Raw genomic sequence first — 57,671 nt, forward strand, 5'->3', positions numbered from 1 at the left:
GATTTTTCAAATGATTGAGCATATTGCGCCTCTTCTGGCGGACGGAACCAGCGAGTATCAGTTGAGTGACATGTATCAGCAAATTTCGGAAAAAACTTCTACCGATACCAAAACCATAGAGCAGCGCGTCCGGCGGACGATTACTAAAGCGTTGCAAAATATGGCGAATCTCGGTGCGGAAGATTATGATAACGAAAAGTTTCAGACCTACAGTACGGCTCTTTTTGATTTTAAGGAAGTGCGCCAGGAAATGAACTACATTCAAGGGAAAAGTCCGTATCACGGGAAAATCAGCGTGCGCAAATTTTTAGAGGGACTTATCTATTTAGCGCAGGATTAGAAAACTTGTATGGAAGTTTTCATGACGTGTTTCCTATTTCTTTTTTTGCAGGGCAGGATTTGCCGGAAGACAGCGCGAAGCAGACAAAACGGTCACAATCTTGTGCAAGGAGGGGACTGCTATGGAAATCGCAGGCAAGACGATTATCCGGGAAGAGGTATTTGCACAGCTGGCGCTGGGCGCCATGGAAAAGCTGGAGGTTATGCCGGTAGCGGCAGCCGAGGGGACGCTGCTGGAAAAGGCCAAGGCGCTTTTAAGCCGCATGGGACCCCGAATTGTGGTTAAAAAAGACGAGGAAAACCGAACGGTGATTTTGGAGCTAGGCATTGCCGTGCCTTATGGGACCTTTATTCCAGAGATTGCTGCGCGCATTCGTCAACAGGTGGCTGCTGAAATTCGCAAGGTAACCTGCTGGGAAGTAGAACGTATAGATGTGCTTGTGGAGCGCTTGGTTTTTACGGCGACGCCGGGAAAGGAAGATTGGCCCGAATGGCCGCCGGTTATGTAGAGACGAAGGAGGAGTATGATGGGACAGGGAACAAAACCTACAGTGGGCTTTATCGGTATTGGCGTGATGGGAAAAAGTATGGCCGGACATTTGCTGGCCGCTGGCTATCCCTTAGTTGTCTATAACCGGACGAAAGCAAAAGCGGAAGCGCTATTGGAGCAGGGAGCCTCTTGGGCTGAATGCCCGGGAGCCGTAGCGAAAGCGTGTGACGTGGTTATTACCATGGTTGGCTATCCTAAGGATGTGGAAGAAACCTATTTTGGGGAAAATGGTTTAATTGCTAAAGGACGCCAGGGAGCGCTTTTTATTGATATGACTACTTCTAGTCCGGCTTTGGCGCGACGTATTGCTGTTGCGGCCAAGAACGCCGGCATGGCGGCCCTGGATGCGCCGGTATCGGGAGGCGACGTTGGCGCTCGCGAAGCGCGGCTGGCGATTATGGTCGGCGGTGAGCAGGCGGACTTTGAACGGGCTAAGCCTATTTTTGACTTGTTGGGTACGAATGTGGTTCATCAAGGAGAGGCAGGCGCGGGGCAGCATACGAAGATGTGCAACCAAATCGTTATTGCCGGCAATATGGTTGGCGTTTGCGAAGCGCTGGCTTATGCTAAAACCGCCGGCTTGGAGCCGGAAAAGGTTTTGGGCGTTATTGGCAGCGGCGCTGCCGGGAGCTGGTCGCTGAGCAATTTGGGACCGCGCATGTTGAGCGGCGATTTTGCCCCTGGATTTTATGTGAAGCATTTTATTAAAGATATGACGATTGCCTTGGAAGAAGCGGCGGCAATGGGCCTAGACACGCCAGGCTTAGCTCTAACGAAGTCCCTTTATGAGCGCTTGGCGGCGCTGGGCGAGGCCGATAGCGGCACGCAGGCTTTATACAAACTATATGTAAGGGAGGATGTGCCATGTTAAAGGAATTAGTAGCAAAATCACGTAGTTACCGGCGCTTTGACGAAGCGGTAAAAATCAGCCGCCAGACGCTGGTGGAGCTGGTTGATTTGGCTCGCCTTTCTCCGTCCGGCGCCAATATGCAGCCGCTGAAGTTTTACGTTTCGGCGGATGCGGAAAAAAATGAGAGCATTTTTCCTACCCTTGGCTGGGCAGGGTATTTGAAAGAGTGGGCCGGTCCGGAAGCAGGGGAACGTCCTACCGGCTATATTTTGGTTCTTAAGGACAAGAGCATTGCTCATGTGGCTGGCATTGATCACGGCATTGCCGCGCAAAGCATTATGCTGGGGGCTGTGGAAAAAGGTTTGGGCGGTTGTTATATCGGTAATATTGATCGGCCGCGGCTGTTCCAAGTTACCGGCTTGTCGCCGGATGACTATGAAATTCTGCTGGTGCTGGCTTTAGGCAAGCCTGTAGAACAGGTTGTCGTGGATGACATTAATGAAAACGGCGATGTGAAATACTGGCGTGACGCTTCCGGCGTGCATCATGTGCCGAAACGGACGCTGCAAGATCTGGTGGTTGGCTGATGCTTTGGTATGTGATTGCAGCGCTTTTAAGCGCAGGCGTGTATAGCTATGGAGGGGAGTTCGGCTTGACTCCTTTGTGGAAATGGATCGGGATCGGTCTAGTGTGGTGCGCAGCGGTGCACTTCGCGGGGCTTGGCAAGGAGGGGTATTATCATAAAAAGTGGTATAAGCTTTTTTAAGCTCATTTTGTTGGTGGCTTTGATGTGCCTAACGGGAGGCGGAGCGGCGATAGCTGCACCGCCTCCTCCTGCCGTTATAGCCGAAGCGGCGGTGGTGGTAGATGGAAGCAGCGGGAAAACCTTGTTTGCCAAGAACGCCGATAAGGTAATGTATCCGGCGAGTACGACAAAAATTATGACTTGCTTGGTGGCCTTGGAGCGAGGAAATTTGGACAGCGTGGTGACAGTTGGCTGGCGGGCCGCTAGCACGGATGAGTCTTCGCTGGGCTTGCGTGCGGGCGATAAGCTGACCTTGCGTGAATTGCTTATGGGGATGATGGTTGTTTCCGGTAACGATGCTGCAGAGGCTGTGGCGGAACATGTCGGCGGCGGTTCAAGGTCTCGCTTTATTCAATGGATGAATGAAAAGGCGGACTCCCTAGGAATGTCTCAAACGCATTTCAGTAATCCCCATGGGCTGCCGGATCCTGTAAATCATTTTACAACGGCGGCGGATTTAGCTAAGTTAACCTTGGCGGCGCAACAAGAACCGGAATTTCGGCGTATTGTGGCGACGAATGAACGGAATGTTACTTTTTTGAACCGGCGACCGGTATTTGTGCGTAATACTAATCGCCTTCTGCGAACCTTTCCAGGGGCTGATGGCGTGAAAACGGGCTATACTGACGCTGCCGGCGAATGCCTTGTGGCTTCCGCTACTCGTCAGGGAAAGTCGGTGGTAGCAGTGATTCTTAACAGTGATTTGCGATGGGAAGAGGCTAAGTATTTGCTGGAATACGGCTTTGCGTCGCTTTAATAGCAGAGGAATAGATGATGAATAACCTATTGGAAGTAAAAAACTTAGAGGTAACGATCGGCGAAAAAGCGTTGTTGCAGGATATTTCTTTTGTCGTAACCTCCGGGGATAGTGTGGCGGTGGCCGGACCCTCCGGCTGCGGCAAATCTACGCTTTTGCGTACTTTATGCCTTTTGACGCCTCCTAGCGGCGGTGAAGTGTTTTTTGCAGGTAAGGAATTTCGCAGCTACGCGCCTGCGGATTTGCGGCGGCGTATTGGCTATGTGCCGCAAAAAGCAGTGCTTTTTGGTAAAACCGTAGAAGAAGATTTGGCCTATCCCTTTCAAATTGCCAAGCAAAAACCGGATGAAGGGCGGATGAAAAAATTGTTGGCGGCCGTAGGGCTGACTGCAGCTTTTTTTAACGCTAAAACCGAGACGTTGTCCGGCGGTGAGGCGCAACGCGTGGCGCTGGTGCGTTCGCTCTTGGCGCAGCCGCAAGTGCTGCTGTTGGATGAAAGCACCTCCGCGTTGGATGTGACGGCGACGGCGCAGGTAGAAGAGCTGCTGCAGCAGTTGCGCCGCGAGGAAGGGTTAACTCTTTTATGGGTGTCTCATCAAGAAGCGCAGGTGCGGCGTGTGGCGTCTCAGGTGCTGGGGCTGCGCAGCGGAACGGCGGTATTTTGGGATCGCGTAGAGAAGTGGCCTGCGGGAGGTGTGGTATGAGCAATGAAGCGCTGATTTTATCATACGGCCTGATTTTGTTGGCCATGGCGTTGTCGCATCGGGAAAAGCTGGGCTTGGGCAAAGAAATGTTGATTGGCAGTCTGCGGGCGGTGGTGCAGCTGCTGGTAATCGGCATGGTCCTGTCCTTTTTGTTTGATGCTGACCATCCTGCGCTGACGACACTGCTCTTGTGCGTTATGCTTTATACGGCTTCCGGCGTATCGGCCCAACGCGGCAAGGAAGTTCCGGGAGCTAGGCGAATTGCCTGCATTTCCATTGCGATATCCATGGCGGTAACATTAGGAACGTTGGTGCTTTGCGGCGCTATTACCTACCGGCCTAGTGAAGTGGTGCCGGTAGGAGGTATGGTAGCAGGACAGTCCATGGTGGCTGTGGGGTTGTTGTTGCGAACCTTGGCCGGATCTTTTGCCTCGCGCCGGGCGGAAGTGGAAGCTAGGCTGGCTTTGGGGGCGGCGCCCAAGGAAGCGGCGGCCGTCATTATTCGGGACAGTTTGCATACCGCTAGCGCTCCCATGGTGGATGCTATGAAAACAGTAGGCTTAGTACAGCTTCCGGGTATGATGACAGGCCTAATTCTAGCGGGAGTAGCGCCAACAGAAGCGATAAAATATCAGATTATGGTGACCTTTATGCTCACCGGCGCCGTTGTGACGGCTTCCTATGCGGCTGCGTATCAAGCGTATCAAGGATTTTTTGGCTTGTATGGATCGGTGCGGCAAGAAACCGGCAAATAGAAGGCAAAAGGGCGCTCATAGGACGGAGGGTGGATTGACAGAAGGGACCTTCATGAGAGAAAATAATAAGATAGGTGCAGTATTTCCTGAATACGTACGGGTGGCAAGGAGTTTAAAGGAATGAATGACATCTTTCTTTCTTTCGTATCTTACTTATGGAGCATAGGGATTAAAAGCAATGTGGAAGTTCTTGCAGTTGTACTACTCCCGGAAATAGCTCTGTTGGGACTTATTTATTTTATTTTTATGCATGTAGAAGAATTAGGCTTAGCTGATTTTTGGGAGCAGGAACAACGCTTGCTGGGAGAACGATTGGCGAGGTATAATCTTCAACATGAGCGGCGAGTCCGCGAATTAAATGGCTCTAAAGGCGATGGTGAGCAGCCTGCAAGGACTCTTGGAGGAGAAGCGGCAGGCGCCGCTTATACGCAGGATCAGCTTGTTAAGGACGTGGTTGGTTACCTTCGCGATGAGGAAAACAAATAAGGGGGTTCCTTAAAGGATGGAAAAGAGAACGTACATACGCTGGCTATGCACGGTCATGACGGCGGTTTGCCTTTTGGCGGGCTTGCCGACAGCGGCTTGGGCGAAAACCATTTTGTTTGTGCCGCAGGACAATCGGCCGGTGAGTTTTAGAGAGGCTGTAGAAACAGCGCAGGCTGCTGGGTTTGAGGTGCTGACGCCGCCGGAAGATTTGCTGGCCAGCCGGGGACGCGAAGGAAATCCCGAAGCGGTTTGGGACTGGGTGATGGCTAACGGCAAAAGCGTAGATGCTATGGTTTTGTCGGCTGATACTTTGGTTTACGGCGGTTTGGTGGATTCACGCATTCATCAGCTTGGTTCGGATCTGCTCTGGGTGAGACAGGCTCGCTTTGATAAGCTGAAAAAACTCAACCCGACGGCGAGACAATATGTATTTGCGACAATTATGAGGACGCCGCGCATGACTGCTGGCGGCGTAGAACCCTCGTATTATGAAAAATATGGTCCCAATATTTTTGAGCTGACGGTTCTACAGGACAAGGAAACGGTCCTGGGACTGACGAGCGAAGAGAAGCGTCAGTTGAAAAAGTTGAAAGAAACCATTCCTCAGGATGCCTTGGAAGATTGGTTTTCGCGACGAGACAAAAACTTCCAGGTCAACCGAAACTTTGTGGATAAAACCATCAAAGGGGATATTCAATATTTGCTATTAGGGCGGGATGATACTGCGCCTTTTTCTCAAACGCACAAGGAAGCCAGATTGCTGGTGAACCAGGCGGCGAAGCTGCCGGCCAGCCGTTTTGCTTCGTTCCCTGGCGCGGATCAACTGGGTATGCTGCTGTTGACCCGGGCGATTAACGACTTGGAGCATCGCGTGCCGGTGGTTTCAGTACAATATGCTTTAGGTACGGGGCCCAAATCACTGCCAACTTACGAAGATCAGCCGATAGGCAAGAGTATCGTGGACCAGATTGTTTCAGCGGGAGGCATTGTGCTGCCGCAGCCGCAAAAACCGGATTTAGTACTGGCGGTGCATACTTCGCCGGATGGTCACACAGATGAAGCCGAATGGGTCAGCAATATTACCTACGCCAGCGCGGGAACAAAGCAGTTTGTGGCTAATGTTGCCAAAGATCTTGCCAAAGGGCAGGCGGTGGCTATCGGGAATATTTCTTTTGTAAACGGTTCGGATAATTCGTTGATGCAGGAATTGAGCGAGCAGAAGCTGCTGGGCAAACTGACAGCGTATTCCGGCTGGAATACGCCGAGCAATACCTTGGGCTTCGCTATTTCTCAAGGCATGTTGGCGCCGCAGATGACGACAGCGTCAAGGCAGAAACTGCTGGCGGAACGCTATTTGGATGATTGGGCGTATCAGGCCAACATTCGCAGTCAGCTGAATCGGGAAATCGTTTACGCTAAAGGCGGCAGCCTGGTGCAACTGGATGCTCTTGAGGGAGAATTGACTGTAGCGGCGCAGAAGAAACTGCGTGAATTCGCCAAACAGCATTTGGACTTTTTGAAGCCGGAACAAGTGCAAGTGAGCTTCCCTTGGAACCGGATGTTTGAAATTGATGTGCGGATTACACCGCCGCAAAAATAAGAAACGACTCTGACAGGCGTCCTTAAAGGGCGTCTGTTTTTTCTTCTTCTCTTTGAAATTTCCAAAGGAGAAAGTCTCTCGGACAGTGAATTGATATACGATATCAAGACGGTAAAAAGGAGAAATAAACGATGTCGCATGTGCACGGAGTGTTAGTATTGGTTGCGTTGCTGTGGGGGCTCAATCCGCCGGTAATGAAATTGGGATTGGAAGAAGTGCCCCCTATGGCGTATAATGCCATTCGCATGCTGGCGGCCTTGGCGGTGGGGTGGATTGTCTTCCGGCGGGCGGCGGTATGGCTGCCTTTAAGGCGTGAGGACTTGCGGCTGCTGGCGGTGTCCAGTTTCGGCTTTTTCTCGTTTCAGATTTTTTTTACCTTTGGCGTACAACTGACGACGGCCGGAAATGCCTCTTTGATTTTAGGGTTGCTCCCTGTGAGTGTGGCGATCATCAATCGCATACATGGCCTGGAGGGCATTCGGCGCTTGACGGTGGCGGGGATTGTTGTTTCTCTGCTGGGCGTGCTGGTTATGGTTTGGGGGGCTGGCAAGGAGTTTAGTTTGGCAGGACCGCATGTATTGGGAGGCTTGCTTTTGCTTTGCGCTCAGCTAGGCTATGGATACTATACGGTTTTTTCCCGGCTGCTGCTCGTGCGATATTCGCCGTACCAGGTTACGGCGTACGTGATCTTGACGACGACGATCTTATTTGTACTAGTGGCGTTGCCGGATATGCTGGCGGTGGATTGGTCTGCGCTGTCGACGGTGGCCTGGAGCAGCGTCCTTTATTCCGGCGTGTTTCCGCTTAGTCTGGCCAATGGTCTTTGGGTATGGGATACTGGCAAGGTGGGGAGTACAACGGCCTCTCTTTATAATAATTTGGCGCCGGTCTTCGCCGTGGCGGCGGGATATGCATTTCTGGGCGAAGCCTTCGGCGGCGTCCAAGTATTGGGCGCGGGAGTTATTTTTGCCGGTCTGTATTTGACGCGCTGGGCCCAAAGGCGCCCGTGATAATGGAAAAATAAGGATTGCCAATAGCGGCGCCCTTTATTTTTTATGGAAATTTATAAGTTTTTGTTCCACTTTTGGGCAGGGGGGCGTGATTCTTTTGGAGAAACCTAAACTGCAAAATAAGTTTGATGATTCGAACAATAAACAGGGGAAGGAATGAAGCAAGAACATGAAAGAGAGGCGTGTTTTAGCGGCGGCGGTCGCGGTTATCGCGGCTGTAATGGCGGCTGTGGCGCAACAGGCAGGTTTGTGGGCGGTCGTGCTGGCTACAGTAGCAGGGGGGATTGGCGTTTTTTATTTGAGCGGAAGCAGAGGCGGTGCGGAGACCGTTTCTAAACCGCTTGTCGGAGTGGCTGTTAGCGAGAAAAAGCAAGGGTATGGCAATGACTTATATTCCTTGGCGGAGACGATGGGATTTATTTCTCAGCAATTGGTTTGGTTAGTAGGGAAAAGCACAACGGCTTTGCAGCAGTTGAGCGTACATACGCAGAAAGTGGCTGATGCCAGTCATCACAACGCCAGTGGTTTAGAGGAGGCCTCGGCCAGCACCGAAGAAATGGCCGCCTCGGCGGAACTTGTCAGCGTGTCCAGCGGTGAAGCCCTAGAAGAATGTCGCCGATCGACGCAGCTTGCCGTAGGCAATCGGCAGGAGGTGCGCGCGTTGGCGTCGGATATGCTGCAGGTGGCGCATATTGTGGAAGAGGCTTCGAAGTCTATAGGGCAATTGGAGGAAGCGTCCCGCCGTATTGTGGATAGTGTTGGCAGCATACATGCTATTGCGGATCAAACTAATCTTTTGGCTCTAAATGCGGCTATTGAGGCGGCTCGAGCCGGTGAGCAGGGGCGCGGTTTTGCGGTAGTAGCGGAAGAAGTACGCAAGCTGGCTGGTGAAAGCGCTGTTATCAGCAAGGAGATCGCTACGACCGTCGGAGAAATGGCCCAGCGTACGCAGGCTGTGACACAGGCTATGCAAGGAGCGCAAACGGCGTTGCAAGGCGTGGATGAAGCGGCTGGGCGTTCGGAAAAAGCGTTGGATGAAATCGTAGCTTCTATGGGAGGCATTGAAAAATCAGTGGAGCGTTTGGCACAGGCTTCGGATGAGCAGCGTCACGGAGCTGCGGAGATGGCGACTGTGCTGGAGGAACTTAGCCGCGCCACTGTGGAGATTGCTGCGAGTACGCAAGAAGCCTTGGATAGCGTTACTTCCCAGGAAAAAACAGCGGAAGAAATCTTGCAGCAGGCGAAGAAGATGGCGGAATCGGTAGACGGCATGCAGGAATTCGCCAGCCATTTTAAGCAGTCTGAGGATTTGATTTTTGCAGTTAATCCTTTCGCAGCGCCCCAGGTGATTCGCGAGCGTTATGTGCCGGTTTTAGAGGAAGTAGCTCGGCAGGTGGGTAAAAAAGCCAGAGTAATTATTGTTTCAGATTATGACGCCCTGGGACGCGCCTTGGCTAACGGCACCGCCGACATTGGATGGTTTTCGCCATTTGCCTATATTGCAGCCAGGGAGCGTCATGGAGTGCGACCGCTTGTGACGCCTGTCGTCAACGGCAGTCCTTCTTACCATGGTTTGATTATTGCTCGTAAGGACAGACGGCTTCAGACATTGGAATCCTTGGACGGCAAGCGCTTTGCTTTTGTAGACCCGCAGTCCGCATCAGGTTATGTATATCCTAAAGCCATGTTGCTGGAACAAGGGAAGAACCCGGAACGCTTTTTCGGTGAAACGCGCTTTTTGGGTAGCCATAACCGGGTGATTGACGCCGTCTTGTCAGGACAAATGGATGCTGGCGCTACTTATACGGAAGCGATGGATGCGGCGCGTGCGGCGGGTTCGGCGGTACATGAATTGATGGAAGTGGCCCGAACGGAGGCCATTCCTAAAGACGCTATTGCAGCCCGGGCTGACGTGGATAAAGAATTGACGCAGGCTATCAGCGAAGCGTTTGTTCGTTTAAGCTCAGCGGGAGGTCAGGAGTTGCTGCGCAAAAGTCAAATCGACGGCTTTGTACGTAGTGATGACGCGGCATATGATGTCATTCGCCGAGCGGCTAAGGTAACGCAGTAATTAAAAGAATAGCAAAGCCCGCTGACAGGCAGTTGTCAGCGGGTTTTGCTATTCTAGAATAAAGCAGAAGCTCTTACTGGAGCGGAAGGACTTCCGCTCCAAGGCGGCGAAAAGAAAAAAGAAACTACGTTCGCATTCGGAGGTGGAGTATGCGCTTTTTACATACATCGGATTGGCATTTAGGCCGTCTGTTTCACGGCGTGCATTTAACGGAGGATCAGGCTTATGTTTTGGAACAACTGGTGGCTTTAGCCAAAGAAGCCAAGGTAGACGCCGTACTCGTAGCCGGAGATATTTATGACCGGGCGGTGCCACCGGCGGAAGCAGTGGAACTTTTGAACGAGGTACTGCGTAAGTTGGTGTTGGAGTGCGCTTTGCCGACGGTATTGATCGCCGGCAATCACGACAGTCCGGAGCGGCTGGGTTTTGGGAGCGCTCTTTTGGCGCGCCAGGGGTTGCATGTGGCAGGCCCGCTGCAGGCGCGGCAGCCTGCGCTTATCTTAGAAGACATGGCCGGTCCTGTGCATATTTTATCCTTGCCTTATGCCGAGCCGGCGGCCGTTCGCTACGCTTTGGGGGAGGAAGCGGCCGATCATGATGCGGCTCTGCACTGCCAAATAGCGGCTGCCTTGGCAAACGTGCCGCAGGGAGTCCGCAAGGTGGCGGTAGCGCATGCTTTTGTGGCTGGCGGAGCGGCCAGCGATTCGGAACGTCCCTTGTCCGTGGGCGGCAGCGGTATGGTGGGGGCGGACGCTTTTGCGGCCTTTGACTATACGGCATTAGGCCATTTACACGGCTGTCAGCAAAGCGGCCATAAGGTTCGCTATTCCGGTTCGCTGCTGAAATACTCTTTTCAAGAGGCGGAGCAGACTAAGGGCGTTCATTTGGTGGATCTGGCGGCGGATGGCGCTGTATCGGTGGAAACGGTGCGCTTGACGCCGCGGCGTGATGTGGTGTGCTGGCAGGGAAACTTCCAGGAGCTGTTGGCTCGGTCTAAGTGCAGCGATTATTTGATGGTGACCCTAACAGACGATGCGCCGGTGCTTGACGCCAAGGGGCGGCTGCAGCAGCATCATCCGGAAATTCTGCATTTAGAATACGCCCGCTTGCAAAAGCTGAAGGAGCAGCAAGGCGTGCAGGATCATCGCCGTTTGGGACCGGAAGAGCTGTTTGCCTGCTTTTTCCGTGAAGTGGCTGGGCGGGAATGGAAGCGCGAAGAAGAGGCGCTTTTTGCCGCTTTAGTAGAAGAAGAATATCGGCGGCAGCGGGAGGTGGGCTTATGAGGCCGTTATGGCTGCGCATACAGGCCTTTGGCGCTTATGCGGCGTCGCAGACGTTGGATTTTTCTTGTTTAGGAGATGTGCGTTTATTTTTGATTCACGGGCCGACCGGCGCTGGAAAAACGACCGTGTTGGACGCGATTTGCTTTGCTTTATACGGCAGCGCCAGCGGCGATTTGCGAGAGGTGCGCCATTTGCGCAGCGACTATGCGTCGCCTCAAGAGGCTACCGAGGTGGAGCTTCGTTTTGCTGTGGGCGAGCGTATTTTGCGCGTGCAGCGGCGGCCGGAGCAGCAGCGTCCGAAATTGCGGGGCGAAGGCTTTCGTCAGATTCCGGCGGAAGCGATTTTATATGAAGAGGGGCCGGACGGGGAGAAACTTCTGGCCTCTCGCTGGCAGGATGTTACGCGCCGTGTGGAGGAGATCTTAGGCTTTCAAGCGGCTCAGTTCCGGCAAGTGGTGCTGCTGCCGCAGGGGCAATTCCGGCAATTGTTGGTGGCTGGCTCTAAAGAGCGAGAAGAAATCTTGCAAAACCTCTTTCGCACGGAATTGTACGCACGCTTGGAGCAAGGACTGAAAGAGAAAGCACAAAGCGGCGCGAAGCGTTTTCAGGCGCTGCGCGATGAAGAAACCTGGCTGCTGGCGGAAGCGGGGGCGGAGTCAAAAACAGCTCTGCAGGAGCGTTGCGTGACGGCGCAGCAGGCAGCGGCAGAAGCGGAGCTTCGCCTAAGGGACGGGCAACAGGCGGCGGAAGAACGACGTATGGAGTTGGCGGCGGCGCAGCAAGCGGCAGATCGTTTTACGGAAAAAGAAGCTGCCGACCAAGAGGTGTTGCAATTACTGGCAGGCGGTGAAGAGGCGGCAAAGCTGGCGGCTCGGTTAGAAGCGGCGCAGCAAGCGGCCTCTTTGGAGGATCTCTGGCGGCAATGGCAGCAGTTAGCGCAAGAGGCGGCATCTCAAGAAAAAGAAAGCAGGCGTGCAGAGGAACATGCTTCTGCCGCGGCAACGGCGAAGGAAGCCGCTCGGGATGCTTGGGAAAAGCTGCAGCCCCAAGAAGCGGTTTTGCGGCAACTTCAAGCTAGGCAATTGGAACTGGAAGGGCAGGCGCAAGAGTACGAACGCTGGCAAACAGCGCGTCAGCAGGCGGCGGAGCTAGAATCGGCTTGGATTCAAGCCCAAGAACGGGCGGTGCGGCAAGAAGAACGGCTGCAACAGCGGCAACGCGCCTGGACGGAGTTGGAAACGAAGCAGCAAAGCTTAACCATGGCGGGTGAGAAAGCGCCGCAACTGGAGCGAGAAGCGGCCAGGCTGCAAAGCCGGCTGTCTATTTTGCAGCGCCTGACGGAACTGCGCGTGAAGCTGACAGAACAGGCGCGGCGTCAGCACGAGCATTCGGTAACGCTGCAAAATGCCTGTGCCAGCGAGGAAAGCGCCAGGCGAACCTTAGCGGCGCTGCGGCAGCAATGGCAGAAACAGCAAGCTGCGCTGCTGGCGGCTGAACTGGAGGCGGGAGAGCCTTGTCCGGTTTGCGGCGCGCTGGAACATCCCCAAAAAGCTTCTTTTGCAGGAATGCTGCAGCCGCAGGATGTGGAGCAGGCCGAAGCGGCGTGGTTGAAATGGCAGCAGGCGCATAGTAAGGCGTTAGCGCAGGCGGCGCAGCAGGAAGCGGCGCAAAAGCTGCTGGCGGAGCAGGAAAACGAGTGCTTGCAGGAACTGGGGGAGCAGCAGGACTTGTCCCTTCTGGAAGCGAAGGCGGAGGCGCAACAAGCGGCGGAGCTGGCGCAACAGGCGCAGCAAGCTTTGGAAGAAGCAGCCCGGTGCGCTGCGAAACGACAAGGAGAGCAGGAAAAACTGCTTCAAGTCGAAAGAGAGCGTGAAGCGGCGGTTTTTGCTAGAGAAAAAGCCGGCAGCGCCTTAGAGGCGGCCAAGGCGGTGCTGCAGGAATGTTCCAAGCGAGTACCGGAAGCGTTACGTCAGGAAGGCGCGCTGGCGGCGGCGCGGCGCGCTTGCACCCAGCAACTGGAGCAAGTGCAGATTTCTTTAGTCCAGGCGGAGAAGCGCCTCCACGAAACGGCGCAGCATTTTGAAACAGCGCAGGCTTTGTCTAAGCAGGCTCAGACGGCGGCAGCAGCCGCGGCGGCGAGGCTGGAGGAAGGAAACGTTTTTTGGCTGCAACGCTTGCAGCAGAGCGGTTTTGCGGGACAGGAAGCTTTTGAACAGTCACGGGCCGCCGAAGCGCAGCGGCGTTTGTGGGGGCAGCAGCTTGAAGCAAGGCGGCAAAAAGAGGCAGCGTCGCAGGAACGTGTGCGGCGGGCCCAGGAAGCGGTAGCCGGGCTGACGCCGCCGAATTTGGCGGCGTTTGTGGCCGCGCAGGAACAAGCCGCGGCTGTGGAGGCGGCCTTGAGGGAAACAAAAGTTCGCTTGGAAGAAGCCTGGAAACGGGACCAGGAACGAGTGACACGTTTGCAAAGCATCGCCAAAGAATTAGCGGCTGTGGAGGAAGCGCAAGGCGCAGTAGCGGCGTTAGCGGCGATGGCGGGAGGCGGCAACGCTTTGAACTTGACCTTTCAGCGTTATGTGCTGCGCACGCTGCTGGATGATGTGGTGGAAGAAGCGAATGCGCGTCTTTCCTTAATGAGCCGGGGTCGTTATGCTCTGCAGCGTTCCAGCGTGCTAGCGGACGCCCGCAAGGCTGGCGGCTTGGATTTAGAGGTGTTTGACAGCTATACGGGCGTGCCCAGGCCGGTGGGAACCTTGTCCGGCGGCGAAAGTTTTCTGGCGTCTTTGGCGCTGGCCCTGGGGCTTTCCGATGTGGTGCAGGCCTATGCGGGGGGCATGCGCCTGGACACGATTTTAGTGGATGAGGGATTTGGCACCCTCGACCCGGAAGCCCTGGAACTGGCTATGCGAGCGTTAGTGGATCTACAGAGCGGCGGACGGCTGGTAGGAATTATTTCTCATGTGCCGGAGTTGAAGGAGCGGATTGGCGCGCGCCTGGAGGTCATTCCCGGCGAGCGGGGCAGTCGCGCGGTTTTTCATTTACCCTAGGGCTAAAGGTTTAAGGAGGAACATGCATGAAGCTAAGAGTGGTTATGGGGCGCGCCGGGAGCGGAAAGACCCATTTGTGCTTGGAAGAGATACGCCGCAAGCTACTGGCTCAGCCGGAGGGAGCGCCCTTAGTGCTGCTGCTGCCGGAACACGCCACGTATCAGGTGGAGCGGGAACTGGCGGCGACGCCGGGCTTGCAGGGATTTATTCGCGCTCATGTGTTGGGCTTCCGGCGTTTGTCCTATCGGGTGTTGCAGGAAACCGGCGGCGCGGCGCGGCCTCAATTGGATGAGCTGGGGAAAACGCTGCTGGTCACGCGCCTGTTGCGGCAACTGGAGCCGCAGCTGCGTTCCTTCGGGCGGGCGGCGAGGCAGCGCGGCTTTGCCATGCAGGCTATGGGACTTTTGGAAGAATGCAAAACCTATCGCCTGCCGCCGGAAGCCTTGCAGACAGCGGCCCGGACGGAACAGCGGCAAGGACGCTCTTTGCTGGCGGACAAACTACATGACTTGGCGCTTCTTTATACGGAGTTTTCGCAGTCCTTGCAGGAACGCTATCATGATGCGCAAGACCGCATGACGATGTTGGCGGAACGGGCCCAAGAGTCGGCGCTGCTGCGAGGCTGCGAGGTTTGGGTTGATGGCTTTGCCTGGTTCAATCCGCAGGAGCTGGCAGTCTTGGGCGCGATTTTGCCGCTAGCCGCAGAGGTGACCGTAACACTGTGCCTTGACGGCGCGGAACTTGCGCGATATGAAGCGGAAACGTCCTTGTTTCACAGGCAATGGCGGACGAGGGAAGATTTGCGGCGTTTGGCAGCGCAGTTGGGCGCCCAGTATGAAGAAGTCAATCTGGAAAAACAATGGCGTTTTGACAGCGGCGCATTGCAGCATTTAGAAGAGCGTTTTTTCCGCTTTCCTGTGCGCTCCTTGCCGGAAGCGCCTCAGGGCGTAGTTCTTGTAGAAGCGGCGAATGGGCGCGCCGCGGCGGCGGGCATTGCTAGAGACATGCTGCGCTTGGTGCGCGAAGAGGGCTGGCGTTGGCGCGATATAGCCGTGCTGGTGCGTGACGAAGAGTATCGGGATTGGCTGGAGGCCGCGTTAACGGATTACGGCATTCCTTACTTTAGCGACCAGCCCAGGCAGGCGCAGCATCACCCTTTGGCGGAGCTTATTCGTTCCGCCCTGGAAGTCGTTATGGGAAATTGGGGTTATGAGGCTATTTTCCGTTGCCTGAAAACAGATTTTTTTCCGTTAGAGCGAGCTGCAGTGGATAAATTGGAAAACTATGTCTTGTGCTTTGGCTTGCGCGGCCGCCGCTGGACGCAAGAGGAGCCTTGGCGTTATTGGCGGCGTCTGGCTTTGGCGGAGGAGGACGAAGGCTTGGATGAAGCAAGTCAAGAAGAATTGGCTTGTCTCGATAACTGGCGGCGTCAAGCGGCGCAACCGCTGGCGGAGCTGGAAATGTCTCTGGGCCGGGCCTCTACCGTGCGAGCCCAGGCAACGGCTTTGTTCCAGTTTTTGGAGCGCTTGGAAGCGCCTCTGCGTTTAGAAGAATGGGCGCAGCGAGCCGAGGAGCTGCAAGAACTGGATGAAGCGCTGGAACACAGACAGTTTTGGGGGCAGACGGTGGCTTTGTTAGAACAACTAGTGGAGGTTCTAGGGGATGAATCTCTGCCGCCGGAGGAGTTTGCGGCTCTTTTGCAGGAAGGGCTGGAAGCTATGACTCTTAGTCTGGTGCCTCCCGGTTTGGACCATGTAGTGCTGGCGACGCTGGGCAATACAAGTCTGGCCAACGTGAAGGCCGTATATCTTCCCGGCGTCAACGAAGGCGCTCTGCCTAGGAGAGCCAGGGAAGAGGGGCTTTTGAGCGACAGCGAGCGGCGGGCGTTGCGCGGCGCCGGGCTGGAGCTCGCGCCGGGAGCGCAGGCGGATATGCTCGGAGAGCGATTTTTAGTATATACGGCGTTGAGTCGTTCTTGCCGTTATTTATGGCTCAGTTACGCTTTGGCTGATGCAGAGGGGAAAAGTCAAGCGCCTTCCTTGATTGTACGCCGCCTGCGCGAATTGTGGCCGCAGCTGCCGCTGCAAAGCTTGCCGCTGGATATTCCGGCAGGCGAGGAGGCTGCTTATGCAGTACAGCCGGAACAAGCCTTGGCGGCTTTGCCGGGCGTGCTGCGGCGCTATCGGGAAAGCGGCGAATTAGCGCCGCTTTGGCGGGAAGTGTATAATTGGGGGCTTCGCTGCCGCCCAGAGGAGTTGCGGCGCTATTTGACAGGCTTATTCCATGATAATCGCGAACGGCTGCTGCCGCCGGAATTAGCGCAGCGTCTGTTTTTGCGCGGTCAGCGCCTCAGCGGCAGCGTGACGCGCTTTGAGGCCTTTCAAGCCTGCCCGTTTCGGCATTTCGCGCGCTATGGCTTAGGCTTGCGGCAACGTTCCGTCTTTCGCTTGGCGGCGCCCGATTTGGGGCAGTTTCTGCATGCGTCCTTGAAAGAATATGGTGAACGCTTAGCGGCCAAAGGGCAAAGCTGGGCGGACCCGGGAGACGACGAGCGCGTGGCTTTGTGTGAAGAAGTAGTGAATGCGTTGGCGCCGAGGCTGCAAAATGAAATTTTGCTCAGTTCCGGCCAGCACAGGCACCTGCTGCGCCGCTTAGGACGCACGGTGCGCCGAGCGGCGAAACAATTGAGCGATTTTGCGGCGGCCGGCAGTTTTAAGACTTGCTGGCTGGAGCAGTGCTTTGGCCGTGGCGAGCAGGCGCTGCCGCCATTGACGTTTCATTTGCCCGGAGGGCAGCGTTTGGATATTTCCGGGCAGATTGACCGGGTAGATAGCGCCGAGCAAGATGGCCTTCGCTATTTGCTTGTGATTGACTATAAGTCCGGCAAGGCGGGACTGAATCTCGATCAGATTTACTATGGACTGCGCCTGCAGCTTCTGACCTACTTGCTGGTGGCGCTCGAAGCCGGCCGCAGCGTATTTGGCCAGGAATGTCTGCCTGCAGGGATGCTGTACTATTTCTTGCAGGATCCGGCCGTGAGCGGCGAGGGGCCGAAAAGCGAAGCGGAAATTGAAGCGGAAGTGGCTAAAAAATTGAAACTGCCCGGCTGGACGCTGCAGGAACCCCAGGTGTCCCGGCTGCTGGATTCGTCGATTGAGGGCAGCTGGTCTAAGTTTTTATCCATATCCTTAAAAAAAGACGGCGACTATCATCCGACCTGTTTGCGTCAAGTGCGCTCGGCGGAACAGTTTGGGGCGTTATTGCTGCATGCGCGCAAGGTATTGCAGGAAACTGGTGAGGCTATTTTAGAGGGTCAGGTGACGCCGGCGCCCTATGAGCTGGAAGGGCAGAGTCCGTGCCTGTGGTGCGAGTATCGCAGCGTTTGTCAGTTTGACAAAGCCATTGAAGGCCAAGCTTGCCGTTTGCTGAAAAAAATGAAGGAAGATGAAGTATGGCTGCGCTTGCTGCCAACAGGAAGGGAGAATCAAGCATGAGCTGGTCAGAGAGACAGCGCCGGGCGATTGAAGCGAGGCGTAAAAATTTGCTGGTTTCGGCGGCGGCTGGCTCCGGCAAGACCGCGGTGCTGGTGGAACGAGTCATTCAGCGCATGCTGGATGTCGCAGACCCTTTGGATATCGACAGACTGTTAGTCGTTACCTTTACCAATGCGGCGGCCTTGGAAATGAGAGAGCGCATTGCCGCGGCGCTGGGGAAAGAGCTGAGCCGTCAGGATTTGCCGACAGACAGGCTGGAACGTCTGGAACGGCAGTTGGCGTTGTTAGGCTCGGCTTCTATTTCGACCATTCATTCTTTTTGTCAGTCTGTAGTGCGGCAGCATTTTCACCAATTGGATTTGGATCCGCGTTTTCGCGTGGCTTCGCAGGCGGAGGCGGATTTGCTGCGCCGCGATGTTCTGGAAGAGGTGCTAGAAAAACGCTATGCTGCAGATGATCCGGCAATGTTCCTGTTGGCGGATTGCTATGGCGGCGAGCGGGATGATGCGGAGCTGGGCGCGATGATTGTGGAGCTCTACGAGTTTTCACGCTCGCTTCCAGAACCGGAGCTCTGGCTGCAAGGCTGTCTGGATGTATTTGCGCCGCCGGAGCTAGTTTCCTTTGATGAACTGCCGCAGGCCAAACTGTTGCTGCGCCAGGCGAAACTGCGCCTGGGAACACTGGCTGTGGCGGCTGCGGACTTGCTGGAATTGGCGGAATTGGCTGGCGAAAAAGAAGTGCAACTGGCGCAGGAGTATGCGGCAGTTATTGCCGAGCTGCAGGCAGCTTCCACTTGGAGCGAGCTGGAGCGCGCCTGCAGGCAAGGCGAAAAAACCGCCTATACCCGCCTGAGCGGCGGCAAAAAAGATCCTGCCGGGCAAGAGGCGCGGGACGCGTTTAAGCAGGAGCGGGATCAGTTGAAAAAGCAGCTGGAAAAAGTCTATGTCTTAGTTGATCGGCCCGGGGAGGAGCTTTTAGAGGACTTGCGTCACTGCCAGCCGTTAATGGCGGCGCTGGTGGCGGTGACCTTGGAGTTTGCCTCCGCCTTTCGCGAAGCGAAGGCTAGTCGTAATTTGCTGGATTTCGGAGATTTGGAACATTTTTGTTTGGCGGTTTTGCGCGACGGCGAGGGCCCTTCGGCGGCGGCGCTGGACTTGCAAGAACGCTTTCAGGAAGTGATGGTCGACGAATATCAGGATACGAACGGCGTGCAGGAAGCCATTTTGCAATGTCTGTGTCCGGTAGCGAGCGGCCGGCTGTTTTTAGTAGGCGATGTGAAGCAAAGCATTTACCGTTTTCGCCTGGCGGAGCCGGAGTTGTTTCGCGAAAAATATGAAAGCTATCCAGCGTTGGGCGAGGGCTATGAACGAATTGATCTGGCGCAAAATTTTCGCAGCCGCGCCAACGTGCTGGCAGGGGTCAATTATCTTTTTCGACAGTTGATGGAACCGCAGGTGGCGGAGCTAGCGTATGGGGAAGCTGAATTTCTGCGGCCGGGGCTGCCGTATCCTCCTTGCGAAGGGAAAAGTTTGGACGGACCGAATGAGCTTTGGCTGCTGGAGGAGACAGGGCAAGAGGCGACAGAAAGCGAAGAGGACGGCGCGGGTGAAGAACTGCCGGAAGGCTTTGCTGCCGAAGCGGCTCTGATTGCCAGACGCTTGCAAAAGCTGCATGAAGAGCAAGTGCAGGTATATGATAAGGGGCTGGGCGGTTATCGGGCGTTGGCTTGGCGGGATGTAGTAGTGTTGTTGCGTTCCGTGCGGGCTAAGGGACCGGTGCTGCTGGAGGCATTGCGCGAAGCAGGTATTCCTGCGTACGCGGATGTGGATGAAGGATATTTCCGAGAGATCGAAGTAGAGGTGCTGTTGGCTGCCTTGGCGGTAGTGGACAACCCTCGTCAAGATATTCCCTTGGCTGCGTTTTTGCGGTCCCCCTTAGTGGGCTGTAAAGCGGAAGAGTTGGCCGAAATTCGTCTTGCTGGCGCCGAGCGAAGCGATTTGTGGGATGCGGTAACGGTTTTCGCGGAGTTGGAAACAGAAGCAGGCCATAAAGCGGCGCGCGCCCAGGAGCTTTTGGAAGGCTGGCGTCGGTTGGCGCGGCGGCGAGGCGTGCCGGAGCTGCTTTTGCGCATGTACCGCGATACGGGGTATTACGAGTACGTAGGCGGCTTGCCTGGGGGCGCGCTGCGGCAAGCCAACCTGCGCGCTCTTTATGATCGGGCGCGGCAGTTTGAGAACACCCATTATCGAGGCCTTTTCCGCTTTTTGCGTTTTGTGGAGGATCTGCGCGAAGGCGGCGCTGATATGGCGGTGGCTCGAATTTTGGGGGAGCAAGAAAATGTTGTGCGGGTTATGACCATCCACAAAAGCAAAGGGCTCGAGTTTCCGGTAGTGGTTGTGGCCGATGCGGGCAAGCAGTTTAACCTGCAGGACTTGAAAAAGCCGGTTCTTTTTCATAAAACTCAGGGGTTGGGGCCGCAAGTTATTGATGTAAAGACGCGTTACCGTTACCCTGGCGCGGCTCGTAAGGCCGTAGCTCATTGCTTGGAAATGGAGACGAAAGCCGAAGAGTTGCGTGTCTTATATGTGGCTCTTACGCGGGCGCGGGAAAAATTGATTTTAACGGGACGCCTCAAGCACGCAGACAAGGCGGCCGCCAACTGGTGCCGGCAAAGCTGTCGCAGGGAAGAGTTGCTGCCAGCCGGCTTGATTGCTGAAGCCAAAGGCTATTTGGACTGGCTGGGGCCGGCTTTAGTGCGGCACCAAGCTGCCGGAGATTTGCGTCGTTTGGGTGGTGCGCCCCAAGACGAATGCCTGTTACCGGACGAAAGCCTTTGGGGGATTCATATTTGTCCGCCTGCAGCGGCGGAGGCTGCTGGTGAGGCGGCCTTGCCTGACGATTGGTCTTGTTTAGAAGAAGGCCAGCCGTTGCCTGGCGGCGAAGAGGCTCGAACCGCAGCCTGCCTGGAGTGGCAATATCCTTGGCAGGATACGGTCGGCAAGGCGGCTAAGCTGTCGGTAACGGAAATAAAGCGCCGTTTTGCCGATGTAGACGAAAGCGCTCGCCCTTGGCCGGCGCGGTCTGGTTCGGTATATGACCGGCCGATTTTTTTGCAGGCGCAGCAAGGGCCGAAGGGCGGCGAATACGGTGTCTGGATGCATACGGTGATGCAGCATTTGCCGCTAGAGGGCAGGCTGAATGAGGAACAGGTGCAGTCTGTTTTGGAAGAATTAGTTGCCAAGGAAGTGCTGCTGCCGGAGCAGGCGTCAGCCTTGGAAGCATCGAAAATTGCCGCCTTTTTGGCTTCCTCCCTGGGAAGCCGCTTGCTGGCGTCCGCGCAAGTTCGACGGGAGGTTCCTTTTAGCGTTCTGTTGCCGGCGGAAGAATTTTATCCTGAAGTGGCCGGTCAGGAAGAAACTGTCTTTGTGCAAGGCGTGGCGGACTTGTTGTTTAAAGAAGGCGACGCTTGGATTTTGGTAGACTATAAAAGTGATCGAGGTTTGTCGCCGGCAGAATTGGCAAGCCGCTATCGTTTGCAGTTGGAGCTCTACGCCCGAGCCTTGGGCGGCATTCTGCGGCAGCCTGTCAAAGAGTGCTGGCTGTACTCCTTCGCACTGGGGGAAACCATTCTTTTAGAGAATGAGGATTGAACAAGAGTCGCGAGAGGGTATGCAGGAGGGGGCGAAATTTAACAAGAGTAGAGTGAGTAGAGAGAGGGTGCGCAGGCGGCGGTTACTATATTTGAGAATTTTATTAAAACAAGACAGTCAGGCGTAATAATCTGATATAGCAAAAACAGAGTCCGTGAAAGATTGCTTTCATGGACTCTGTTTTTTAAAAGTCATTAAATTATAAAACCCGTAATCCTCGGTCGTACCCTCCGATTACTCCCTCTACTCTTGTTCAAATGCCGTGGTCTCGTGCCTCTCACGTTCCCCGGGTCAGCACGTCGAGGAGCACGCCGGCGAAGAAGAGCAGGCTTAAAAGGCTATTGCAGTGAAAAAAGGCTACCTGACTGCGGGACAGATCCGCCGGACTTACCAGGTGGTGCTGCCACCAAAGCGGAAAAGCGGCGGCGCCAAGGGCCGCCCAGTACCAGGGACCCAGCGCTAAAAGCCAGCCGGTAATTACGAAAAAACTGGCGGCGAAGACATGGAAAAAGGCGGCCAGGCGCAGTGAGTGAGCGAGGCCAAAGCGGGCGGGAATAGAGTACAGTCCGGCTTGACGGTCAAATTCCATATCGCTGCAGGCGTAGATGATATCAAAACCGGCTACCCAGAAGAGGACGCCACCCCACAAAGAAAGAGCGGGCGTGCTGAGCGTGTCAGCGATAGCGGCCCAAGCGCAAAGAGGCGCTAGGCCCAATGTACCGCCGAGAAAGAGATGGCATAGCCAGGTGAAACGCTTCGTGTAGGAGTAGAAGGTAAGACAAAAGACGACTGGCAGCAGCAATTTTACAGCCAGCGAGCTGAGTTGAAATGCAGCCAGAGCCAAGAGCAGCAGGGAAAGGATCGTGTAGAGGGACACCGCACCAAGGCTTAAGCGTTTTTGCGGTAGAGCGCGATCAGCGGTACGGGGGTTGGCGGCGTCGATGCGCCGATCCGCTAAGCGGTTAAAGGACATGGCGGCGGTACGCGCGCCCGCCATGGCGATGGTAATCCAAAAAAGATCATGAAGCGAAGGGATACGCTGGGCGGTTAACAACGCGCCCGCATAGGCGAAAGGCAACGCGAATAAAGTGTGTTTAAACTTAATCATTTCCAGAAAAATGCGCAATGTCTGCATATCAAACCTCGCTTTTAACGGCTGTAACAATGGAGACGATGCCGTTTGTTAAATTTTTCCCTGAAATAGTTGCAGCGCCCAGCTGGTCCAGAATTTGAGAAATTGCTTCGCCCGAAGGAAGGGTATGAAGCGATTCCGGCAGCCAGCGCTGAAAGGTGACGGGAAGGCCAAGGTATAAGCTTCCTGCCAGGGGCAGTACATGCTCAAAATAAAAATGAAATAGCGGCGTCAGAAAAGTATCCGAGGGTTGAGAAAGTTCTAGCAGCAGTAGTTTGCCTCCGGGACGAAGTACGCGGAGCATTTCTCGTAGCGCCTGTTCCGTACCGGCGACACTGTACAAGCCAAAGGCGATGGAGACGCCATCAAAGGAAGCGTCGCCAAACGGCAGGTGCAGTACATTGCCATGAACCCAGGAAACTTGGCGGCAGCGAGGATGATAGCGGAGATTTGCTTCCGCTTCGCGCAGCATGTTGGCGGAAAAGTCCAACCCGGTAATACGGCCTATTTCGTCGCAATGACGTAGCAATTCTTGCGTCAGGCGTCCAGTGCCGCAGCAGACATCCAACAGTTTTGCCTGCGGCGGGAAGTCGGCTTGTTCCACCGCTTTGCGTCGCCAATATTGATCGTGAAAAAAGCTGATCATGCGGTTAAGGCAGTTGTAGCGAGGAGCGATGGACTGGAAAATGGCATGCATTTTTTCTTCTTTGCGGTAAAAATGAAAGCATTGCATAGCAAATCCCTCCTGCTTGTGATGTCGGAAAAAATCCGACATATATTGGAACTGACTACTGGAACGTAATGACAAATGAAAAGCTATCTTTTATAATATAGGGAAATAAACTCTGTAAAAAGAGCTGTATTGGGCAGCATCTTTTATAGATTCAACGAAGCGTTCCTGAAGACGGAGTTATTCTATTAGTCTCAGCATACACGAAACAGGCTTTTTTTTGCAAGCGGCAACACCTGTTGGAAAGGAGCCGGCCATGGGCATGCAAGGTTGGTTGTCCGGTTCGCACGGCGATGCGTGGGTAGCGCAGCTGGAGCGTATCGAATGGAAAGAAAATGAACTATTGCTGCTCTTAGCAGCGTCTGCTTCACGGGCTGCGTTGCCGGCGGTATGGCAATGGGCCCGTGACAAAGGCGTGGCTTTAGCGGGTTCTTTATTTCCTGCTCTCATTCAAGGAGAGCGCGTTGCCAAGGAAGGGGCCTGCTGGCTGAGGCTGTCTCTGGCTGCACCGCTTTTGCCGTTGTATCCTAAACAAGAGGAGCCGCCTTGGCGGCATGACGTGCAAAATACGACTGCTTTTTTGCTGTTTAATTGCCAGCGCGGCGAAACAGAGCATTTACTGGACGTTTTATACGATTATCTGGGGCATTCGATTCGCTGCATTGGTGCTGTGGGTGAATGCGACTTGCCGAAAACAGATACTGGTTTGTTTACGCAGGATGGGTGGTGCGAGGCTGTCGGCTTGGCCGTATTTGCCACCTGTGGACTTCAGACTTCACGCGGTTATGGCTTTAGTAGTCTGCCTGATGTATTGGTCGTGACCAAGGCGGAGAAAAATCGTATTTTGGAGCTGAATTGGCAGACAGCGCAGGCCGCTTACCAGGGAGTGTTGGCGGCGCATGGCCTAGCATTGGATGATTTTGGTCATTATCCGCTGGGCATTGTGCGTGAAGAAAGCGTAGATTTGGTACGCAGCATTGTAGAAATGACAGAAGACGGCGGCTTGATTTGCGCTGGTGAAGTGCCGGAAAATGCCGTTCTTAGCGTGCTTGTCGCCGAGGAAGAGGCTATGGCGGCCTCGGCGGCTGCCGCTGCGGAAGAAGTTGAAGTTACTGCGGCGCAAGGGGCCTTGATCGTAAATTGTTATGCCAGAGCGCAACTGGAAGGACCCATATTTACAAAAGAACTTTCGGCCATTCGGCAAAATCTGCAACGGCGAAATCCGAAACTGGATGCTCTTTACGGAGTATTGAGCTATGGGGAAATTGTCTTGCCGTCAGACGGAATCTTGGAATTATGCAATAAAACCGTTGTTATTGGAGTGATGGTATGAAGCCGGTACAAGGGCTCCAGATGGTGAGGGAATTAGCGGTTTTGTATGAATTGTCTCTGGCAGTAGGCCGGACGTTGGAATTGGAGGATAATTGCGCCCGGTTTCTGCAGGTATTATTGCGGCGGAAGGCCTTTCGGTACGGAGCGGTCTGGTTGAACGACGGAGAGCAGGAACGGGCTCGCTTGATTTACGGGTATCCAAATTATTATGTGGAAAATGTGATGGGTGTTTTGCCTGCGCCTGCTAAAGCTTGCATAGACAATGGTGAAGGCTTGGTAATTACAGCGCAGATGCCTGGCTTTGATGAATTGGTGCAGGAACGGCAGATCGACGGCGGTTGTTATTTCTTGTATCCTTTGGGGAAATTGGGAGTGCTTAAGCTCTACAGCGCTCAGGAAGCGCTGGCGGAGAATGAAACGCTACAGCGCATGCTGACGCAAGTGATGCAAAAATTTGCTGTATCTCTTGAGGCTTGCCTGCTTTTTGAACGGCTGCGCGAGGAGGCGGAAGAGCGCCGTCAAGCAGAGGAAGAAGTGCGTTCTTTCAATAATCAATTAGAACAGCGTGTGGCCAAACGGACGGCGCAGCTATTGGAGGCTAACGCCAAGCTGCGTCAGGAAATCACAGAGCGCAAGCGCGTGGAAGAACAATTGCGCATTTATAGCGAAAAAGATGCCTTAACCGGTTTGGCCAATCGTTCTCGTTTTGAGCGATTGCGTCAGGAATTGGAGGAAATGACCCAAGGGACTTTAGGGGTTTTAGCTATTGATGTCAACGATTTGAAGCTGGTTAACGATCTGGAAGGCCACGAGGCGGGGGATGAGTTGTTGCGCCGAGTTAGCGGCGTATTACAAGATGCCTTTGGTGAGGCGGAAGTGTTAGCGCGTGTTGGCGGCGATGAATTTATAGCGTTGTATTGTGATGAACCGGAAGAGTTGATGAAGCAGAAAGCGGAAATACTTGCCCAAAAAGCCAAGGCAGCGCGTGTTTCTTTGTCGGTGGGCTGGTCTTGGGGTGATTTGTCTCAGACGGTCAGTCAGAGCTTGCTGCAGGCTGCGGACAGTGCTATGTATGCGGAAAAATACAAATTTACGTCGCAGTATGATCAGGGCGGGCTGGCCAGACTGCGGCGCATGCTGGAGGTTGGCAGCCGTTGGACAGGACCTCATGTACAGCGGCTGGAGGGGATTTTAGTTCGCTTTGGTCGTTACCTGCAGCTTTCGGACAGTGAAGAATCATTGCGTTTGCTAGCGATGTTTCACGATGTAGGGACGCTGCTGCTGCCGGAGGTACTGGTAAACAAGGACGCTGTATATACGCCGGAAGAACGTGCTTTGATGGAAAGTCATGCGGAAAAGGGGGCTCAGCTGGCGCAGATGATGCCGGAATTAGCTCCGTTAGCAAACCTTATCTTGCATCATCATGAACGGTGGGACGGAGCCGGGTATCCGGGCAAGCTGCAAAGGGAAGAAATTCCCTATCTCAGCAGGGTGCTGGCTGTGGCGGATGCGTATGAATCTATGACCGGGACGCGCGTGCATCGGGAGCCGTTAAATCGGGCGCAGGCCTTGGCGGAGTTAGAACGTTGCTCCGGCAGCCAATTTGATCCGCATGTGGTAAAGGCGTTTCAGGAGATGCTGTCTTTTGATGAAGGATAATGTAGCCTGCTTGTCATTTTTTGTATTTTGTATTACACTCTAAACAAGTGAAAATTCAAAAAAATTATTTGATAAGCAGGGGGAAAAACAGATGGCAATAAAGAAATTTGAGACTCACCATTTGGTGACCGGAGCTGATACCAATCATCATGGCACATTGTTTGCCGGCCGCGGCGCTGCGTGGTTCGTGGAAGCCGGCTTTGTCGCCGCCGCCAGCATGACTTGTACGGCGGAGACTGTATGCGCTACAGTACATGGCATGGTCTTTAATCGTCCGGTAAAAAAAGGAAGCATTCTGCGTTTTGACAGCCGGGTCGTGTATACCGGTCGTTCCAGCTTAGTCGTATATGTCGATGTGGTAACCGCCGACAAGGAAGAGTTTGTAGTTGACGGCTTTTTGACCTTTATTCATGTCGATGAAACCGGCCATTCGGCGCCGCACGGCATTGTGGTGGAGCCGGAGACTGAGGAAGAAAAGGAGCTCTATGAACGGGCCAGTAAACTCACAAGACCGCAAAATCGCAGCGGTCATTAATAAACAGTTTCGCCAGTTGCTTAGGCAAGGGCGCCTCTTAGGACGCGCTCTTGCCTACCCTAACTTCCGTTTGTTTTTTTGCGGCCAAGGGCTGTCTTTATTGGGTACGTGGGTGCAAAGCATTGCTATGAGCTGGCTGGTGTATCGCCTGACTGGTTCTGGCTTGCTATTGGGTTTGGTAAGTTTTTCCGGACAGATTCCTAGCTTGCTTTTTTCGCCATTTATCGGCGTCTGGGTGGATCGCCTGCCGCGAAGGCAGGTGCTTGTTGCCACCCAGGCGCTTTCTTTATTGCAGGCGCTTATATTGGCTTGGTTGGTTTGGACAGGAACCGCGGAAATTTGGCATTTGTTGGCGCTGAGCTTGCTCTTGGGCTGCATCAATGCGGCTGATATGCCGGCGCGGCAGGCCTTGGTCGTGGAGTTAGTGGAAGCGCGTGAAGATCGGGGGAACGCCATTGCTTTAAACTCCGTCATGTTCAATGCGACCCGTTTAGTGGGGCCGGCGTTGGGAGGGCTTTTAATTCCCCTGGTTGGCGAAGCGGTCTGCTTTGCGTTGAACGCGGTAAGCTATCTTTTTTCTCTAGTTTCCTTGCTGGTGTTGCAGCTGGCTGCAGCAGAGAAAGAAACGGAGAAAAAAAGCTGGCGCCGAGGTTTTTGGGACGGTTGGAATTATACCTTCGGGCATCCGCCTATTCGCCAATTGTTGCAGCTTTTGGCGTTGATGAGCCTTTCCGCTATGCCGTATACTGTGCTTTTGCCGGTGCTGGCAGTACGTTATTTTGGCGGTGGTGCGCCGCTGTTGGGAACGCTAATGGCTATGGCCGGAGCCGGCTCGTTATGCGGAGCGCTTATTTTGGCTTTTCGCCGCAGTATCGTCGGGTTGGAGCGCTGGGTTGGCGCGGCGGCTCTTTTGGCGGCTTTGAGCCTGCTGTCGCTTTCTGTAGGCGTGCCTGTGGAGGTAGCAAGCGTGCTGCTGTTTGCTTTAGGAGTGGGTCTGCTTTTTTTGATCGTCGGCGTCAATACCTTGTTGCAGCATATGGTTCCAGATCGTTTGCGGGGACGGGTTATGGGATTTTACAACATGTCTTTTTTGGGTTTAGTTCCTCTAGGCGGTATTGCCGCAGGGCAGGGGGCGGACTTGTTTGGCGTTTTGGCTATGCTCCAATATTGCGGTTGGGCATGCTTAGTTGGGGCAATTCTTTTTCTGCGGCAATTACCTTCCTTTCAAGGCAAGGCTTGTCAGATTTATCAAGACTCCGGTCACTTGGGGCCAGATGAAAAATGTTGAGGATGGACAAACTGTAATTAGCCTGTCACGAAGTTGTCACAGTCATTGTCTATACTAGATACAAGAGCAAAAGAAAGGGTGTTGAGAATGAATTTGGAAAGACTGCGGCCGACAGTGACTTTATTGGCGTTAAGTCTTTTTGTAATTTCCTTAGTGACAGGATTGGTTTTGTGGCTCGTGCCTGGTCGTGGAGCTTTTTTGGGCCTGTCCAAGGGGATTTATAAGGACGTTCATATTTACTTAAGTCTGGGAGTGACTGTCATCGTCGTAATCCATGGCTGGCTGAATCGCCAGGCTTTAAGCCGATACTTAGGTTTAAGTCGGGCTGCTTGTTGGCAAGCTGGCGCGGTAACGGCGCTGCTGTTGGCGGCTGTAGTTGGGATGAAATCGTTTTAAAAAGCCGCGCAAGCGGCTTTTTCTATATAGCATAACTTATAAAACGAACCGCGAACTACACGAAAAACGCGAAAGGGGAGTTCAAGAGCTTATGACTTTCCCTTTTTTTCTTCTCCTGCGTACCCTCTCGCGACTCCGGTTCTCTTGTTCAATATTTTCACTGTTCTGTGTTCCGTTTTTTGCTAAGGACCGCGCAAGCGGTTTTTTTATTTGGCAGGAAAGCTTGAAATTTTGCAGAATATATCTTTAAGAATCATTTTTCTTAAAAAATCTCTACAAAGGCGGTGCGGAGAATGAATTTACCAGAACAGTATCAACAGTTTTATGCTAAGATCCGCAGCACCATCCCGGAAGGCCGTATTTTTACGGATCCGGTGCGGACCCTGGCTTATGGCACTGATGCCAGCTTTTATCGTTTGATTCCTAAAATCGTGGTAAAAGTGAGGACCGTGCCGGAAGTTATCGCGGTCATTCATGCAGCTCATTTGCACAAAGTACCTCTTACGTTTCGAGCGGCAGGAACCAGCTTGTCCGGGCAGGCAGTGACCGATTCGGTTTTGGTCATGCTCACCGGCGCCTGGGGGCGCTACGAAATCTTGGAAAATGGCGAAAAAATCGTGTTGGAGCCGGGGATTATCGGTGCAGAGGCCAACATGTATCTCAAACCGTTTGATCGTAAGATCGGCCCGGACCCGGCTTCGATCAACGCGGCCATGATCGGCGGCATTGCCGCCAATAACGCCAGCGGCATGTGCTGCGGCACCAGCGACAATAGCTATAAGACGGTTGCGTCTATGAAGATTATTTTTCCAGATGGCACGCTTCTTGATACCGGCGACGAAGCTTCTAAAAACGCTTTTCGTCAAAGCCATAAAGAATTGTTGGCGGAAATTGAGCTGCTTCGGGATGAAATTGCCGCGCAGCCGGAGCTGGTAGAGCGCATTCGTCATAAATTCAAAATCAAGAATACTACCGGCTACAGCCTTAATGCGTTTGTAGACTATCAAGACGTCTTTGATATTTTGAATCACCTCTTTATCGGCTCTGAAGGAACCTTGGGCTTTATTGCGGAAATCACCTATCGCACGGTAGTGGAGCAGGAGCACAAGGCATCGGCAATGATTTTCTTCCCCGATATTGGTACGGCTTGTCAAGGGGTCATGCGCCTTTACAGGCCGTTGGTGTCGGCTACGGAGATGGTGGATCGCATCGGCTTGCGTTCTGTGGAGGACGAGCCGGGTATGCCGGCGTACCTCAAGGAATTTGGGGAAGAGGTAACCGCCATTTTGGTGGAAGTGCGAGCCAACGATCATGAAGAGCTGCATCGCTGTATTGACGGCGTTAAAGAACGGCTGGAAGGCATCCCGACAGTGATGCCTATTGAGTTTACCACCGTGAAAGCGGAGTATGAGCGTTATTGGGACATCCGTAAAAATGTATTCCCCGCTGTAGGCAATGTGCGACCAGCGGGCACGACGGTGCTGATTGAAGATGTAGCTTTCCCGCTGGAACATTTGGCGGAAGCTACTCTCGACTTGCGGCGCGCAATGGACAAGCATGGTTATCACGAGGGCATTATTTACGGACATGCGTTGGACGGCAATCTGCACTTTGTTTTTTCTCAGGATTTTTCCAATGAAACGGAAATCAAGCGTTATGCAGATTTGATGGACGATGTGGCGGAATTGGTGGTGCATCGCTATAACGGTTCGTTGAAGGCGGAGCATGGCACAGGCCGGAATATGGCGCCGTATGTGGAAATGGAATGGGGCCGTCAAGCATACCAATTTATGCGACGCATTAAAACGCTTTTTGATCCCGAAGGACTGATTAACCCGGATGTAATCATCACTGATAAAGCCAACTTGCATTTGGAAAACATCAAACCGGCTGTGGTGGCGCATCCTCTCATCGATAAATGTATTGAATGCGGCTATTGCGAAAGCAATTGTCCGTCCCGCAACTTGACAGTTACGCCGCGGCAACGCATTGTACTGCAACGGGAAATCGCGCGGCTGCAGCAAAGCGGCCAGAATCCGCAGCGTTTGGCGGAACTGCTGAAGGGCTATGAGTACTTTGGAGATAAAACCTGTGCTACGGACGGTTTGTGTCAGCTTCCTTGTCCGGTGAAGATCAATACCGGCGATCACACCAAGCATTGGCGGGCGCAGCATATGAGCCAGGACGGCCGGCGTATCGCCGAATTTGTGGCGGGTCATTTTGCAGGGATTACCTCGACTGCTCGTGTTGCCTTGGGATTGGCTAATTTTGCTCATTCTCTGCTGGGAACCAATGCCATGAACAGCCTTTCCAAAATGGCGCATACCATCTCCGGCGGCGCATCGCCGCAATGGACGCCTTGGATGCCTAAAGGCGCGGTTCTGGCGAAGCCGAAGCTCAAGCCGGAAAAGGCGCAGTATCAAGTCGTCTATTTCCCAAGCTGTCTGGGACGCAGCATGGGACCGGCCAAAGAGGATCGAGACGCTCGTTCTTTGACCGAGGCCATGGTATCGGTGCTGGAAAAAGCAGGCTATGCAGTGATTTATCCGTCCGATATGGATGAGCTTTGCTGCGGCATGCCCTTTGAAAGTAAAGGCTTGCCTGAGATTGGCGATCGCATGGCCGCCAAACTGGAGAAAAAACTGCTTAAAGCCAGTAAGAACGGGGAGATCCCGGTCTTGTGCGACACAAGCCCCTGCGTATATCGGATGCGCCGAGTGTTTAAGAGTGAATTGAAGCTCTATGAGCCGGCGGAATTTATTCACGACTTCCTGCTGGATAAACTGGAATTTACGCAGCTTCCGGAAACCGTAGCCGCTCACGTTACCTGCAGTTCGATTAAAATGGGCATACAGGATAAATTTATCGCTGTAGCGCAGAAATGCGCGGCGAAAGTGGTGCGGCCGCCTAAAATTAAATGCTGCGGCTTTGCGGGGGACGCCGGTTTTGAAACGCCGGAGTTGAATGCATCTGCGCTGGAAGGAATTAAAGAAGCGCTGCCCCCGGAAACCACTTCCGGCTATTCCAACAGCCGTACCTGTGAGATTGGTCTTTCCAGCGCCAGCGGCTTAAGTTATCAATCGGTGGCGTATTTAGTAGATCGGGCGACGAAAGCCAAGGGGAACGCGTAAGAACTTGTAATAAAGACCGAGGGGTCTTTAGCGAATGTGAGAGACATCTAACTGAGATTTTTGGGCGCAAAAGCCCCTGCAGGCCACAAAATGGCTTGTAGGGGCTTTTGGAGTTTAATTGAGCTTTTTGGTGGAAAATAGAGAAAAACAGAAATAACCAATTGATAACATGCTGCAAATGCGATTGGCTCTGAAAATACATAGAAAAACAGCTAAAAATGCTGAAAAAATGCAGCAAAAGTATTTACAAGCAGGTCGGATTCTTTTATGATAAAGCAAGTGCATTGCAAAAAGACAACAAAGGAGGAAAAGGCATGCAACAGGAACGTACGATGGTCCGCGGCTTGAAAAGCCGTCATTTGCAAATGATTGCCCTAGGAGGCATCATTGGCAGCGGTTATTTTTTGGGAACAGGATATGTCCTGAGTAAGGCGGGGCCGGCTGCCATTTTCTCCTATTTACTAGGCGGCTTTATTGTGCTGGCGGTGATGTTTTGCCTGGGCGAGCTGGCTGTAGCTAGACCGGTAGCCAGTTCCTTCGTCACCTATGCCAAAGAATATATTTCTCCGTCTTGGGCTTGCGGCGTTGGCTGGTGTTATTGGCTGACCTGGGTAACCTATGTGCCTTCGGAAATGATTGCCGGCGGTATTATTATGAACAACTTTTTTCCGGATATCAGCACCATGTGGTGGGCGGTGCTTTTTGGACTTTTGATTACTTTTATCAATTTGTCTTATGTTAAAACTTTCGGGGAACTGGAATTCTGGCTGGCCTTGATTAAGGTGGCGGCGTTGGTGTTGTTTGTGGTCTTGGGAGGATTGATTTTTCTTGGCCTTGTGGGAAGTGAAGGCTTTTTGGGCTCGTCCGTGCTTCTTGCCAGCGGCGGTGTAGCGCCGAATGGCTATTGGGCGGTCTTTTTGACGATGGTCATTATTTTGGTGAATTTCCAAGGCTCGGAGATAATCGGCTTGGCTGCCGGCGAGAGCCGGGATCCGGCGAAAAGCATTCCGATGGCGATTAAAAATATTGTTTGGCGCATTTTGTCGTTGTACATTATTCCATTGGGTTTACTCGTTACCATTTATCCTTGGGATAAGGCCAGCTTGGAAGAAAGCGTTTTTGCCGCCGCGCTGTCGGCGTATGATCTGGAATGGGCGGGGGCGCTGTTTTCCTTTGTGGTACTGACGGCGGCCATTTCCTGTTCTAATTCCGGCTTATACGGCTGCAGCCGCGCCTTGTACGCATTGGCGCGCGAAGGTATGGCGCCTTCGTGGCTGGGCCGCTTGAGCGAAAAAGGCGTGCCGCAGAATGCGACAGTGATGTCGGTTATGGCTTGCTGGATTGGAGTGGTGGCTTACTCTTTAGATACCAGTGAAACCATTTACACGTATTTATTGGCGTTATCCGGGTTTTCCGGCGCTGTAGCTTGGATATCCATCTGCTGGAGTCAGTTGAATTTCCGAAATCGCTTGCAAGCGGCTGGGGAAGAGCAGAGCTTGCGTTTTAAAGTCCCGCTGTTTCCGTATGTTACCTACTTCGGCATTTGGGTGCAGGTAGGCTGTTTGCTGGTGATGGCGTTGGTAGACGAATTGCGTAACGCCTTATTTATTGGAGTTCCCTTTTTGATTGTGCCAATTCTTTGGTATAAGGCTCGCCGATTGTGGTGCCGGACGCCGGCGCTGGAGGGCAACGACTAAATAAAATAGAAGACACAAGAGGGCCGGCATAACGCCGGTTCTCTTTCTTTTTTACTATATAAATCAAGGCCTAGGAGCTTCTGTATAATTCGCCTCCTGCTTTTGCATCCTGCGGACCGTCTTGCTCCCCAAAAGTCTCAAATTCAGTCACTGACACCGTAGTCCTTTGCCTAGCCCTCCCTTTATTCCCTAGACCCCGTTAAAAACTGTACCTGTTCTTCTCCTGCGTATCCTCTCGTGACTCAGATTCTCCTGTTCAATCCAACCTCCGATGGCTCCGCCCACTACTCCCTTTACTCCTGTTCAATTCCCATTTAAGCAGGAGATTGTCGTAAAACAGGCGAAACATAAAATGTTGTTATACCCGAGATACGGCGAGGAGGAATGGACAATGCGTATTGATTACCACATGCATTTTGAATATGGAAGCTATGATTTGGAATGGGTAAAAGGATTTTTCGAGCATGCCGCTAAGAGGGGCATTGATGAGATTGGCATTTCCGAGCATAGCCATACCTTTGTGGAGTTTCAGCCTCTTTATGAGCAGGACTTGATTTTGGACGACTCGGAAATCGGCCGCTTTCAAAAGGAATGGCTGAAAAAAGGCAAGTTTCGCTATCGGCTTGAAGAGTATCTGACTTTTATGGATCAACTCAAAGCGCTGGGCTATCCCGTGAAAACCGGCATTGAGGTTTGCAATTTTAGCGATCAGGCCCAAGTAGCCAATGTGCTGGCGCCCTATAAGTTTGATTATGTGATTGGTTCAGTGCACTTTTTGGAAGGCTGGGGCTATGATTTTTCGGCGTTGCTGAACGTGTGGGACACGAAGAATCTGGAAGACTTGTACCGGCAGTATGTAGAGGCGATTAAGAATCTGGCGGCTTCCGGCTTATATGATGTGCTGGGTCATCCTTTCAACATTCGCTTGTTCAAGCATTTACCTGATTTCAATGCGCTGCCCTATGTGAAACAGGCTGTAGCGGCGCTGAAGGCGGCGGATATGGCGGCGGATATCAATACCGGGACGCTGTATCGGTACCCTATTGAAGAAATTTCGCCGTATCCGGATTTTCTGAAAGAAGCGCGGGCGCAGGGACTGCCGGTCATTTTGTCATCTGATGCGCATCAGCCCGAAGACTGCGGGCGTTATATCGCAGAAGCCGCCGCCTATGCTCAGTCGGTAGGCTATGATCAAATTGCCGTCTTTGCTAAGCGGCAACGGACTTTGCAGCCGTTAAGTTAAAAAGAAAATATGTTCGAAAATACTTTTCATCCGGACTCTTGCATATTATAATGAAACATAGAAAAGGATTTGCAGGAGAAAGGAGGGGCGGCATGGTGCGGATTTGTGTAGACCAGGGGATAAAAGTATCTGGCATACGACAGTTTCCGGCTCTCATGGAAGCGGTGCTGCGTGACTTGACCTTGGCTAACCCTGAGTACCAGGCAGCGAAAAGACATGGCTACTCTGTCTGGGGCAAGCCTAAGGATATTCATCTATATAAATGGCGCGGTCAGACCTTGACGCTGCCTCGGGGCTATGCGCGGACGCTGCGCTACCACTTGGGGCGGCAGCAGGTGGAAGCCAGCTGGGATAATCGTACTTGTTTAAAAGAGCCGGTGGCGTTTCAATCCGGCATCTGCCTGCGGCCATATCAAGAAGGCGCCGTGACGGCCCTTTTGCAAGGACGCCAAGGAGGAGTGGTGGCCCCTTGCGGTTCGGGTAAGACCATTATTATGCTGGAGGCGATGGCGCGGATTGGCCAACCGGCATTGTGGGTGACCCATACAAAAGAACTTTTGAACCAGACGCGGCAGCGCGCGGTAGAATGTTTGGGACTCGCGGAGGAGCAAATCGGTGAAATTGCCGAGGGCAAGGTTGCTTTGGGTTCTCATCTGACCTTGGCCTTGGTGCAGACCTTGGCGAAGGCGGACTTGCAGCCGTTGGAAAAGGCTTTTGGGGCGGTCTTTGTCGACGAGGCGCATCATTTAGCTGCTGGCAGTTTCTATCGTACCGTAGGTCGCTTTGCCGCCCTGTATCGTCTTTGGGCCAGCGCAACGCCGCAACGAGAGGACGGCTTAACTCCCATGATTGTAGCGGCAGGAGGGCCGGTACTGCATGTGATTGGCCGTTGTGAAACTGGCACTCTCTCTCCGCAACTGGTTGTGGTGGAAACGGAATTTGAGCTGGCGGATGATTTTATGGAAGACGACCGTTTGCAGTACGCCAAAGCGCTCTCGTATTTGACCGCCAATAATGAACGGAATCGTTTGATTGTCGATACGCTGCGCCGCGAAGCGCCGGGCCATTTCAGCCTGGTTCTTTCCGAGCGCAAGGAGCATTTGCGTCAACTGGCGTTGTGGCTGCAAGAGGCCTTGCCGGAGTTGACGGTAGAAGTATTGACGGCGGATTTAAAAAAAAGCCAGCGCCAAGAAATTATGGAGCGTGCCCAGGCGCGGCAGGTAGATATTCTTTTAGCTACGCAGTTAGCTCGGGAAGGGTTGGATTTGACGCATTTAGACCGCTTGTTTTTAGCCACTCCCAAGCGGGCGGCGGCTGCGGTGGAGCAGGAAGTGGGGCGCATTATGCGCCCCTCGGCTGGGAAAAAAGACGCTATCGTGTTCGACTTCTGGGACAGTCGCAGTCGTTTGTTTCGCAGTCAATTTTGGAAACGACGCCAGGTGTACCGCAACATCGGCGTACGATGAAGAGGATTTGAACAAGAGAACCAGAGTGACCGGAGGGTACGCAAGAGAAGAACAGGTACGGGTTTCAACAGGAGTAGAGGGAGTAGAGTGAGGGCTACAGCCGAAGTCGCTAAATGGAAGGGGCTCAAAAACTACTGGTACTATAAAAAAAGGAGGCCAAATTGGCCTTCCTTTTTTTATAGTTTTATACTCTTGTTTCAATATATAGTATTTCGTAATCCTCCGTCGTACCCTCCATTTACTCTTGTTCGTAAACTGGTCGTTCTTATTTTTCCGTTTGGTAGCAGGCGACGATTTCGCCATAGTACAAGGTGTGGTAGTCGCCGCTGGCGTAGCAGGAATGCTGCAGCATGGCAGCCAGGGCGTCTTGGTCCATATCTTGGCGGTAGACAACCTTGCATTCGTATTGGATGCAGTTACCGGCAATAACCGGCGTAGCAATTTTTTGTCCCGGCAATGCAGTCAGGCCAGCTGCGGCTAGTTTATCCATATCTCGTCCGGATTTGCTGCCGCATAGGGCTAAAGCTTCTTTTAGCTGGTCATCCAGCGGCAGGGTGACGGTAAATTCTTTAGCGGCGTCGATCATGCCGTGAGTATGCCGGGAAGGACGTACCATAACGAGAAACATGGGCTTGCGCCAGAGGAAAGAGACGCTGCCCCAGCCGATTGTCATCGTATTGACTTTCCCTTGGCTCTGCGTCGTCAGGAAAGCCCCCTTTTGCAAAATCTCCAATGCTTGTGAAGCGGGAATGTGAAAATCCAATGGTTTCATAGTCATTAGACCCCTTTCAATAAATGCTTCTTGGCAAAACCAATGCTTAAAGTATTCGCTCTTTTTTGTTGCCTTCCTCTTGTTTTGCAGCAGGGTTTTTTTAAGTGTGAAGCGAAATGAGCAAATATTTAGGAATACTAGTAAGAGCAGAGGGTTCTAGAGCACGCGTATTGATTCGCAGAAAATGCAGTTGAGCTGGAGGGATGGGGCATGGGACAGGATCCATTCATTTTATTAGTCGAGGATAATCCGGACGATGAACTGCTGACGCAACGGGCTTTTCGAAAGAATAATATTTTAAATCGCATCGAGGTGGTACGTGACGGTGCGGAAGCGTTAGATTTTTTACTAGCCAAAGGTAGTTATGCACAGCGGGATCCCTTTCATGTGCCGCAGATTATTTTGTTGGATTTAAAATTGCCGAAGGTGGATGGCTTGGAAGTGTTGCGCTGCATTCGGGAAACCGAGGCTACGCGGTTGTTGCCTGTGATTGTGCTGACCTCCTCTAAAGAGGAGCAGGATTTGGCCAGTTGCTACGCGTTAGGAGCCAACAGCTACATACGCAAGCCGGTTGACTTTAATCAATTCATTTTGGCGGTGCAACAGTTAGGGTTATATTGGCTGGTGCTTAATGAACAGCCGCCGCTGAGGAGGGACGGGGTATGAATGAAAAAAAGCTGGCCGTTCTCATCGTGGAAGACAATGAAGATGATGCACTGCTTTTAATCCGGGAACTTCGCCGTGGGGGCTATGAGCCGGATGCCTTGCGGGTGGAAACGCGGGAGGAAATGCAAGAGGCTTTGCAGCAGCGAAATTGGGAAGTAATTTTATCAGACTACTCTTTGCCTGGTTTTAGCGGCGTAGAGGCGTTGGAAGTTCTCCAAGCCTCCGGTCAGGATATACCTTTTTTGATCCAGTCCGGCGCCATCGGCGAAGAAGCGGCAGTGGAATTGATGCGGGCCGGAGCGCATGATTTTATTCCTAAGGGCAAGATGCTGCGGTTGCTGCCGGCGTTAGAACGTGAGTTGGGAGATGTGGCTGCAAGGCGGCAGCGTCGGGAAGCGGAGCAACAGCTAAAAGAAAAGGAACGATTGATTACTTCTACTCTTGATGCGATGCGCCTATATATTGCTGTGTTGGATGAAAACGGGCGCGTCATATATGGCAACAAGGCTTGGTATCGCCGGTCGCGCATGGTATATAATCTGAAAGCCAAAGAAGTTCTTGGCATTGATTTTGTGGAGTTTATTCAGCAGCGTGCGGGAGAAAGAAAGCGCAAATGGGCGGTCGCTTTAAGTCATGGCATTCGCAGCATTCTCGAAGGCGATGAAGAGGCTTTTTCTATGGAGCTTCCCTTTGATAACGGCGACGAAACAATGCAGTGGTTTCGGGTGGAGGCCAATCGTTTTGCCGATGAGGGACCCTTGCGGATTGTAGTGTCGTATGAGGATATTACGTCGCGCAAGCAAATGGAAGAGCATCTAAACTATTTAAGCATGTATGATATGGTGACCGGCTTCCATAATCGTCTTTATTTTGAAACGGTGCTGCAGAACTATGCGCAAAATCACTATGCGCCAGTGGGCATTCTTACTTGCGATATTGACGGCATGAAGCTGGTCAACGATACGTTGGGCATTGAAGTCGGCGATGTTTTATTAATGCAGACGGCGGAACTCATTCGCCAGGTTATGCCGGAAGAAGCCTTGGTGCATCGCATTGGCGGTAATGAGTTTGCAGTGGTCTTTGCCAATACGACGCGCGAAGAAATCAGCCATTATGCGCGGCAATTACAGCAGCGCATCAGTTGGTATAATGAGCATGAAGCTGAAGAGAAAAGCCGCGGCGTTTCCTTGAGCGTGTCAATAGGCTTTGCTTTAGACGGGCGCGGCGGTGAAGACGGCGTGCTGCAATGCTACAAAGAAGCGGAAAATCATATGTATCGCGAAAAACTGCATAGCGGGCGCAGTGCGAAGAGCGCCATCGTGCAGACGGTAATGAAGCTGCTGGAAGCGAGAGACTATATTACCGAAGGACATGCGGATCGGATGCAGGAATGGGCGGAAGCCATGGGGCGTTCTCTAGGCTTGGCGGAAAGCCGCTTAGTGGACTTGCGACTCTTGGCCAAATTCCATGATATCGGCAAAGTGGGCATTCCGGACCGTATCTTATTCAAACCGGGGCGTCTGGATGATGAAGAATTCTTTTTAATGAAGGAACATCCTGCGATTGGTCATCGTATTGCCCAAGTGGCGCCGGATCTGAATCCGATTGCGGAAAGCATTTTGCGGCATCACGAATGGTGGGATGGAAGCGGATACCCCATCGGATTAAAAGGGGAAGAAATTCCGCTGGAATGCCGGATCTTGGCAATTGTGGACGCCTACGACGCCATGCGCAGCGATCGTCCTTATCGCAAGGCCTTGAGCGAAGAAGCGGCGCTGCAGGAGTTGCGGGACTATAGCGGCCGTCAGTTCGATCCCATGCTGGTAGAGCTTTTCCTGCGCTTGAAACAGAAACGGAAATAAGGGACGAGGAACAAACAAGAGAACCGGAGTGACCGGAGGGCCCGCAAGCGGAATGTGGATTTTGAGCTCTTAAATCATAAAAGGAACTGCGTTTAACTTCAATCAGTTAGACGCAGTTCCTTTTTGGTAAATGTAGCAAACAAGAGTTTTGAATCCAAGAAAGCAGGAGCTTATTTTAATAGGTAACCCTCTTTCGTATCCTCTCGTGACTCTCGCGACTCTTGTTCAATTTATTCGTTTTTCTTAGCCGTTTTTACGCTGGAATTCTTTCATGAAATCAGCCAGTGCTTGGCAGCCGGCTTGAGGCATGGCGTTATAGATGGAAGCGCGCAGGCCGCCGACGGAGCGATGGCCTTTGAGTCCGCCCAGGCCAGCAGCCGTAGCTTCGGCGACAAACTGCTTTTCGAGATCTTCTGACGGCAGGCGGAAGGTGACGTTCATTAAAGAACGGCTGTCTTTGTCTGCATGACCGCTGAAGAAGCCCGGAGCAGCGTCGATGACGTCGTATACCAGCTTGGCTTTGGCTTGATTGCGTTCGGCCATAGCGGTGAGGCCGCCGTTTTTCTTCAGCCATTTCAATACCAGGTGCACCATGTAGACCGAGAAAGCAGGCGGTGTGTTATAGAGGGAGTCTTTCTTGGCATGGATATCATAGCGCAGCATGGTAGGGATGTTTTTAGGGCAGCGTTCGATCATGTCTTGGCGCAGGATAACCAGAGTAACCCCTGCAGGCCCAAGGTTTTTTTGGGCTCCCGCATAGATCATGGCAAATTTGGTGGCGTCGAAGGGACGGCTGAGCATGTCCGAAGACATGTCGGCGATTAAGGGAACATCACCGAAGGTTGGGAATTGCTGCCATTCGGTACCGTAGATGGTATTGTTGGAAGTAATGTGTACATAGGCTGGCTTTTCGCTAAGCTTGATTTCTTCCATTTTAGGAATGCGTTTATAATTGCCGTCAGCCGTGGTGGCGGCGACATGGGTATTACCTAGAAGCTGCGCTTCTTTTAATGCTTTTTCCGACCAAGAACCGGTGAGAATGTAGTCGGCGGTAGCGCCCTGGGGCAGGAAGTTCATGGGAATAGCGGCAAACTGTGTGCTGGCGCCGCCTTGCAGGAAGAGGACGCGATAGTCGTCGCCGAGGCCGAGCAGTTCTTTGGTGTCGGCTTCCGCTTGGGTATTTACTTCTTCATAGGCTTTGGAACGATGGCTGATTTCCGTGATGGACATGCCGGTTCCCTTGTAGTTGAGGAAATCGGCTTGGGCTTCTTGGAGCACCTCCAAAGGCAGTACAGCCGGGCCGGCGTTAAAATTGAAAATACGATCGCTCATAGTAGAACCCTCCTTAAATATTTACAATAAGTGCAGAACTAAAGCGTCAAGAAAGCCAAAGGCTTCCGGCTTTTTTAGGTGAGGCGGCAGACCTGTCAACAGTACCGGGAAACATGTGCTTGTCGGCGGGCTGTTGGGCGCCAGTGCGGCTTGTCTTGCGGCGGCGATAAGGTGCGCTCCGGCGGCGATTTGAAGATTCGTGCCGGTAAGAATGGAGCGCAACGCGGCAATATCGTCGGCGTCGTCGATTACATACAGCGTATGATTATGTCCGTCAGGAGTAAAAAAATCATATGCTGCTGTACGGCTGGCGACAATGGCGCCAAGGAGCAGCTCGCTTTGGCGTGTTGCCGTATACGTCAGGACAGGCAGGCGAGTGTGGGCCTCAGTCGCTAAAATATGAGCCGCCTGCTCAGAGGCCAGGTTTTCGTTCACTGCTGGCAGGTCTAAGACGGTAGTCGTAGGCAACAGGCCAATCAGAGCAATTTGGGCTTCCTCTTCTGTGTGATGCTGGTATAAGTAGAGACAAGGAGCCGCGTCTTGTTGGAGCAGCCCTTGCTGCAGCAGTGCGTCCAGATTTTTGCGAGCTAGGTGATAACGTTGATCATCACCGAAAGCGTCGCTGCGCGTTACCCGCAAAAAACTGAGCGGATGTGTTTGCGTTTCGTGGCGAACGGCGGCAGCGTCAAGTTCCTGCGCCGGCGGCGCCGCGATAGCGGCTGCCGCCTCCGGCAGGGGACGAACGCCGGCAAATGCTTGTAAATCTATCATCGCAGCGGCTTAGCGGGCGTCGAAGTTGATCAGCTTAGCGTCATAAATGCCGTCGATGCCTTTGAGTTTGAGTAGAACTGCATTAGGAACATCGCTGTCAACGCCCAGCACCATAATGCTGGTACCTTCTACTTCGGTCAGTCCCACTTGCATGCTGGAAATGTTGACGCCTTCTTCACCCAACATGGTGCCGACCTTGCCGATGATACCGGGGCGGTTGACGTGGGGGCAAGTCAAGAGCCAGCCGCCGGGCTGTACGTCCACGCGGTAGCCGTCGATCATCACGATGCGCGCTTCCGCTTTGCCGAAGAGCGTGCCGGAGACGCTATGCTCGCCTTTGTCTGTAACTAGGCGAACGGTAATGAGATTGGCGAAATTGGCTGCTTCTTTAGTTTTGATTTCCTTGACTTCGATGTTGCGGGCTTTAGCCAGGCCAGGGGCGTTGACGTAGTTGATGGCTTCTTGCAGGATGGGATTCAGGCAGCCTTTCAGTACGCCAGTTGTCAGCATGCGGGTGTCCACATCGCCGATATCGCCGTTATACTCGATTTGAATTCCCGTCATGCGTCCTTCAGCCAAATGTACTGCCAGGCAGCCCATGCGTTCGGCCAGATTGAGGTAAGGACGGAGCTTTTTGAGAACATGCGCCGGGATGGCGGCCATGTTAACGGCAGTAGTGACGGGTTCGCCTTTTAGTGCGGCAACAATGCCGTGCGCCACATCGACGGCTACGCCGACTTGGGCTTCTACGGTAGAGGCGCCTAAGTGAGGCGTTACAATGACGTTAGGCAGGCCGATGAGCGGATTGCCCTCCTGGATAGGCTCACTTTCAAAAACGTCGATGGCAGCGCCGGCGACAATACCTTCCTTTACGGCTGCCGCCAAATCAGCTTCATTAATGACGCCGCCTCTAGCGCAGTTGACGATGCGAACGCCTTTTTTCATTTTGGCGAAAACGTCTTTGGTGATTAGGTTTTTCGTTTGGTTGGTTTTCGGCAAGTGCAAGGTGATGAAATCCGCTTGGGCGAAAATTTCATCCATCTCGGCTACTTCAATGCCCAAAGCCTGGGCGGCTTCGACATTGATGAAGGGATCGTACGCAAGAACGCGCATTTCCAAAGCCAGGGCGCGTTTGGCTACGCCGGTGCCGATGCGGCCAAGACCCAGAATGCCCAGCGTTTTGCCGCGCAGCTCGACGCCCATGAACTTGCCCCGTTCCCATTTGCCTTCCTGCATGGTGGCATGAGCTTGGGGAATGTTGCGGGCCATGGACATCATCATGGCGACGGAATGTTCGGTGGCAGCCATGGTGTTGCCTTCGGGCGCATTGAGAACGATGACGCCTTTTTTGGTGGCGTATTCAACATCAATGTTGTCGACGCCGACGCCGGCGCGACCAATAACCTTCAGTTTTACCGCCGCATCCAGAACCGGAGCGGTGACTTTGGTTTCGCTGCGCACAACCAGCGCATCATATTCAGGGATAATACGAATGAGTTCCTCTACAGGCAGTTTAGTTTTTACATCCACTTCAAATTGCTCTTTCAGCAGAGCTACGCCTTTTTCCGAAACCGGATCGCTAACAAGTACTTTCATCATGATTGAACCCCTCCAAATTTAAATTTATAGTTTCTGAGATAAAAAAAATAATCCCGCCCCCGTGAAGGGGCGGGATTGATTCCCGCGTTGCCACCCAACTTGTGTCGCGTTTTCCTAGGTTAAAACAGCGACCACCTCGAACCGCTTTAACGGGCGGAACCCGTACTGACTCTTCGTCAGACACTTCCGGGCGGAACCATGCGTCTCATCCTCCGGCTCGCAGCAACCGCCGGTTTTCTGGGCGACAAGGACAACAGGCTTCCCGTGCATCGTGTTTTCTGTATGCAAGACCATTGGCCTTATTATAAGATGCTCTCGTGAAGAAAGTCAAGTGTATTTTTGAAAAAAACATCAAAAACTTGATACAACAAATTACCATATAGACCCCGCTTGAGGGTCGGCTTTGTAAACTTTATGCTTGGTAACTGCAGAAAGAAGGGGAAGAAAGAAATAGAAAGGGAAAGGTCTTTTGATTCTATAGAGAAGGATTCTCGTTGCGCAGTCGCGAAGTAACTATAGGAAAAGAACAATTATGAAAAAGAAAAAGATTTCTATACAATAAGTAGCCCAAGGAGGGAAAACAAATGGAAAAAAAAGTGTATGACGTAGCCGTAGTTGGCGGCGGCCCGGCGGGACTTTCGGCAGCGCTGACAGCTCGGGTTCGCAATAAAAGCGTTGTGATTTTTGAGCATATGGGATTTAGCGCTAAACTCCAGCGGGCGGCGGACGTTCCGAATTACCTGGGATTGCCGAATTTGAGCGGTAAAGAGCTGATGGAGCGTATGGCGGAGCATTGTCTGGCTGCCGGTCCAGAGCTGGTAAAAGAAAAAGTGACGCAAATTTTTCCGGGAGATGTATTTACGCTGTTGACGCCGCAGGATGTGTATGAAGCCAAAACGGTCATTTTAGCCATCGGCGTGTCCCCAGCGGAGCTTTTAGCCGGTGAAAAAGGTTTGCTTGGTCAGGGCGTCAGCTATTGCGCTACCTGTGACGGTATGTTGTACCGGGAAAAAGAAGTAGCTGTTGTGGCTTATGCCGCCGAGGCGGAGCACGAAGCTGCTTTTTTAAGCGAAATTTGCAGTAAGGTTCTTTATTTTCCTCAGTACAAGCCGGTGGGTTCGTTGCCGCCGAATGTGCAAATTTGCAGCGGTAAGCCGAAAGGCGTGGCGGCAAAGGAAGAGCGTTTTGTTCTCCAGCACACGAAAGGGCAGGTTGAGGCGGATGGGATTTTTATTTTAAGAGAGACCGACCCAGTGGAAAATTTGCTGGCGGAGATAGAACTTTGCAAAGATGCGATTAAAGTCTCGCATACGCAGAAAACCTCAGTTCCCGGCGTGTTTGCCGCTGGCGACTGCACAGGCAAGCCATGGCAGATTACGGTAGCTGTAGGTGAAGGGAATGCGGCGGCTCATGCGGCGATTTCTTATTTAGCGGCGAAAGAGAAAGTCTAAGCTGATTGGTGATAATAAATTTCAATTAGATGTTGACAAAGGACAGGCAGTTTTGTAAAATCTACTTGAAAATAATTATCAAACTCATAAGCAACAAGCTTCACAAAACAAATTTTTCTTGCAATGTAGCGAGAAAATCGTTTTAAGAGGACCAAGAGTCCCGAAGTGTGTTTTTGGCATGCTTCGGGACTCTTGTTTTAGGTACGGAAGGAGCAAAGAGAGCGGCTATGGAGGAATTACGGTGTTTATGCTGCAAAAAACTGCTGGGGCGCGGTCTGGTGCGCTGTGTAGAATTTAAATGCAGCCGTTGCGGCTGCGTACAGGTTTTTTGTGAAAAACCGCCGGAAAAAGCGGCAGGCGAAATCGTTCAATGCGGAGAGGGGATGTGCGCATGGAAAGTGGCGGGGAAATGAAGCAATTAGCTTCCTGGCTGGCGGTGGAATTGGCGCCGACTTTGGCTGGCGAAAAGGAAGCTACGATTTTATGTCTCCGGGACAATCGTCAGCGACCGCTTTGGACGTGGTGGCGTCGTCACCACTGGAGTGTTTTGAGAGGATTGCCTTTGCAGTGGCGGGTATTGCGTCTATGGGATAATGGCGCGGTGCTGTTCTTTTTTCGACCGGAAGTGTTGGAGGCTTGCTTTCAGCGGTCCGAGCATGCAGCACTGCTCCGCTATTGCGGCTATGACCCCGAGGCTTCCTTAGCTAAGCAGCTAGATCGCTTGACTCTTCGTTTTCAGCAGGAAGTACCGCATGAAATGGGTTTGTTTTTAGGCATTCCGTTAAAAGATGTATTGGGATTTATGGGATTAAGCCAAGAGGACCGCAGCGCCGGAGGCCTTTGGCATGTATATGGAGATCCGAAGCCGTCCCTAGAGCGTATGCAGCGTTGGGAGCGTCTGAGAGAGCGCGCCAAGGAATTATTGCGGCGCGGCTTGCCGGATGTGGAGGTATTGCAATATGCTCTTTGCCTCGGGCGATGAAAACGGGAACGACTTTGGCGGGGGCGTCGTTGAGTGCGTAGTAAGGGAACTGACGGAAGCGTTGGCCAGCGCCATTGACGCAAAAGACGGCAATACGTATGGGCACTCCCATCGTGTAGGAGAACTGGCTATGGCGTTGGGGAAGAATTTGAATCTGGACGCAGCGCAACTGGCGGAATTGCAGGTAGCGGCTCATTTACATGACGTGGGAAAAATAGGTATTCCTGATGCAATTTTAAATAAGGCAGCGCGCTTGACGGCGGAAGAATTTGCGGTTGTACAACGGCATCCGGTGATTGGCTGGCAAATTTTGCGGCGGATTAGTTCATTTCAACAGGTGGCGCGTATTGTAAGGCATCATCATGAACGTTTTGACGGGGCTGGTTACCCGGACGGACTTCGCGGGACAGATATTCCGCTAGCCAGTCGACTTATTGCGGTGGCGGATTCCTATGACGCCATGACTAGTGCGCGTTCGTATCGAAAAGCGGTTTCTCCCAAAGAGGCTTGGCAAGAGTTATGTCGGTGCAGTGGCAGCCAGTTTGATCCGGAAGCCGTGAAAGCGTTTCGACCGGCTGTACAAAGAGCAAAAGAATGGCGTTCGTATCCTGCGGATCATCTTTTTTTTGCCATAAGAAGTGAGAATGATTATCTTAATCAGAGAAAGAGGTATAGTGATGTCTGATAGTAAGAAAGAGTTTCCAAAGCATAAATCCGAGTGCGCTTGCGGCGGGAATTGCGGCGGGCATGGTTGCGGACATCGCTGCGCCTGCAGGCAGAGGCAAGAAGAAAAAGGGGGCGAAAAACAATGACCAAAGAATTGCACCTGCTTCAACCGGGTGAGAAGGGGATCGTTGTAGCCGTGAAAGGCGGCGGCGCTATTAAACGCCGTATTGTGGATATGGGAATGGTAAGCGGTACGGCTGTGGAAGTTTGCAAATTTGCGCCGCTAGGAGATCCTATGGAAATTAAAGTCAAAGGCTGCAATTTATCGCTACGCAAGCGTGAAGCGGCGTTTATTTTCGTAGAACTGGAAAATGAGGAGGCTTCAAGGTGCACGAAGAACGATTGACAATTGCCTTGGCAGGCAATCCCAACGCGGGAAAAACTACGGTATTTAATGCTCTTACCGGGGCGCGGCAGCATGTAGGGAATTATCCCGGAGTGACGGTGGAAAAGAAGGAAGGCTATTGCCGGATTGGTTCGCGGGAGGCGGTACTGGTTGATTTGCCAGGTACATACAGCCTGACAGCCTATTCTTTAGAAGAAGTGGTGGCGCGAAATTTCATCGTTCAAGATAAGCCGGACGTAGTAATTGATGTAGCTGATGCGGCGAATCTGGAGAGGCACTTGTATCTAACACTGCAGTTATTGGAACTGGAGCGGCCCTTGGTGCTGGCCCTCAACATGGCGGATATGGCGGAAAAACAAGGGCTGGTATATGACCTAAAAGCCTTGTCGGCAAAGTTAGGAGTACCTGTGGTGCCTACGGTAGGGCGTCAGGAGCAGGGGATGGATGCGTTGTTGGCGGCTGTGGAAAAAACAGCCGCCATAGAAAATGCAGGCGTCCGTGTTGAGTATGGGGAGCAAGTGGAACACGTTCTGGGAAGGCTTGGCGCCAAACTGGCAGATATGGATTCTCCCTTTCCAACGCGGTGGCTTGCCGTAAAACTCTTAGAAGGCGATGACGATGTCATGGCGCAGCTTCGCTTGCTTCCAGGCGGAGAAGAGCTGGTGATAGAGGCGGCGCGCCAGCAGCGAGAGCTGCAAATTGCGCTTAAAGAGGATGTCGATATTTATATAGCCGGCTGCCGGTATCGCAAAGCAGGGGAAGTATACCACGCTTGCTTGAAGCAAGACCGAAAAGAAACCCGTACGCTTTCGGATCGCATTGACAGCATTGTAACGCACCGTGTCTTGGGGCTGCCGATTTTCTTTGCACTTATGTGGCTTTTATTTAATTTAGTCTTTACGTTGGGCGCGGTCCCTAAAGACATGCTGGATGCCGGCGTAAAGGTGTTGAGTGAAACGGTAGGGGCGGCGCTGCCGGAAGGGAATTTACGTTCTTTGTTGGTAGACGGCATGATTGGCGGCGTAGGAAGCGTTATCAGCTTCTTGCCGGATATTCTCTTATTGTTCTTTGCCATTGCCTTGCTGGAGGATTCCGGCTATATGGCGCGCGCGGCTTTTGTCATGGATCGGGTCATGCGCGGCTTTGGCCTGCATGGCAAGTCGTTTATCCCCATGTTGTTGGGCTTTGGATGTAATGTATCGGCGGTAATGGCTTCGCGGACGTTAGAAAATGAAAAAGACCGCTATATTACCATTTTGGTATCGCCCCTCATGAGCTGCAGCGCCAGACTGCCGGTGTATACATTGCTGATCGGCGCTTTTTTCACAGAGGATATGGCGGGAACCGTATTATTTGGCATTTATGTTTTAGGCATTGCCTTGGCTATCGGAATGGCTTTCTTGTTTCGGAAAACATTATTTCCGGGCGATACGGAGCCTTTTGTTATGGAAATGCCTCCGTATCATCTGCCGACACTGCGCAGTGTGATGACCCATATGTGGGAACGCAGTATGATCTATTTGCGTAAAGCAGGCACGATTATTTTAGCAGCTTCGATTTTGGTGTGGTTCGGTGTGAATTATCCTCAAAATGAGGATGTCAACAGCAAGTATGAAGCCTTGCAAGCGGCTCTGGAAACGCGCTATGAAGAGCAGATTCAAGAGCAGGTGCTGCTACCGCTGGGGATAACAGCTGTTGAGGAAAATGAAGAATTTAATGCGCTGGTAGAAGAGCTGTCTGCAGCTGAAGAGGCTGAAGACGAAGGCTCTGAGAAAGCTACTGCTGATGGAAACAGTATCGATGAAAAAGACGCTGGTGAAAAGGAGGCCGAAATTGCGGAATCTGCTGGCGAAACGGGCGATTCTGCGACGCAGGACGCTGATAAAGCGGCTCCCAAAACGTTCAGTAAAGAAAAACTATCGTCCTTTGCTGCACAATACGTCTTGCTGAAAAAAGAGGCGGATGAAGCAAAAGGGAAGTTGGAAAAAGAAAAATCCACGGAGCTCTTGGCGCAAAGCTATGCAGGCTCCTTGGGACATGCTATTGAGCCTGTAATTAAGCCGCTTGGTTTTGATTGGAAGATCGGCGTAGGCTTGTTCAGCGCCTTTGCCGCAAAAGAGGTTATGGTGAGCACCTTGGCGACGATTTACAGCGTGGAGGCCAGTGATGAAGAAATGGCGCCGCTCCAAGAAGTGTTGGCGGCGGATCCGTCCTTTAGCCCGCTGATAGCGCTGTCGCTGATGGTTTTCTGCCTGATTTACTCGCCGTGCCTGGCCACGGTGGCGGTAATCAAGAGGGAAATGAATTCATGGAAGTGGGCTGGATTTAGCGTGGCTTATTCCATGACCTTGGCTTGGCTTATGGCGTTTATCGTTTACCAGGGTGGTTTATTGCTTGGATTTGGCGGCTAGAGGCTTCTTGAGAGAAAGAAGGAAAGACTATGAATGACTTGCTGGTATATCTAATCGGCGCAGGGGCGGCGGCGTACTTTGCCTGGATTGGCGTACGCAAGATTCGGGGTGAAGATGGCTGCGCTTGCGCACGGTCCGACGTAAACAAAGGCGGTTGCAGCGGCGGATGCAGCGGTTGCAGTCAAAGTTTTGGAGAAAAACATTTGTGACCGGGCGGGGCAAGCTTCGCCTGCTTTGCCTGGTCACAGGCCTAGGACCGCTAGTTCTTTTCTATTTCTTGGCGGGCGGCATGCTGCGAGAGCATCGGGCATTGGAATCAGCCTTTTCCTTGGCTGTGGCTGCGGCTTGCTTAGCGGCTGCTATTGCCGCTTCAATAGGCGTTCCATGGCTTTGGGGACAGGCGCTGGCGCGCATACACGCTTGGTGTGAACAGGTGAAAAAAGGGGAGCTCGCCGATTTGCCGGCGCTCCCTAACGAGATGGCGGATACCGCCGATGAAGATGATTTACTCCGGTTGTCGCGTGATTTGCAATGGATGATTCGGAGAATTCGTCTGCGTGAACAGGAACTCAACCGACGGACAGTGGATTTGGAAGAAGCCTATCGGCGAATGCGGGAGCTGGCCTTAATGGACCCGCTTACCGGTTTGTCTAATCGTCGGCACTTTTTTGAGCACTTGCAGGTAGAGCTTCCTGTAGCCAAAGATTGCAGTCGTCCCCTGTCTTTGCTGATCTTGGATATTGATTATTTCAAAAAGATTAACGATACCTACGGTCATCCGGGCGGCGATTGCGTACTAAAAGGCATGGGGAAATTATTGTCCGAAGCGGTATCGCCTAGAGAAATGGCGGCCCGCATAGGAGGGGAAGAATTTGCTGTGATTTTACCGGGCGTTAGTGCGGAGGAAGCAGCGCGCAAGGCCTTGGAGATCTTACAAAAAGTTCGCCGTCATTGCTTTTTATACCAAGGCGTACGCATTGAAGGCGTCACTGTTTCCATCGGCTTGCATACACTGCAAAAAGGAGAGGAATGCCAAGCAGATCCCTTTTTGTTGGGGGCGGATAAAGCGCTGTATCAAGCGAAGCGGGACGGACGTAACTGCGTATATTGCTGCGCTCGCTCGTCCGGTACACCGGTGAGTTTAGAAGAGTGGCAAAAACGCAAAGAAAAACAAAATGAGCGTGAAGAATTACGGGAAAACGAGCGGCTTAGTCAAGGGCTTGCGCGGCGTTGCTGCAGAGAGCGACAGATTGGCGGAGGCAGCTAAACATGATAGAGAAAGAGAAGTGAAGAATGTTTATGAAGCAGTGGATTGCTATGTTGGCGGCAGGAACGGTGTTGACGACTTCGTCAATGGCATTGGCGGCGGAACCAGTGAAATTCAGCGGCGATGTGACGGTCAAGTATGAGAAAGATACGGCCGAGGGCGCAGAGGATGTATCCGGGACGATGAGTACCGTGCGTTTAAAAGGAGAAGTAGATCTTGGTACGGGCTGGTCTTTGTACGCTCGATTTGGGGCGCAGTATGCTACCCAGCCAGGGCTGGCGGACTATAACACGGATTCCGCCGTATACGGAGATAAAAAATCCGTTATGGCGATAGACCAGTTCGGTTTTACCCGCCAGGCCGGTGATATGGCGCTGAAAATAGGGCGGCAAGATGTGACCATAGGCACAACCGCTCTCTTATATAGTCGCTCGGAATCGAATATTGGCAAACGCGCTTTTGTCGATGGCATAACCGCGGTTGGGACGATGAAAGGTTTAGATATCAGCGCGGTCGTAGTACAAGAGGATAATGCGGGAGATCAGGATAATCGTATTTATGCCATTCGCACAGGATTTCAAAGGGAGAAGCCATTTCAATGGGGCATGACGTTAGGTCGTTACCAAGATAGCGCGGAAGGGAGTACGAATCACTGGGCCTTGGACGGGACGTATACAGCCGGAAAGCATAAGTGGACAGCGGAATATACTCAGTCTAATCGTAGTAGTGAAAATCACGCCTATGCAGCGACGTGGGAATATGGTTTTGATGATAAAACATCGGTATATCTGACCGGTTTCCGGGTGGAAGCCAACGGCGATATGGGGAAACAGAGCGATTTTGATAACAATAATCGCGGGTTATACTATGGGGTTAAACATCAATTAAGCAAAAATAACTCTTTGGAGCTGGTTTACAAAGACCAAAAAGCGCTTGATAGCGGGCAAAACAATACCAAATTAGAAGCGACTTTTACGCAGAGTTTTTAAATAAAACTGCGGCGCATAAAACAAAAAGAGCCAAGATCGGCCGGGATTTTTCCGGCTGATCTTGGCTTTGGCGCTTGGTAATTGAGTTAGCTGGCCTCGTCTGCAGCGTTGCTTGGCTCTACGGGAGGCAAAGAAAAAGCTTGCGTTTTGAGGTGCGACTTTTGCTGGAATTCCTGCAAAGCGCTTTGGGGCAGCGGCTTGCTGAAAAAATAGCCTTGAAAGTACTCGCAGCCGTTTTGCAGCAGCAATTGCAGTTGTTCCGGACTTTCTACGCCTTCGGTAACAACCCGGTAACCCAGGAGTTTGGACATGTGAAGGAGCGAAGCGATGATCGGCTGTGTTTTACCTTGTGATGAGGTGATATCATCAATAAGAGATTTGTCGATTTTCAAAATGGAAATCGGCAGCTTTTGCAGGTAGGTAAAGGAAGAATAACCGGTGCCGAAATCATCCAGGGCGATAGAGACGCCGTGATCTCGGAGTTGACTTAGCAAAGCCACATTCTTTTCTGTATCAGTCATCATAACGCTTTCGGTGATTTCCAGGGTGAGACAATTTGCGGGCAGATTGCTTTGTTCTAAAATGGAACGGACCAGATTAACAAAGCCGGGGGCGGCTAATTGACGAACCGATACATTGACGGAAATATTAAGATATTCGCCGTGTTGCTGTTGAAACTGCGTGGAGATTCGGCAAGCTTCGCGGAGCGTCCATTCGCCAATGGAAAGAATGAGGTTCGATTCTTCTACCAAAGGAATAAATTCACTGGGAGAAATGAGGCCCAGCGACGGACTTTTCCAGCGCAGCAACACTTCATAGCCGTAAATGCGCTCTTGCTGTTCGATTATCTGGTAAATGGGCTGAAAGGCAAGCGAAAATTCTTGATTTCGAAAGGCATGATTTAAGCCCTCTTTCAATACGTGGCGGCGAATATTCTTTTTTTGCAAGGTCGGTTCATAGCGGCAGAAAGTCGATTTTCCCATTTCCTTAGCGTGATGCAACGCCAGACTTGCCTTTTGGATTAGCTCGTGAGCTGTTTCTGCGGTAGCGGAGGTCGGCGCGAAGCCCCCTTTGGCGCTGATAAAAAAGGAACCAAAGGTGGTTTCTAGAAAGATGTTTTTGAAGGAAGAACTGTACGTGGGAATTTTATTAGTCTCTACAGCGCCGCTGAAGAAGGCCAAAAATTCATCGGCTCCGGAACGTGCTAAAAGGGTACCGGGAGGAAAGAGGGCTTGCAGATGCTTGGCAAACTTAAGCAGATACTCATTTCCCTGTTCATAGCCGTAGATATCATTAATAACCTTGAAATCATCAATGTTGATAGATAGAAGAATTCCTTGCGAACCGGCGTTTAAAAGCTGTGACACCTTCTCGGTGAAGCCGCGGCGGTTGTATAGCTCGGTTACTTCATCATGGGTAGCCTGATAGTCGCGCTGCTTTAACGCGGTTATATCTGTTAAAAGACCGGTTGTGCGCAGCGGCAGACCATTTTTATTGCGCATAGTTTTGGCGCGTAGCGAGACCCAAAGCCAATTTCCCTGCGCATCCTTCATGCGATATTCATTTTCGTAAAGCATGGACGTTCCCTCAAGGTGCATCGCTAAGGATTGCACATGGGCCGCGATGTCTTCCGGGTGGATACGGCTGGCGTACAAATCTTTGGCTAAGACGCCGGAATATTGCTCTAAACCGAATTTTTTGAGCCAATTACGGGTAAGGCGAAACGACCCTGGCGCTTTGGCCCAATCAATGTCTAAAAGGCCAATGCCGGAGAACGACATGGCCAGGTGGAAGCGTTTTTCATCGACTCTCCGTCTTTCATTAGACTCATGGAGGCGCTTTTGCTGTTCTTGCAGGCGTTGCTCCAGCAGCAGCACCTTGGCGTGGACGGCGCGTACTTCTTGGCGAAAATCCGTAGTAGTCTCATGAGTCGGAGGGAGGAGGGGCAGCTTCTTAGAGATACCTACCAGAAGGCTATGATTTTGACTGGGAAAGAGACGCAAAGAGGTAATGGCCCAGGCTAAGGAGCCATCTTTTTGCAGCCAGGGGAATTCCAAGTCGGTTATAGGAGCGCCTTGGCTTAAAAGATCTTGGAGCTTTCGTTGATCTTCTTCTCGCAATAAGGAGAGAAGCGCGGAGGCGCTTTGGCCGATTAGTTCCGTGTGCTTTAAACCAGTTAGCTGGCAGAAAACATCATTGACCGCCAAAATGACGGAACGATTATTGCCTATTCGTTTAATGATGTAAATACCTAGGGAGGCTTCCTTCAGGAGCCACGAAAGTAAAATGTACTCGTTGTCTTTGGAAAGCGCGGCGTCTGGCAGCAGATTCATGGCAGCTCCTTTATGAAGAATTCTTGCATCAGCGTTCCTGCAGATTCTTTCTGCAAACGCTGGCGAGATACAGAGAAGTCCGGTTCTGCGCCATCCGTGGCTTCTTTTCTAGAAGGCTGCTAAGTTAGACTGGGAAAAATCCGCGTTGCACGGGTTTTTCAAGTGTATTTGGTTAGTATGAATTGGTTCGGCCTATTCGGATAAATTCCTTTAATCGTGGTACATTTTACACGATTCCCACAGTGCTGCGGCAAACAAGACTGTACGTTGACTTTTAAAACTTATTTTGCTAAGGTTATAACGATAATTACGCAGGCGATTTTAGAGAGGAGACCGGCATGCTGCAACTGATTAACACTTCAAGCTATGTTGACGATTGTGCAATGTGGCGCAGTTGGGGCGGCGGTCTGGAAGGCTTTCTAGCGGATCACGGCTTAGATGGGGTTGAAGCCTATTTAGGTGATGATTGGGATGATACGCAGCTGCCTGCAAAGCATATTTGCGGAGTGCATTTGCGCTTCTGGCCGGCATGGCTTGATTTTTGGCGTGGCGATGAAGCGGAAGTGTTGCGGCAGTTTGGCAGTTGGGAAAATGCCAAGCTCTATTACGGCGCTGATACTCCGGCGGGATGGTTGGCTGTTTGGCGGCGCAATTTGGCGCAGGCCGTGGCGGCGGGCGCTCATTATGTAGTTCTTCATGTGGCTCATGTGCGACAAGAAGAAACCGGTCATTGGCGGTTTTCCGCTAGTGATGAAGAGGTGGTAAACGCAACGCTGGAGTTGGTGCGCTTATTGGTGCAGGAACTGCCTGCGTCGGTAGCTCTTTTATTTGAAAATCTTTGGTGGCCTGGATTGCGGCTGACCCAGCCTCGTATGGCGGCCTTGCTTTTTGATGGTTTGGAGCGGGCTAATACTGGCATTATGCTTGATACAGGGCATTTAATGAATACCTGCCAAGAACTGCGCAATGAGCAAGAAGCAGTCGATTATGTGCTGCGTACGGTGGATTCCTTGGGAATCTATGCATCACGAGTGCGGGGGCTGCATCTGCATGCATCCTTGTCTGGCGAGTATGTGCGCCACAGCCGGCGCCGGGACATGAAAGTCAGCGACGTGGAAACCCTCTGGAAGCACGTGTCGGCCATTGATCAGCATCAGCCTTTTGGCAGCGAAGAAGCTGCGCGGTTGGTGCAACGCATTGGTCCGGCGTATACAGTGCATGAGTTTATCTACTCGTCATTAGAAGAAGTATCCAGGAAAGTAACTTGCCAGCAAGCGGCGTTAGCCGCCGGCGGTTTAGGAGAGCTTCCTTGGAAGCAGCGGGGTTGGTCGGCTCGGATGAGAGCGGCAGGCGCCGGGGTACGTTAAATGCTAGTTAGAAGCTTTGAGGAGCAAATTGATGAATCACCGGGAATTTTTTAACCAAATGGCCCCGCACTGGGATGAACAAGTGCGTCATGACGCCTGTAAGCTGTCGCGCATCGTGGGGGCGTTATCGTTGCAGCCGGGAGAGAGAGTTCTGGATATTGGCACAGGTACAGGAGTCATGCTGCCGTATTTGCGGCAAGCCTTGGGCATGCTGGGGGAGATAACCGCCGTTGACGTGGCGGAGGAAATGCTGGCGCGGGCTCGGGCGAAACACAGCGAATTGGCCTTGTTTTTGCAAGCGGATGCTGCCTTGCTGCCGCAGACGGAAAACAGTGTGGATGCGATTCTTTGTTATTCCGTATTCCCACATTTTGAGCAGCCGCAGACGGTGTTGCGTGAATTTTCCAGGGTGCTTCGTTCCGGCGGACGTTTAGTAGTGGCTCATGGCGAAAGTCGGGCGGCCATTAATGCGCTTCACGAAGGCTTGGAAACGGTGGGGCAAGATCGGCTGCCAGAAGCGGCTGTACTGTGCGCTTGGGGAGAAGAAGCCGGCTTTGAAGTAGAAGTGGCGGTCGATGACGAAGAGCTTTTTGTTCTATGTTTCCGCAAAAAATGAAACAAGAATTGTAAGAAAAACCGCTTTGGCGGTTTTTCTTTTTTTTCGCAGGAAATTGTGCGGCCGTTGTCCAATTATAGAGATGACAGTATTTTCCGACGTTTCGTGAAGGGGGCGGGATTATGCAGATCTTCGGTAAAATGGCGCGCGGCCAGTATGAACAGCTTGTGTTTTGTCATGAGCCCCAATCTGGATTAAAGGCGATTATTTGCATTCACGACACAACCTTGGGGCCAGGGCTGGGCGGTACGCGCATGTGGCCGTACGAGCACGAAGAAGACGCGATTCAAGATGCCCTGCGTCTGGCAAGGGGTATGACCTACAAAAATGCCGCTGCGGGCTTGAATCTGGGGGGCGCTAAGGCGGTTATTATCGGCGATCCGGCGAAAGACAAGAGCGAAGCCTTGTGGCGGGCGTTTGGCAGATTCGTACAAACTATGGGCGGCAGATATATTACCGCGGAAGACGTGGGGACGTCTCCAGCGGATATGGAATTTATTCACATGGAGACGAATTCGGTGGTAGGCCTTAAAAGCCGAGGTTCCAGCGGCGATCCGTCTCCTTTGACGGCGTTGGGCGTTTATCGGGGCATGCTGGCCTGCGCCAAAGAGGTTTGGGGTCAAGAAAGTTTGCGCGGCAAGACGGTAGCTGTGCAAGGTTTGGGGCATGTAGGGGCGGCGCTGTGTGATATTCTGCATAAGGAAGGCTGTAAATTAGTCGTAAGTGACGTGCAGGAAAAGAGAGTGCAGGCTGTTGTTGAAAAAATCGGAGCTCAAGCGGTGGCGGCGGAAGTCATTTATGATGTAGATTGTGATATTTTTGCGCCCTGTGCGTTGGGCGGCATTTTAAATGAACGGACCATAGAACGCTTACGCTGCCGAGTCGTGGCGGGGGCGGCTAATAACCAATTGCAAGAAGCGCATCATGGCGATCTGCTACAGCAGAAGGGCATATTGTACGCACCGGATTTTATCATTAATGCCGGCGGCGTTATCAATGTTTACGACGAGTTGCAGCCAGGCGGGTATCATCGAGATAGAGCCACGCGTCGAGTGGAAACCATTTATGAAAATATGGGACGCGTTTTAGCGATGGCCCGTAAAGAAAAATTGCCGCCTCATAAGGCGGCGGAACGGGTAGCCGAGGAACGCTTGCGCCAGATGCGCAATTTGCTGAAGCTGCGTTGTTAAGCGGACAAATTTTAAAAGGCACCGACGGCTAAGCGCTGTCGGTGCCTTTTTAGCGGAATGTCTTTCAATGGGGTTCGGTATCGCGACGTTTATTGGCGTACATTTGCTGGTCTGCTTGCTGGATTAACTGCTGTGGATGTAAGGAGCCCTTTTCGTCGTAAGCCCAGCCGACCGACAAGCCGAAATAGCCGTAGTTCCAACGTTGGCTGACCTTTTTAGCCTCCGTAAGCAGGTTTTGGCATTTTTGTGAGACAAGGTCCAGACTTACGTGCGGGAGCACAACGAGAAACTCATCGCCGCCAAACCTTATAATCACATCATCTTGGCGGAAGCAGCGGCGCAGAATGGACGCCGCTTCCATGATCGCCAGATCGCCGGCGGCATGTCCTAAAGAGTCGTTTGTTTTTTTCAAGCGATCCAAGTCGCAGAGAAGGATGCCCAGAGCGAATGGGGAGGGCGCGGTTTTCATTTTTGCGAGTATGTCTTCTAAACAAGCGCGATTGCCCAGCCCGGTAAGAGCGTCGTGGAATCCCAGGTAGCGTAAGCGTTCTTCCTTAGCGAGCTGTGCGGAAACGTCGCGGGCTACAAAGAGGATGATGCAACGATCTTGACTGCGCGAGGTAGAGCCGCTTCGTTCCAGGTATACCTGAGAGCCGTCCTTGTGCAAATATACTTTTGTTTCCCGGGGGATCGGGCCGTCATCCGGAATGGTAGCGTAAAGATGTTCCATTTCACTGGTAGGATGAACGGTGGTATCAATAAAAGAAAGAATGGGTTTGTAAAGTACCTCTTGGCGGGTGTAACCAAGAAGCTGAGCGAATTGCTCATTGGCGTCTATGATGATTTTAGTGTCTCGATCGACTTGGAAGACGGCGTCAGGAAGCAAGGCGAGCAGCTGTTCATAGCGACTTTGGCTTTCTTGCAGCTCGGATTCGGCTTGGTTGCGTTCCTGGGTTTCCCTAGCTAAAGAAGCGGCTAACGAAG

General features: G+C 52.5%; 48 protein-coding genes (2 of these 48 running past the window's edge). 40 read left to right on the plus strand and 8 right to left on the minus strand.

Translation table 11 applies throughout. The annotated features are described in order from the left end of the window. The 16 genes from C508_RS0101415 to addA form a co-directional block, all read left to right on the plus strand. Positions 1 to 340: the end of a response regulator gene (locus C508_RS0101415; protein ID WP_018701744.1), read on the plus strand. Its footprint begins 527 nt before the window's first position; 340 of the gene's 867 nt are visible here — the last part of the coding sequence; its start codon lies off the left edge, out of view; its stop codon occupies positions 338 to 340. A gap of 121 nt (positions 341 to 461) precedes the next feature. Continuing rightward, positions 462 to 848 carry an Asp23/Gls24 family envelope stress response protein gene (locus C508_RS0101420; RefSeq protein ID WP_018701745.1) on the plus strand — a complete coding sequence of 129 codons (387 nt, stop codon included), beginning with the start codon at positions 462 to 464 and terminating at the stop codon, positions 846 to 848. Positions 849 to 866: 18 nt separating this feature from the next. Beyond that, positions 867 to 1,760 (plus strand): NAD(P)-dependent oxidoreductase, encoded by an 894-nt coding sequence (locus C508_RS0101425; protein WP_018701746.1) that lies wholly within the window; start codon positions 867 to 869, stop codon positions 1,758 to 1,760. Further along, positions 1,754 to 2,326 (plus strand): nitroreductase family protein, encoded by a 573-nt coding sequence (locus tag C508_RS0101430; RefSeq protein WP_018701747.1) that lies wholly within the window; start codon positions 1,754 to 1,756, stop codon positions 2,324 to 2,326. Before C508_RS0101425 ends, C508_RS0101430 begins: the two co-directional genes overlap by 7 nt. After that, positions 2,326 to 2,505, plus strand: coding sequence for a hypothetical protein (locus C508_RS0101435; protein ID WP_018701748.1), 180 nt, complete (start codon positions 2,326 to 2,328; stop codon positions 2,503 to 2,505). The genes C508_RS0101430 and C508_RS0101435 overlap by 1 nt, the downstream gene beginning before the upstream one ends. Positions 2,506 to 2,527: 22 nt before the next feature. Then, positions 2,528 to 3,301, plus strand: coding sequence for a D-alanyl-D-alanine carboxypeptidase family protein (locus C508_RS0101440; protein ID WP_018701749.1), 774 nt, complete (start codon positions 2,528 to 2,530; stop codon positions 3,299 to 3,301). A gap of 17 nt (positions 3,302 to 3,318) precedes the next feature. Beyond that, a complete protein-coding gene (locus C508_RS0101445; protein WP_018701750.1) occupies positions 3,319 to 4,005 on the plus strand; it encodes an ABC transporter ATP-binding protein in 687 nt (228 codons plus the stop codon). Beyond that, complete coding sequence (locus tag C508_RS0101450; RefSeq protein ID WP_018701751.1) at positions 4,002 to 4,760, plus strand: ABC transporter permease; 759 nt, start codon at positions 4,002 to 4,004, stop codon at positions 4,758 to 4,760. Before C508_RS0101445 ends, C508_RS0101450 begins: the two co-directional genes overlap by 4 nt. Positions 4,761 to 4,880: 120 nt before the next feature. Beyond that, entirely contained in the window at positions 4,881 to 5,246 is a 366-nt protein-coding gene (locus tag C508_RS0101455) for a hypothetical protein (protein WP_018701752.1), read from the plus strand. 16 nt (positions 5,247 to 5,262) lie between these two features. Beyond that, complete coding sequence (locus C508_RS0101460; RefSeq protein WP_018701753.1) at positions 5,263 to 6,846, plus strand: DUF4127 family protein; 1,584 nt, start codon at positions 5,263 to 5,265, stop codon at positions 6,844 to 6,846. A 131-nt stretch (positions 6,847 to 6,977) separates the two neighbouring features. Further along, positions 6,978 to 7,856 carry a DMT family transporter gene (locus C508_RS0101465; protein ID WP_018701754.1) on the plus strand — a complete coding sequence of 293 codons (879 nt, stop codon included), beginning with the start codon at positions 6,978 to 6,980 and terminating at the stop codon, positions 7,854 to 7,856. Positions 7,857 to 8,025: 169 nt separating this feature from the next. Further along, positions 8,026 to 9,927: a phosphate/phosphite/phosphonate ABC transporter substrate-binding protein gene (phnD, locus tag C508_RS17535; RefSeq protein ID WP_018701755.1), complete on the plus strand. Its 1,902-nt coding sequence runs from the start codon at positions 8,026 to 8,028 to the stop codon at positions 9,925 to 9,927. Between the two features lie 149 nt (positions 9,928 to 10,076). Beyond that, positions 10,077 to 11,210, plus strand: a complete 1,134-nt coding sequence (locus tag C508_RS0101475) for an exonuclease SbcCD subunit D (RefSeq protein ID WP_018701756.1) — start codon at positions 10,077 to 10,079, stop codon at positions 11,208 to 11,210. Beyond that, on the plus strand, positions 11,207 to 14,254 hold the full coding sequence (locus C508_RS20770; RefSeq protein ID WP_018701757.1) for an AAA family ATPase: 3,048 nt from the start codon (positions 11,207 to 11,209) through the stop codon (positions 14,252 to 14,254). Before C508_RS0101475 ends, C508_RS20770 begins: the two co-directional genes overlap by 4 nt. A gap of 26 nt (positions 14,255 to 14,280) precedes the next feature. Continuing rightward, complete coding sequence (addB, locus tag C508_RS0101485) at positions 14,281 to 17,748, plus strand: helicase-exonuclease AddAB subunit AddB (RefSeq protein ID WP_018701758.1); 3,468 nt, start codon at positions 14,281 to 14,283, stop codon at positions 17,746 to 17,748. Continuing rightward, on the plus strand, positions 17,745 to 21,398 hold the full coding sequence (gene addA / locus C508_RS0101490; RefSeq protein WP_018701759.1) for a helicase-exonuclease AddAB subunit AddA: 3,654 nt from the start codon (positions 17,745 to 17,747) through the stop codon (positions 21,396 to 21,398). The genes addB and addA overlap by 4 nt, the downstream gene beginning before the upstream one ends. Positions 21,399 to 21,675: 277 nt before the next feature. Here the strand turns inward: addA and C508_RS0101495 are convergent, their stop codons facing one another. Next, positions 21,676 to 22,533, minus strand: coding sequence for a UbiA-like polyprenyltransferase (locus tag C508_RS0101495; RefSeq protein WP_018701760.1), 858 nt, complete (start codon positions 22,531 to 22,533; stop codon positions 21,676 to 21,678). 1 nt (position 22,534) lies between these two features. Then, complete coding sequence (locus C508_RS0101500; protein WP_018701761.1) at positions 22,535 to 23,263, minus strand: ubiquinone/menaquinone biosynthesis methyltransferase; 729 nt, start codon at positions 23,261 to 23,263, stop codon at positions 22,535 to 22,537. A gap of 259 nt (positions 23,264 to 23,522) precedes the next feature. Between C508_RS0101500 and C508_RS0101505 the strand changes: the two genes are divergently transcribed. The 9 genes from C508_RS0101505 to C508_RS0101545 all read left to right on the plus strand — a co-directional run bounded on the left by C508_RS0101505 (position 23,523) and on the right by C508_RS0101545 (position 36,007). Then, positions 23,523 to 24,593: an FIST C-terminal domain-containing protein gene (locus tag C508_RS0101505; RefSeq protein WP_169342514.1), complete on the plus strand. Its 1,071-nt coding sequence runs from the start codon at positions 23,523 to 23,525 to the stop codon at positions 24,591 to 24,593. Next, the gene (locus tag C508_RS0101510) at positions 24,590 to 26,251 is read left to right on the plus strand and encodes a bifunctional diguanylate cyclase/phosphohydrolase (RefSeq protein WP_018701763.1); all 1,662 of its coding nucleotides are present in this window, start codon (positions 24,590 to 24,592) and stop codon (positions 26,249 to 26,251) included. The genes C508_RS0101505 and C508_RS0101510 overlap by 4 nt, the downstream gene beginning before the upstream one ends. Before the next feature lie 91 nt (positions 26,252 to 26,342). Further along, positions 26,343 to 26,786: an acyl-CoA thioesterase gene (locus C508_RS0101515; protein WP_018701764.1), complete on the plus strand. Its 444-nt coding sequence runs from the start codon at positions 26,343 to 26,345 to the stop codon at positions 26,784 to 26,786. Next, positions 26,737 to 28,074, plus strand: coding sequence for an MFS transporter (locus C508_RS17540; RefSeq protein WP_018701765.1), 1,338 nt, complete (start codon positions 26,737 to 26,739; stop codon positions 28,072 to 28,074). Before C508_RS0101515 ends, C508_RS17540 begins: the two co-directional genes overlap by 50 nt. Positions 28,075 to 28,161: 87 nt before the next feature. Continuing rightward, positions 28,162 to 28,470 carry a DUF4405 domain-containing protein gene (locus C508_RS0101525; RefSeq protein WP_018701766.1) on the plus strand — a complete coding sequence of 103 codons (309 nt, stop codon included), beginning with the start codon at positions 28,162 to 28,164 and terminating at the stop codon, positions 28,468 to 28,470. A 293-nt stretch (positions 28,471 to 28,763) separates the two neighbouring features. After that, positions 28,764 to 31,601 carry an FAD-binding and (Fe-S)-binding domain-containing protein gene (locus C508_RS0101530; RefSeq protein ID WP_018701767.1) on the plus strand — a complete coding sequence of 946 codons (2,838 nt, stop codon included), beginning with the start codon at positions 28,764 to 28,766 and terminating at the stop codon, positions 31,599 to 31,601. A gap of 314 nt (positions 31,602 to 31,915) precedes the next feature. Beyond that, entirely contained in the window at positions 31,916 to 33,298 is a 1,383-nt protein-coding gene (locus tag C508_RS0101535; protein WP_245257954.1) for an amino acid permease, read from the plus strand. A gap of 391 nt (positions 33,299 to 33,689) precedes the next feature. Beyond that, complete coding sequence (locus tag C508_RS0101540) at positions 33,690 to 34,541, plus strand: histidinol-phosphatase HisJ family protein (RefSeq protein WP_018701769.1); 852 nt, start codon at positions 33,690 to 33,692, stop codon at positions 34,539 to 34,541. A 92-nt stretch (positions 34,542 to 34,633) separates the two neighbouring features. After that, positions 34,634 to 36,007: a DEAD/DEAH box helicase gene (locus tag C508_RS0101545; RefSeq protein ID WP_018701770.1), complete on the plus strand. Its 1,374-nt coding sequence runs from the start codon at positions 34,634 to 34,636 to the stop codon at positions 36,005 to 36,007. Positions 36,008 to 36,272: 265 nt separating this feature from the next. Here C508_RS0101545 and C508_RS0101550 read toward each other — a convergent pair whose 3' ends face one another. Next, positions 36,273 to 36,779, minus strand: coding sequence for a flavin reductase family protein (locus C508_RS0101550; RefSeq protein ID WP_018701771.1), 507 nt, complete (start codon positions 36,777 to 36,779; stop codon positions 36,273 to 36,275). 210 nt (positions 36,780 to 36,989) lie between these two features. On the opposite strand from C508_RS0101550, the gene C508_RS0101555 reads away from it, so the two are divergent. Next, the gene (locus C508_RS0101555) at positions 36,990 to 37,445 is read left to right on the plus strand and encodes a response regulator (RefSeq protein WP_018701772.1); all 456 of its coding nucleotides are present in this window, start codon (positions 36,990 to 36,992) and stop codon (positions 37,443 to 37,445) included. Further along, positions 37,442 to 39,307 (plus strand): HD domain-containing phosphohydrolase, encoded by a 1,866-nt coding sequence (locus C508_RS19275; protein WP_018701773.1) that lies wholly within the window; start codon positions 37,442 to 37,444, stop codon positions 39,305 to 39,307. The genes C508_RS0101555 and C508_RS19275 overlap by 4 nt, the downstream gene beginning before the upstream one ends. Before the next feature lie 243 nt (positions 39,308 to 39,550). Here C508_RS19275 and serC read toward each other — a convergent pair whose 3' ends face one another. The 3 genes from serC to serA are packed head-to-tail and all read right to left on the minus strand — an operon-like array spanning position 39,551 to position 43,006. Continuing rightward, positions 39,551 to 40,639 carry a 3-phosphoserine/phosphohydroxythreonine transaminase gene (gene serC / locus C508_RS0101565; protein ID WP_018701774.1) on the minus strand — a complete coding sequence of 363 codons (1,089 nt, stop codon included), beginning with the start codon at positions 40,637 to 40,639 and terminating at the stop codon, positions 39,551 to 39,553. Between the two features lie 21 nt (positions 40,640 to 40,660). After that, complete coding sequence (locus tag C508_RS0101570; RefSeq protein WP_018701775.1) at positions 40,661 to 41,410, minus strand: DUF1015 family protein; 750 nt, start codon at positions 41,408 to 41,410, stop codon at positions 40,661 to 40,663. 9 nt (positions 41,411 to 41,419) lie between these two features. Then, a complete protein-coding gene (gene serA, locus C508_RS0101575; protein ID WP_026319291.1) occupies positions 41,420 to 43,006 on the minus strand; it encodes a phosphoglycerate dehydrogenase in 1,587 nt (528 codons plus the stop codon). 587 nt (positions 43,007 to 43,593) lie between these two features. Here serA and C508_RS0101580 point away from each other — a divergent pair. From C508_RS0101580 to C508_RS0101625, 10 genes are all read left to right on the plus strand, one after another. Continuing rightward, on the plus strand, positions 43,594 to 44,460 hold the full coding sequence (locus tag C508_RS0101580) for an NAD(P)/FAD-dependent oxidoreductase (RefSeq protein WP_018701777.1): 867 nt from the start codon (positions 43,594 to 43,596) through the stop codon (positions 44,458 to 44,460). A gap of 227 nt (positions 44,461 to 44,687) precedes the next feature. After that, positions 44,688 to 44,873 carry a hypothetical protein gene (locus tag C508_RS0101585; protein ID WP_155836728.1) on the plus strand — a complete coding sequence of 62 codons (186 nt, stop codon included), beginning with the start codon at positions 44,688 to 44,690 and terminating at the stop codon, positions 44,871 to 44,873. Further along, complete coding sequence (locus C508_RS17550; protein ID WP_018701779.1) at positions 44,852 to 45,442, plus strand: DUF3793 family protein; 591 nt, start codon at positions 44,852 to 44,854, stop codon at positions 45,440 to 45,442. The genes C508_RS0101585 and C508_RS17550 overlap by 22 nt, the downstream gene beginning before the upstream one ends. Beyond that, complete coding sequence (locus C508_RS17555) at positions 45,420 to 46,127, plus strand: HD-GYP domain-containing protein (RefSeq protein WP_018701780.1); 708 nt, start codon at positions 45,420 to 45,422, stop codon at positions 46,125 to 46,127. Before C508_RS17550 ends, C508_RS17555 begins: the two co-directional genes overlap by 23 nt. Beyond that, positions 46,120 to 46,254: a hypothetical protein gene (locus tag C508_RS20775; RefSeq protein ID WP_018701781.1), complete on the plus strand. Its 135-nt coding sequence runs from the start codon at positions 46,120 to 46,122 to the stop codon at positions 46,252 to 46,254. The genes C508_RS17555 and C508_RS20775 overlap by 8 nt, the downstream gene beginning before the upstream one ends. Continuing rightward, on the plus strand, positions 46,251 to 46,514 hold the full coding sequence (locus C508_RS17560; protein ID WP_018701782.1) for a FeoA family protein: 264 nt from the start codon (positions 46,251 to 46,253) through the stop codon (positions 46,512 to 46,514). The genes C508_RS20775 and C508_RS17560 overlap by 4 nt, the downstream gene beginning before the upstream one ends. Next, a complete protein-coding gene (feoB, locus tag C508_RS0101610; protein ID WP_018701783.1) occupies positions 46,496 to 48,925 on the plus strand; it encodes a ferrous iron transport protein B in 2,430 nt (809 codons plus the stop codon). The genes C508_RS17560 and feoB overlap by 19 nt, the downstream gene beginning before the upstream one ends. 29 nt (positions 48,926 to 48,954) lie before the next feature. Further along, complete coding sequence (locus C508_RS0101615; protein WP_018701784.1) at positions 48,955 to 49,134, plus strand: hypothetical protein; 180 nt, start codon at positions 48,955 to 48,957, stop codon at positions 49,132 to 49,134. After that, on the plus strand, positions 49,131 to 50,192 hold the full coding sequence (locus C508_RS19280) for a GGDEF domain-containing protein (RefSeq protein WP_018701785.1): 1,062 nt from the start codon (positions 49,131 to 49,133) through the stop codon (positions 50,190 to 50,192). Before C508_RS0101615 ends, C508_RS19280 begins: the two co-directional genes overlap by 4 nt. Positions 50,193 to 50,224: 32 nt before the next feature. Then, entirely contained in the window at positions 50,225 to 51,181 is a 957-nt protein-coding gene (locus C508_RS0101625; RefSeq protein ID WP_156817553.1) for a porin family protein, read from the plus strand. Between the two features lie 86 nt (positions 51,182 to 51,267). On the opposite strand, the gene C508_RS0101630 is transcribed toward C508_RS0101625, so the two are convergent. After that, entirely contained in the window at positions 51,268 to 53,514 is a 2,247-nt protein-coding gene (locus tag C508_RS0101630) for a sensor domain-containing protein (RefSeq protein WP_018701787.1), read from the minus strand. 338 nt (positions 53,515 to 53,852) lie between these two features. Here C508_RS0101630 and C508_RS17570 point away from each other — a divergent pair, with 338 nt between their 5' ends. The 3 genes from C508_RS17570 (at position 53,853) to C508_RS0101645 (ending at position 56,687) form a co-directional block, all read left to right on the plus strand. Next, a complete protein-coding gene (locus tag C508_RS17570; protein WP_018701788.1) occupies positions 53,853 to 54,881 on the plus strand; it encodes a TIM barrel protein in 1,029 nt (342 codons plus the stop codon). 31 nt (positions 54,882 to 54,912) lie between these two features. Continuing rightward, on the plus strand, positions 54,913 to 55,497 hold the full coding sequence (locus tag C508_RS0101640) for a class I SAM-dependent methyltransferase (RefSeq protein ID WP_018701789.1): 585 nt from the start codon (positions 54,913 to 54,915) through the stop codon (positions 55,495 to 55,497). A gap of 122 nt (positions 55,498 to 55,619) precedes the next feature. Next, the gene (locus C508_RS0101645; RefSeq protein ID WP_018701790.1) at positions 55,620 to 56,687 is read left to right on the plus strand and encodes a Glu/Leu/Phe/Val dehydrogenase dimerization domain-containing protein; all 1,068 of its coding nucleotides are present in this window, start codon (positions 55,620 to 55,622) and stop codon (positions 56,685 to 56,687) included. A 64-nt stretch (positions 56,688 to 56,751) separates the two neighbouring features. Here C508_RS0101645 and C508_RS0101650 read toward each other — a convergent pair whose 3' ends face one another. Further along, positions 56,752 to 57,671, minus strand: the 3' end of a protein-coding gene (locus C508_RS0101650; RefSeq protein WP_018701791.1) for a diguanylate cyclase domain-containing protein. The gene runs 1,273 nt beyond the window's last position; only the last 920 of its 2,193 coding nucleotides appear in the window; the start codon falls outside the window, past its right edge — the gene reads right to left on this strand; its stop codon occupies positions 56,752 to 56,754.

Source organism: Anaeromusa acidaminophila DSM 3853, from assembly GCF_000374545.1.
GTDB lineage: Bacteria > Bacillota > Negativicutes > Anaeromusales > Anaeromusaceae > Anaeromusa > Anaeromusa acidaminophila.

Bases quoted from the DNA above. Each gene is read 5' to 3' on its own strand.
- C508_RS0101420 (WP_018701745.1), top strand. From the start codon at position 462: ATGGAAATCGCAGGCAAGACGATTATCCGGGAAGAGGTATTTGCACAG.
- C508_RS0101425 (WP_018701746.1), top strand. From the start codon at position 867: ATGGGACAGGGAACAAAACCTACAGTGGGCTTTATCGGTATTGGCGTG.
- C508_RS0101430 (WP_018701747.1), top strand. From the start codon at position 1,754: ATGTTAAAGGAATTAGTAGCAAAATCACGTAGTTACCGGCGCTTTGAC.
- C508_RS0101435 (WP_018701748.1), top strand. From the start codon at position 2,326: ATGCTTTGGTATGTGATTGCAGCGCTTTTAAGCGCAGGCGTGTATAGC.
- C508_RS0101440 (WP_018701749.1), top strand. From the start codon at position 2,528: ATGTGCCTAACGGGAGGCGGAGCGGCGATAGCTGCACCGCCTCCTCCT.
- C508_RS0101445 (WP_018701750.1), top strand. From the start codon at position 3,319: ATGAATAACCTATTGGAAGTAAAAAACTTAGAGGTAACGATCGGCGAA.
- C508_RS0101450 (WP_018701751.1), top strand. From the start codon at position 4,002: ATGAGCAATGAAGCGCTGATTTTATCATACGGCCTGATTTTGTTGGCC.
- C508_RS0101455 (WP_018701752.1), top strand. From the start codon at position 4,881: ATGAATGACATCTTTCTTTCTTTCGTATCTTACTTATGGAGCATAGGG.
- C508_RS0101460 (WP_018701753.1), top strand. From the start codon at position 5,263: ATGGAAAAGAGAACGTACATACGCTGGCTATGCACGGTCATGACGGCG.
- C508_RS0101465 (WP_018701754.1), top strand. From the start codon at position 6,978: ATGTCGCATGTGCACGGAGTGTTAGTATTGGTTGCGTTGCTGTGGGGG.
- phnD (WP_018701755.1), top strand. From the start codon at position 8,026: ATGAAAGAGAGGCGTGTTTTAGCGGCGGCGGTCGCGGTTATCGCGGCT.
- C508_RS0101475 (WP_018701756.1), top strand. From the start codon at position 10,077: ATGCGCTTTTTACATACATCGGATTGGCATTTAGGCCGTCTGTTTCAC.
- C508_RS20770 (WP_018701757.1), top strand. From the start codon at position 11,207: ATGAGGCCGTTATGGCTGCGCATACAGGCCTTTGGCGCTTATGCGGCG.
- addB (WP_018701758.1), top strand. From the start codon at position 14,281: ATGAAGCTAAGAGTGGTTATGGGGCGCGCCGGGAGCGGAAAGACCCAT.
- addA (WP_018701759.1), top strand. From the start codon at position 17,745: ATGAGCTGGTCAGAGAGACAGCGCCGGGCGATTGAAGCGAGGCGTAAA.
- C508_RS0101495 (WP_018701760.1), bottom strand. From the start codon at position 22,533: ATGCAGACATTGCGCATTTTTCTGGAAATGATTAAGTTTAAACACACT.
- C508_RS0101500 (WP_018701761.1), bottom strand. From the start codon at position 23,263: ATGCAATGCTTTCATTTTTACCGCAAAGAAGAAAAAATGCATGCCATT.
- C508_RS0101505 (WP_169342514.1), top strand. From the start codon at position 23,523: ATGCAAGGTTGGTTGTCCGGTTCGCACGGCGATGCGTGGGTAGCGCAG.
- C508_RS0101510 (WP_018701763.1), top strand. From the start codon at position 24,590: ATGAAGCCGGTACAAGGGCTCCAGATGGTGAGGGAATTAGCGGTTTTG.
- C508_RS0101515 (WP_018701764.1), top strand. From the start codon at position 26,343: ATGGCAATAAAGAAATTTGAGACTCACCATTTGGTGACCGGAGCTGAT.
- C508_RS17540 (WP_018701765.1), top strand. From the start codon at position 26,737: ATGAACGGGCCAGTAAACTCACAAGACCGCAAAATCGCAGCGGTCATT.
- C508_RS0101525 (WP_018701766.1), top strand. From the start codon at position 28,162: ATGAATTTGGAAAGACTGCGGCCGACAGTGACTTTATTGGCGTTAAGT.
- C508_RS0101530 (WP_018701767.1), top strand. From the start codon at position 28,764: ATGAATTTACCAGAACAGTATCAACAGTTTTATGCTAAGATCCGCAGC.
- C508_RS0101535 (WP_245257954.1), top strand. From the start codon at position 31,916: ATGCAACAGGAACGTACGATGGTCCGCGGCTTGAAAAGCCGTCATTTG.
- C508_RS0101540 (WP_018701769.1), top strand. From the start codon at position 33,690: ATGCGTATTGATTACCACATGCATTTTGAATATGGAAGCTATGATTTG.
- C508_RS0101545 (WP_018701770.1), top strand. From the start codon at position 34,634: ATGGTGCGGATTTGTGTAGACCAGGGGATAAAAGTATCTGGCATACGA.
- C508_RS0101550 (WP_018701771.1), bottom strand. From the start codon at position 36,779: ATGAAACCATTGGATTTTCACATTCCCGCTTCACAAGCATTGGAGATT.
- C508_RS0101555 (WP_018701772.1), top strand. From the start codon at position 36,990: ATGGGACAGGATCCATTCATTTTATTAGTCGAGGATAATCCGGACGAT.
- C508_RS19275 (WP_018701773.1), top strand. From the start codon at position 37,442: ATGAATGAAAAAAAGCTGGCCGTTCTCATCGTGGAAGACAATGAAGAT.
- serC (WP_018701774.1), bottom strand. From the start codon at position 40,639: ATGAGCGATCGTATTTTCAATTTTAACGCCGGCCCGGCTGTACTGCCT.
- C508_RS0101570 (WP_018701775.1), bottom strand. From the start codon at position 41,410: ATGATAGATTTACAAGCATTTGCCGGCGTTCGTCCCCTGCCGGAGGCG.
- serA (WP_026319291.1), bottom strand. From the start codon at position 43,006: ATGAAAGTACTTGTTAGCGATCCGGTTTCGGAAAAAGGCGTAGCTCTG.
- C508_RS0101580 (WP_018701777.1), top strand. From the start codon at position 43,594: ATGGAAAAAAAAGTGTATGACGTAGCCGTAGTTGGCGGCGGCCCGGCG.
- C508_RS0101585 (WP_155836728.1), top strand. From the start codon at position 44,688: ATGGAGGAATTACGGTGTTTATGCTGCAAAAAACTGCTGGGGCGCGGT.
- C508_RS17550 (WP_018701779.1), top strand. From the start codon at position 44,852: ATGGAAAGTGGCGGGGAAATGAAGCAATTAGCTTCCTGGCTGGCGGTG.
- C508_RS17555 (WP_018701780.1), top strand. From the start codon at position 45,420: ATGCTCTTTGCCTCGGGCGATGAAAACGGGAACGACTTTGGCGGGGGC.
- C508_RS20775 (WP_018701781.1), top strand. From the start codon at position 46,120: ATGTCTGATAGTAAGAAAGAGTTTCCAAAGCATAAATCCGAGTGCGCT.
- C508_RS17560 (WP_018701782.1), top strand. From the start codon at position 46,251: ATGACCAAAGAATTGCACCTGCTTCAACCGGGTGAGAAGGGGATCGTT.
- C508_RS0101615 (WP_018701784.1), top strand. From the start codon at position 48,955: ATGAATGACTTGCTGGTATATCTAATCGGCGCAGGGGCGGCGGCGTAC.
- C508_RS0101625 (WP_156817553.1), top strand. From the start codon at position 50,225: ATGAAGCAGTGGATTGCTATGTTGGCGGCAGGAACGGTGTTGACGACT.
- C508_RS0101630 (WP_018701787.1), bottom strand. From the start codon at position 53,514: ATGAATCTGCTGCCAGACGCCGCGCTTTCCAAAGACAACGAGTACATT.
- C508_RS17570 (WP_018701788.1), top strand. From the start codon at position 53,853: ATGCTGCAACTGATTAACACTTCAAGCTATGTTGACGATTGTGCAATG.
- C508_RS0101640 (WP_018701789.1), top strand. From the start codon at position 54,913: ATGAATCACCGGGAATTTTTTAACCAAATGGCCCCGCACTGGGATGAA.
- C508_RS0101645 (WP_018701790.1), top strand. From the start codon at position 55,620: ATGCAGATCTTCGGTAAAATGGCGCGCGGCCAGTATGAACAGCTTGTG.